Origin of the sequence: Fictibacillus sp. Mic-4, assembly GCF_049843615.1 — a bacterium.
Taxonomy (GTDB): domain Bacteria; phylum Bacillota; class Bacilli; order Bacillales; family Fictibacillaceae; genus Fictibacillus_A; species Fictibacillus_A gelatini.
The window spans coordinates 1-57,671 of sequence record NZ_JBBHZM010000008.1 but is presented as its reverse complement, the minus strand read 5'-3'; the positions used below and the strand labels follow the sequence as shown (position 1 = coordinate 57,671).

The following is a 57,671-nucleotide window of genomic DNA, read 5'->3' as shown; positions in this document are numbered from 1 at the left end:
GTTCTTCCACGATGATTTCTTTTTTGGCGAAGCTAATCTGAATCCCTAACTCGTTTTCAAGATATTCATAAATGGAGTCTTCACAAATCTCCTTTGTTAAAGAAGGAACCCACCTTCTGTTAAAAAAATCTTTATCTAAAATGATTTTTTCGCCATCAATTTCCCTGACCCGGACGACTTTCCATATCTCATCTTTCGTTGTCGCGTTTAACTGTGCTCTTAAGTAGTCATCAGGTTTTATAAGATGGAGTTCCTCAACGATCGTTCGCGATTTTTTTCCCATTTTCCCGGCGAGCTCTTTAAAACTGACCAGGCCGGAAACAGGAAAATTAAGTTTGCTTACGTCTAATACTATGGATCCTTTGCCACGGACCTTTTGAATGTACCCATTTTGAGACAGTAAATTTAATGCTTTCCGGATCGTTTCTCTAGAAGCGTCATACTTTTCTCCAAGCTCATGTTCAGAAAGTAGCTTCGTTCCTGGTTTAATGGCGCCGCTTTGAATTTGGTCGGCAATGTCCTGATAGATCGCAACAAATTTGTTATTTTTCATCCAAGATCACCAAGATTATCATATCACTGTTTGGCCAGATAATATACAATCGACTCGTAAGGACGTAGCGTGATACGCTTGAATTCAGCTGGAGAATCATTGTAATTCGAAAGCAAGATCTCGCTAACATAATCATCTAAATCCAAACTGTCTGGCAAGACAAACTCTGTCTTTCTTCCATAAAAATTATTAATGACCAACAATTTTTCTTTTTGATAGCTTCTCATATAGGCAAATATGCTTTCATGATTTTCTAAAATGAGCTGATAATTGCCAAACGTAATAATATCGTATTCTTTCCGGAGCTTTATCAATTTTTGGTAGTGATAAAATACCGAATCTTTATCTTTTAACGCGTTTTCGACATTGATTTCTTTAAAGTTGGAAGCGACCGGAATCCACGGGTCGCCTTCTGTAAATCCGGCATGGCGGCTAGCATTCCATTGCATTGGCGTCCGCGAATTATCCCGCGATTTTTGCTTCAATATTTCAATGATGGAAGTATCATCCATTCCTTCTTTTTTCTTCGTTCTGTAAAAGTTAATGGACTCCACATCACGATAATCGTTGATCGAATCAAATTTCGGGTCGGTCATTCCGATTTCTTCCCCCTGATAAATATAAGGGGTCCCTTGCATAAAATGGAGCGTTGTCGCGAGCATTTTCGCCGAACGATTACGAAACTCCCGATCATTCCCATACCTTGAAACAATTCTTGGCTGGTCATGGTTACACCAGAAAAGGGCGTTCCAGCCGCCGCCTTCATGCATGTTGACCTGCCAGTTGGACAGAATCCGTTTCAATTCAAGAAAATCGAAGTCCGCAACAGACCATTTCTCTCCATTCGGATAGTCAACTTTCAAGTGGTGGAAGTTGAACGTCATGCTTAATTCTTTCCGCTCAGGATTTGTATACTTAATGCAATGATCAATGGACGTTGAAGACATTTCTCCGACCGTCATGCAATCAAACTTTGAAAATACGTTCTCGTTCATTTCGTTTAAAAACTCATGGACTCTCGGACCATCCGTATAAAATTTCCTTCCATCTCCAGGAGGTTTTGTACCGTCATCATCCGGGAAGCTTTGATCTTTGGAAATTAAATTGATCACGTCAAGCCGAAAGCCGTCTACGCCTTTCTCAAGCCAAAAGTTCATCATGGCATACACATTTTTGCGGACGTCTTCATTTTCCCAATTTAAATCCGCCTGGGTAACATCAAACAAATGCAAATAATACTGCCCGGTCGTTTCGTCATATTCCCACGCCGCGCCGCCGAATTTTGATTGCCAGTTATTCGGTTCGCCTCCATCCTTCCCATCTTTCCATATATAAAATTCACGATAAGGACTTTGCCTTGACTGGCTTGCCTCTTTAAACCACGGATGTTCGGTCGATGTGTGATTGACGACGATATCCATGATCAATTTCATGCCGCGCATGTGAACTTCATTCAAAAGCCGTTCGAAGTCTTCCATCGTCCCAAATTCTTCATGAATGTTGTAGTAATCGCTAATATCATAGCCATTATCATTTTGCGGAGATTGATAAATTGGCGTCAGCCAAATAACGTCAATGCCCAATTCTTTTAAATAATCCAGTTTTTCTATGATCCCCTGAATGTCTCCTGTGCCGCTTCCCGTCGTATCGTTAAAACTTTTCGGATAGATCTGATAAACGACGGCTCTTTTCCACCAAGGTTCCACTTCTCATGACACCACCTACTATTTTTAATTCGTTGCTTTTACAACCGTTTCATCTGTATTTTCTTTTACACCTTTATCTTTTTTCACTTTTGCGATGAAGACAGTCAGAATGAACGGGACGATAAGGACAATGGCCATGCCGATAAAGAACACTCCCCATTGATTTGGGAAAATGGACAGAAACCCCGGGAGCCCTCCGACACCGATAGACGAAGCTTTCACCCGTCCGACCGATAAAATCACACCTGCTATCGCCGATCCGATCATTGCGGATATGAACGGATACTTAAACCGCAAATTCACACCAAACATCGCTGGTTCAGTTATTCCTAAAAAAGCCGAAATGGCGGATGTTAGCGACAACCCTTTCAATTTTTCATTTTTTGTGGCAACCATCATCGCGAATGCGGCTGAACCTTGAGCAATATTCGATAGTGCGAGCATCGGCCACAAAAACGTCCCTCCAGTACTTCCGATTAATTGAAGGTCTACAGCCAAAAAGGTATGGTGCATGCCTGTCACGACTAACAGCGCATATAATCCGCCGTATAAAAGTCCTCCTAAGGCCGCAAAATGATCGAAAATGCCCACTAATCCTGAAGTAATGGCGTTAGCGATGGCAAACGTAACCGGGCCGATCGCAATGAATGACAAAAACCCTGTTAAGAGCAGCGCAATAGGGGCGACAAGCAATAGCTGAAAGGCATCCGGGATGCGTCGGGTTAAAAATCTCTCTATTTTAGCCAATACATATGAAGCAATCAACACCGGCAATACTTGTCCCTGGTATCCGATCTTCTCAACATTCAGGCCAAATAAGTTCCAATGAGGAACATTGCCTTTCGAAAGCGCCTCTCCATAGCTCCATGCATTCAACAAATCCGGATGGACAAGCATGAGTCCAAGTACAATGCCTAGCAATGGGCTTCCGCCGAATTTTTTAACAGCGGACCAGCCGATCAAACCCGGCAAAAAGACAAATGCTGTGTTGGCGATTAAATTGATCATATTAGCAAGATCTTTCCATGCCGTGTGAACATCTATGAATGACTGATTATTATAAAAGATTCCTTTCCCTGCCAAAATATTGTTGATCCCCATCAACAAACCGGCCGTAACAATTGCCGGCAAAATCGGAATAAAGATGTCCGCCAGCGTCTTTACCGCCCGTTGGAGAGGATTCAAATTCTTTTCGGCCGCATCTTTAATCTCTTGTTTTGACGATCTTTCCATTTCCGTCATTTCTATAAGTTCGTTATACACTTTGTTTACAAGCCCCTGGCCGATGACTACCTGGAACTGGCCATTTGACGAAAATGATCCTTTTACGACGTCAATTTGTTCAAGCGTTTCTTTGTCGACTTTACTTTCATCTTTTAGGGCAAATCTTAATCTAGTGACACAATGAGTAGCCGCTGAAATATTGTCTTTCCCGCCAATAGCCTGAACAATTTGTTCAGCTGAATGTCTGACGCTCATTTTCCTTCCTCCCTGACAACGTTTACAAAAATCACTGCAACGCATTTTGTAAACGAATGATTTTTCCCTTTTATCGAAACCGTTTTCATTGCGCATGAAAAAAGTCTTGTATATACAAGTTTGTCTTCAGTTTAACTTGTATATACAGGTGTGTCAATCTCTATTTTAAAATGCCGATGATAGAGCAATTAAGTGCTTGTTTCTAACAATTCAGATAAAATAGAAAATGTAACTATTTTGTGAGAAGGGGAATTTATATGGCGCAAGCAACATACATTCAACCGAATATCGAAGAATGGCTGAAAAAGTTCAAATTTTCCACCACGATTAACGTACGTTTTTGCGAGACGGATATGTCTGGCCACGTGAACAACACAAGTTATTTTATTTACTTTGAACAAGCACGAACCGAATATTTACAGAACCTGGGCATTTTCGATCATAACTTAACCGTTGTCACTGCGGACATGTGGTGTCATTATCATAGTGAAGCGTTTTTTGGCGAGGAACTTATTGCAGCTGCAAGGGTGGCAAGGCTCGGCAATTCGTCCGCGGACATTGAATATGCGATCGTTTCAAAAAAAGAAAATCGCCTTGTCGCCACCGGCTCAGGAACGATTGTCCTCGTTGATAAGGAAACGAAAAAAAGCACACGGGTGCCAGAAAACATCCGCGAAGCGATCAAAAAATTTGAAGGACTTTAAAAAGGGATGGGCAATTGGCCCATCCCTTTCGTTACCTCATCCCTTTTTGTTTTTGGATAACCGCCCGGATCATAAAGTAATCGACTTCTTCAGGAAGCTCTTCTTTAATCGGCTTCAGCCTTTCTACTCCTGCTTTTGCAATTGCCTCTTCGATTAGAGGCTCATATGCTGGATCAATAAAATCATCCCAATTGACATCCATTCCTTCTTCAGAGCAAAGCTCCAGGTGCTTTTGAATAGTGATTACAGAAAGTTCCCGTTCAGCAGCGATCTCCTCGGGCGGCTTGCCGGTCTTATACATTTCGAACGTAACATAATGGCTTTTCTCTTTTGCATTTGTTCGTTTCTTTATTGTGTGGAAGGCGACCGGTTTTGCCGGCTCAGGTAGAGTGATTCCTTTTTCCTCACGGTATGCTGCAATTTCCCGCAAAAAAAGCTGTCCATATTGCTCGCTTTTGCGCTTACCCACTCCCTTTACTTGAAGCAGTTCTTCTTCAGTAACAGGCAGTTTACTACTTAATTCTCGAAGCGTCGCATCGGAGAAAATGACAAAAGGTGGAACTTGTTCAGCTTCCGCAATGCTCTTTCGCACTTGTCTTAGCCGCTCAAATAATGCATCCTGAACAACGAATTGTTTTGCCTCGACGCTTTCTTTCTTTACAACATTTTCTTCGCCCCGGAGAACTTGCACCGCTTTCTTCGTTAAGGCCAGCACAGGGTAGTTTCCGCCGGTCGGGACAAGATACTGTTCAGCAGTCAAAAAATCAATAAGCTCACATACTTGCTGTTGCGTTTGCTCTTTCATAATTCCGTAAGTGGACGATTGATCAAATCCAAAGTTTTTCACCTTTTGATCGGACGAACCTGTCAATACTTTGGCGATAAATGTTTTTCCGAACCGTTCTTTCATTCTTTTAATGCAGGAAAACACCATTTGCGCTTCCCTCGTTACATCAACGGACTCTCGCTCATCCGTACAGTTACCACAATGGCCACATTCGATTTCTTTTCGGTCACCAAAATAATGGAGAATGTATTGCTGAAGACAACCTTCCGTATGGCAAAATCCGATCATTTGCTGCAACTTCTCATATTCCTGCATTTTTCTTTGCGGTTCCATGTCCGACTGCTCAATTAAAAACTTTTGAATGTGAACATCTTGAGGGACATAAAGAAGGATGCATTCGCTCTCTTCCCCGTCACGCCCTGCGCGTCCGGCTTCCTGATAATACGATTCAATGTTTTTCGGAATGTTATAATGAACGACATACCGTACATTCGATTTATTAATGCCCATCCCGAAAGCCGATGTGGCTACCATGATCGTTTTATCATCATAGAGAAACCGATCTTGAAAATGATTCCGCTCTTGTTCCGTCATCCCGGCGTGATACTTCCCTGCTTTAAAGCCTTTATGCTCCAGTAGCGCATGAAGACGTTCTACTTCTTTTCGTGTCGCTGCATAAATAATGCCCGATTGCGCTTCATTTTTTTGCAAATAGGATTCAAGGAAACGATCGCGGTCTTGCCCTTTAATGACACGAAAAAAAAGATTATCGCGGGCAAATCCGGTTGTTACCACCTGGTCGCTGTCCATCCGCAATTGGTGGCAAATATCTTCTGTTACTTTTTCAGTCGCTGTCGCTGTCAATGCAACAATAACAGGTTTTGAGCGGAGCTTTTCAATCATCTCTTTAATTAAAAGATAACTTGGCCTGAAATCGTGCCCCCATTGTGAAATACAATGAGCTTCGTCAATCGCGATGAGTGAAATGGGCAGGCGGTTCAGCCATTCAATAAACGACAAGGACCCGAGACGCTCAGGCGCAATATAAATTAATTTAAATAGGCCGTAACTCGCTCCTTCTAACCGTTCATGGACTTCCTGTGAGGAAAGCGTACTATTAATATAAGTCGCCGGCACCCCTTCTTTCTCAAGCGCATCGACCTGGTCTTTCATAAGGGAAATGAGAGGGGAAATAACGAGTGTGACGCCTGGAAAAAGTAATGCCGGCACTTGATAGCAAATCGATTTCCCGCCTCCTGTCGGCATAATTCCAAGCGTATCTTGTTTATTTAATAGCCGTTTGACCACATCTTCCTGCCCTTTTCGAAAGGAATCATAACCAAACGTGCTTTTTAGAACGTTTAACGCTTTTTCAAACATTGGATTCTCCTCTTTATCATTCTCTCGTTTTAGTGTAGCACAACTTCATTTACGCTTAAATAAACAGCCTTCCTTTTGGACAACCTATTGAGTAATAAAAAATTAGAAGGATGGGATTTTAATGGTTCACAAAATCATAGGCGCAATGATTGTCTTTTTTTGTCTGGCCTCAGGGTTTGGCGGTTCTACATACGCATTGACGTTCAACAATTTGCCGATTACAAAAAATACAAACCAGTGGGTTGTGGAAATCCATCAAGATAATCCGCTTCGTTCCAATCATGCTAAACATTCGAATGCTTATCTATTTTCGGTTAAAAATATTGGGAAAGATGCCGAAAATGTCACCATTGAGGTTCATCGCAATGAGTTGGATGCCAGAAAAAAATTATCATTAGTTGGACCTGCGGAACAGCCCATCCGTTCCATTAAGCATGGGCAAGCTTTAGGTGACAGTCGTTTCTTTCTTTCCAAAAAAGCGACAGAAGTTGAAATCGTCATCTCATGGGAAGATAATGGAAAGAAGCTAAAAGAACCCTTTATCTTTACGGAAAATTAGCCAGATACCCTCGTTGATCAACGAGGGTCTTTTATTTACAAAAATTGGATTAAACTTAAAAACAGTGCCGAAATCCGTTGGCATTACAGGGATTATGACGATTTTCCGCGTCATCTTCAATCAGTGTTTTAACTTGACTTTACTATGAATCACGTTACAATAATGTGGTATATGTAACCCCCTCTCATACGATATTTGAGAGTTTATTTTTTTTGTAAATGGGGAAAGAAACCTTGAAGTCATTGATGACTAATAGAGGAGGAACAACTGTATGAAGCAGTTATTAATGAAATGCCAGGAGCAGTTGAACGAGAAATTTGTTCTCTTTTTTTTCGTCGTCATCGTCTTCTGGCTGAAAACGTATATTGCGTATCAAGTTGACTTTAGTCTCGGAATAAAAAATGCGATGCAACAATTTTTGCTTTTTATTAATCCAATCAGCTCGTCGCTTTTCTTCTTTGCGATTGCCCTGTTTTTCAAAGGACGCGGCCGCTATTGGGCGATGATTGTCATTAATCTCATTTTATCCATTGTCTTATATGCGAATGTTGTATACTATCGGTTCTTTGATGATTTCATTACATTGCCTGTTTTGTTTCAAACACAAAACTTTGGTGAAGTGAGCGGAAGCGCCTGGTCACTTATGAAAGTAACCGATATTTTTTATTTTATTGATACGATTCTTTTAATTGTATTTGCATTATGTAAAGTGCTCAAGCCGCAGGAATATGTAAAAAGACGGTCAATATGGATTGTTTTTGCTTCTGCCATCTTTATTTTTATTATAAATCTCGGACTTGCTGAATCGGATCGTCCGCAGTTGTTGTCCCGTACATTTGACCGTAATTATCTTGTGAAGTATCTTGGCCAATATAATTACCAACTATACGACATTATTCAAAACTCAATGTCTTCGGCGCAGCGGGCATTTGCCGACAGCAGCGATTTAACCGATGTTGAAAACTTTACAAAAGCGAATTATACAGAGCCCAACCCGAAATATTTCGGAAAAGGCAAAGGGATGAACGTCATTTATATTTCAATGGAATCCCTGCAAAATTTTATGATTAACTATAAATTAGATGGAAAAGAAGTTACTCCGTTTTTAAACAAATTAACGCATGATAAGAATACATTTTACTTTGATAACTTCTTCCATCAAACCGGGCAAGGAAAAACATCGGATGCTGAATTTATGATGGAGAATTCATTATTCCCGCTTCCACAAGGATCCGTATTTACAACGAAAGCGCAAAATACGTATCAAGCAGCTCCTGCCATTTTAAAACAATATGGTTATACTTCCGCTGCACTGCACGGGAATAATGCATCGTTCTGGAACCGCGACAGAATGTATAAAGCATTCGGCTACGATAAGTTCTTTGATGCGAAATATTATGATATGAGTGATAAAAATACGTTGAACTATGGGTTGAAAGATAAACCGTTTGTTGAAGAATCGATGCCTTATCTTGAAGGTTTAAAACAGCCATATTATGCAAAAATGATCTGGTTATCTAACCACTTCCCATTCCCGCTTGATAAGGAAGATCAAGACTTCCCTGCGGGCAATTTCGGGGATAGCGTGGTTAACAACTATTTCCAAACGGCTCACTATATGGACGAAGCACTTGAACAATTCTTTACAAACTTAAAGAAAAGTGGTCTCTATGATCATACAATCGTTGTTATGTATGGTGACCATTACGGTATTTCCGAAAACCATAATGATGCGATGGCAAAAGTAATGGGCAAACCGATTACGCCATATGAGAATGCGCAATTGCAACGTGTTCCGCTATTCATTCACGTTCCTGGCGTGAAGGGGAAAGTCATTCATAAATACGGCGGTGAAGTGGATGTACGTCCAACATTGCTTCACTTACTAGGTGTCGATACGAAAGACTATATTTCGTTCGGTTCCGATCTTTTATCTGACAAACACCGTGAAATTGTTCCGTTTAGAAACGGAGACTTTGTCACACCGAAATATACACAAGTAAAAGGTGTATGTTATGCGAACCCGACCGGCGAAAAAGTGAAAGACCAAAAAGCATGTGCGCCATATGATAATGTGGTGAAAAAAGAACTGGAATTGTCAGACAATGTCGTTTACGGCGATCTGCTCCGTTTCCACAAACCAAAAGGATTTAAACCTGTCGATCGCTCGCAATATGACTATTCGACGGATCAAACAAAAGGATTGACTAACGAAGATTCGATTAAAATACCCGGTGAAGCGGCAAATTTAAGAGAGAAAAACAGCCGGCCTGACGGAAATTAAAAATCATAAAAAAACCCCCTTGTTCGGGGGTTTTTTTTATGATTTTTCTTCTGTCATTTTTTGAAGTTCATTCGTGATTTTCTCCGTCAAATAAACAAATTGTTCTTTCTCTTCTTCTGTTAATGGAGAAAGAAGCCTTGTCCAAAATGTATTTCTATTTTTAATCACCTGTTCAATCAAATTCTTTCCTTTTTCCGAAAGCTCGATCCAAACAATGCGCCGATCATTTTTATCTCTTAAACGGACAATCAGTCCATCTTCTTCTAATCGGTTTAAATTTATGGTAGTTGCACCGGACGTTAATTCTAATTTTCGGGAAATGTCAACAACCATGCATTTTCCTTTTTCATAAACGACTTTCAACATATGATACTTTGCCGGAGTCATTTTATATGAAGATTCTTCATGCTTCTGCGCAATGACTTTATTTTTAAAACGAAAGAACATTTCGGTGATTTGATCAACCCGTTCCAGCTGTTTTCGCAACTCATCCTTACTTTCTACCATCGCCAGGCTCCTTTTAAACAAACTAAAATGAATATACATTTCATCCAAAAAATTACTATAACATTTCATTACTATTATACTAGACAAAATCCCCCTTTTCAATTAAGATATTATCTTGTAAAGTAACTTTACCATAAAGTAAATAAAGTTAAAAGAATGGAAGGAGAAAGAATAAATGAGCAAAGGAAAATTATTTACGATCAACATCATCGGTATTTTAGTGGTGTTAGCGCTCGTAATCGGGGGTGTTTATTATTACAATCAATCAGCCAATTATGTTAAAACCGATGATGCAAAAATTTCAGGGGATATGGTTCAAATCGCATCTCCAGTTTCAGGTAAACTAACAAGCTGGGATGCAAAAGAAGGAACGAAATTCAGCGAAGATGAAACAACTGGAAAAGTGGATAGCCCTGAAGCAAAATCATCTGTTTCCATTAAAACGCCGATTGAAGGCACAGTCATTAAAGATGAAGCAAAAGAAGGCCAACTTGTTCAAGCAGGTCAACCTTTAGCACAAGTAGTGGACATGAAAAAATTATTTGTCGTTGCCAACATTGATGAAACAGACATCCGCGATGTTGAAGTAGGCGCAGATGTCGATGTAACAGTGGACGAAAATTCCGACACGACGTTAAAAGGTAAAGTAGAACAAATTGGTTATGCCACAAACTCAGTATTTTCATTGCTTCCTCAACAAAACACAAGCGGTGATTATACAAAAGTAACGCAAAAAATTCCTGTAAAAATTTCAATCAGCAATTATTCTGAAGATGTTCTTCCAGGAATGAATGCAGAAGTTAAGATTTCAAAATAAAGACGTTAACGATTAGCAGAAAGGAGTTGAAGTTTGATGGCATCCAGTAATTCAGGGGAAAACAGCAATGGGATAGGACAGCACATTCCGCTTCTCATTGTATTGATGCTCGGATTGTTTTTAGCGATCTTGAACCAGACGCTGCTAAATGTGGCAATCCCGCATTTAATTACGGAATTCGGCGTCACGACAAATACGGCGCAGTGGCTGTTGACCGCCTACATGCTCGTTAACGGTGTTTTAATTCCGCTGTCCGCTTTTTTAATTGAACGTTTCGGTGTGCGCATTTTATTTTTAGTTGCGATGTTTTGCTTTACGGTCGGTTCATTCATTTGCGGAATTGCGCCGAGCTTTTCTGTCATGTTGACCGGCCGGATTATACAGGCCGTTGGCGGCGGGGTTCTTTCCCCTCTTGTCATGACGATCATTTTATTCGTCTTCCCTCCGCAAATGCGAGGTAAAGGGATGGGGATTTTCGGCCTTGCAATGATGTTCGCCCCGGCAGTCGGTCCAACGTTATCCGGCTGGATTGTGGAACATTACACATGGCGCATTTTATTTTACGGAATGGTTCCGCTCGGATTAATCGTTTTGATCATTGCTTTTTTCAAACTTCGAAACATTATCGAGCCGAAAAAAATCAAGTTGGATTTTTTCGGCACTGTGACTTCACTGATCGGCGTCGGCGGATTGCTTTATGGCTGCAGTGAAGCGGGAAATGATGGATGGGACGATCCAATCGTTCTTTCCACAATTATTATTGGAGTTATTTTCATTGCGATTTTTGTCGTTCAACAAATTCGTTCAAAAACTCCTTTATTGAATTTCAGAGTGTTTAAATACGATATGTTTTCAATGTCTAGCATTATTAGTGTTTTAATTACAGTTGCTATGTATGCCGGAATGTTTTTGCTTCCGATTTATTTACAAAACTTGCGTGGATTCACCCCACTTCAATCCGGCTTATTAATGCTTCCAGGGGCAATCATCATGGGAATTATGTCGCCGATTTCAGGCGCGCTGTTTGATAAAATCGGCCCCCGCCCGCTCGCAGTGATCGGGCTGTTAATTACAGCTGTTACAACGTATGAATTTACTCAGCTTACAGTAGAAACGTCATACAGCCATATTCTTATCCTGTATATGATCCGTTCATTCGGCATGTCGTTTTTAATGATGACAATAATGACGGCGGGGATGAACCAGCTGCCGAGAGAACTAAACAGCCATGGAACGGCAATGTCGAATACATTGCGGCAAGTCGGAGGATCCATTGGCACAAGTTTAATGACAACCATTTTTACCAATCGCACAACCTTTCATATGTCTTCTATAAGTGAGCATGCTAATACAGGAGATCCGTTTTTTGCCGCATCGTTTCAATCTTTTGTTCAAAAAGTGGCAGAGACGATGCACTTGCCATTAGAACAGGCTAAACAAATGGCCGTCTCCCTTTTTACCGGCCAGGTGAGTCTGCAATCAACGGTTAACGGAATTAATGATGCTTTCTATTGGGCAACAGGATTAACGATTGTTGGATTACTATTAAGCTTTTTCCTTCGTGATGTCCGTAAAGACAAAAATGTGAAACGCGAAAAAACAGTGGAGAATGAAAAAGAAATTTTACTACTCCCGGCTCCAAAACACGGGCAGGACGTAAAATCATTTTAGGAGGGTTTATTTCAATGAAAATTTATATCGTCTACGACTCAGAAGGAGGACATACTGAACAATTGGCAAAAGCGATTAAAGAAGGCGCCAATCGAGTTGAAGGAGCTGAAGTGTTCCTTCATCATGTAAATGAAGCCAATGTGTATGATCTCGCTGAAATGGATGCCATTATTTGGGGGTGCCCCGGCCATTTTGGAACGATCAGCTCGGGCTTAAAAGCGTGGATCGATAAGCTCGGTTACTTATGGGCTCAAGGAAAATTAATAAATAAAATTGGTGCCGTTTTTTGTACGACTGCGACGGAACATGGCGGAATTGAAGCGACCATGCTAAATTTGATAACGCCGATGCTCCATCAAGGAATGATCGTTGTTGGCCTGCCAGGCAACATTCCTGAAAATGCCCTTTACGGTTCATATTATGGGGTTGGGGTGACATTCCCGGTAGGAAATCCTGACGACCCCGCGGAAAATCAAATTTCAGAGAACGGTTTAGCATTAGGAAGAGCTTTAGGCGAACGTGTTTCTTCTATCACCCGACAATTTACAGAAAAAGGGTAGGGGCATAAACATATGTTAATCATCGGCTTATTCTTTGTCGTTGCTGTTATCATTATTATCACACTTATTGTAATGAATGCCCGTGTTTTTGGCACTCCTGAGAAAAAGGATGCGCAAGAACCGAAACAAGCGGCAACGACTGATGTCATAGAAGAAACCCCGGAAGAAGAAGGAACTGAAGCTCAATTGGAAACAAACGGCGTTTCCACGGCAACCGTTCAGGAATCAAATCCAATTCAAGATTCAAAAGACAAGATCAATGATCAGGAATATCGCAGAGCACTGCAACAATTCCAACTTCGTGGCGAACAAGGTAAACTCAAAGAGAAGCCTGACAAGCAAAAAATGCAGGATGAAGATTATAGAAAAGCATTGCTTTCGATGAAAAATAATCAAGAAAAGAAATAAGAGCTTGAGTGCCTGGCACTCAAGCTCTTATTTCTTCTTTAAGACGTTACGAATTGTACCGTAACCTCTTTAAACATGCCACTTCCAACGTAATTTCCATTTAAGTCAAATTGCCAGTCATACGCCCGTGCTTCGACGTGAATGATGCCGGGCATAACATCAACCCTCAGTTCCGGCAATAACGAAAAGTCCCAATCATGAATGATAAAATCATCAGCTACATAATGCGCGATTTTCATCAACTCTTCATCAATAATTGTAATATCTTGTTCTTTAAAAGCAATGACGACATTCATCACCGCATATTCATGTAGATCCATTGTTTCCGCTCCTTTTAGAAAAGTTCTTACTTCAAGTATGACCCGGAAACTATGAATCTATTCCTCTTTCTTTCAAACTATTTGATGGTTTGGCTAAGCTGCTGTTTTCCCCTTTAGTTCAAAGGTTTTGGAACAGCTTCTTTTTTCAAAGCCTTTTTCGCAGTTTTTTTACTTTCACAAATTCCGCAACAAATTTCTTGATGTCCGGCTCTTTGCATAAGAAATAATGGCGGGTATGGTGTCCGTCTTTTTTATCAGATAGATGACAATTCAGAAATTGGTCTACTTCTCTTCTCGTCAGATGGATGCTGTATTTTTTCCCATGGTTTGGCACTTCAATTATTAGTTCATTTAAAAACGGGAGTTCTTTCAGTAAATAAATGGTGGAATCAAGGAGCAGTTTATGTACAGCTTCTTCGGTACCTAAATAATGCAAATAGTCCTCTTTTTTGAGATAGGTGTAAGGAGTTTCCCTGTAATACGACGCAAAATCCCCATAGAACGCAATTTTTGCTGTTGAATCATGAAATTCATAGTATTTAATAAAGAAGTGTCCTTTCATTTTGGACAGTGTCGTACGAAATCGGTAAGCTTCACGCTCCACTGATCGCTTTGCATTTGTTTGTTCTTCGTTTGATTTTTGGTGCTGGAATAAGCTTTCTTCCATTAGATGGCCAATACTAAACGTATCCTTTATAAAAAAGATCGAAAAGGACTTTCTTTTCATGACTCTTCCCCCTTGCTTACCGAAAAAATGCTTTTTCATTTAGTATAACGCTTTATAGGCGAAAACGTAAATTTGAATAGCACGACAAATTTCAACGTTTTTTTAAAAGTCGCTATTTAACCCGGCTCTTCGCCTTTCTTATTCGCGTCGCTCCCGTTCTTCTTTCGTATAAATCATGCGCATTGGATTTCCTCCAACAAACGCACCCGCAGGCACATCTTTATGGACAAGCGTCCCTGCTGAAATAATTGCGCCGTCTCCGATGGTAACACCCGGCAAAATGGTGCTGTTGGCTCCAATCATGACGTCATCTCCAATGATGACATCTCCGAGCCGATATTCGCGAATTAAGTATTCATGAGCAAGGATTGTAGTATTATAGCCAATGATTGAATTTCTTCCGATCGATATCCGCTCAGGAAACATAATATCCATCATGACCATGAGCGCGACAGCCGTCCCCTCTCCCACCTTCATTCGTAAAAACGTACGGTAAATCCAGTTTTTTAGTGGAAGGAACGGCGTATAACGCGCGATTTGAATGGCGATGAAATTTTTAGCCACCTTCCAAAATGGGACGGTGGCATATACTTGATATAACGAGTTTTTTCCTTTTACAGGATAACGCTCTGTCTTTCGCACATTAGTTCCCCTCTACAATCGCAAGTATATCACTCATATTCTCGAGCATATAATCCGGCTGGAATTCTTCAAGATAGGCACGGCCTTTAATCGACCAGGCGACACCGGCCGTTTTCGTTCCGGCATTTTTACCAGCTAAAATATCATGCTTATTGTCTCCAACCATTATCGTTTTTTCCGGTACGGAATCAAGAATCGCAAGGGCCCGTTCAATGGGTTCCGGGTCGGGTTTTGCTCGCTTTACATCATCAAGCGGTACAATGCACTCAAAAAACTGGTCCAAACCTGTGAGCTTTAATCCCATATTAACGGTATGGCGCATTTTCGTTGTGACAATGCCTAACTTATACCCCTTTTGATGGAGCTTCTCAATCGTTTCATAAACTCCTTCATATTCGGTCACAAGTTCATCATGGTGAGCCAGATTGTATTCCCGGTATGTTTTTACCAATTCTTCAGCCCGTTCCTTATCAACTGTTTCAAAAGATTCGATAAGTGGCGGACCAATAAAAGGGAGCACTTTCTCACGATTATATTGATCAGGGAAGTATTGATTTAATGTGTGTAAAAAGGAAGAAATAATCAATTCATTGGTGTTTATCAGTGTTCCGTCTAAATCAAATAGTAAAGTGTCAATTTTCATAAAGCTGTTTCCTTTCCGTTATGATTCATCTTGATCGAGGTAATGTTGGTCTGCAAGGCCTGTTTTCCGGCGATAGATGATAATCATCACTGAAATAATAATAAGTGCAATTGAAATGACTTGCGCGATGCGAAGATGGCTCGTCAGCATGAGACTATCCGTCCGCAGCCCTTCGACGAAATAGCGGCCGATAGAGTACCAGATGAGATAGCTTAAAAATAGTTCTCCACGGCGAAGGTTCACCTTTCGAAGCAAAATAAGGATGATAAACCCGGCAATATCCCAGAGCGACTCATATAAAAACGTCGGATGGTAGTATGTCCCGTTAATGTACATCTGATTGATAATAAATTCAGGAAGATGCAAGTTTTCAAGGAAAGCCCGCGATACAGCGCGGCCATGGGCCTCCTGGTTCATGAAGTTCCCCCATCGTCCGATCGCCTGCCCGAGGATCAGGCTCGGCGCAGCAATGTCTACCATTTTCCAAAAGGGCAAGTTGCGGACTCTTGTAAAAATTATCGTTGTGAGCACCGCACCGATCAGGGCTCCATGAATGGCGATGCCGCCTTCCCAAATTTTAATGATGTGGCTCGGATGGGTTTTGAAGTAATCATTCCACTCAAACGCCACATAATAGATTCTCGCACATATAATCGAAATAGGGACAGCCCACATGACAAGGTCGACAAATGCTTCTTTCGGAAATCCTCTCCGTCCTGCTTCTCTTAAAGCGATCCATAAACCTAGCAATGCGCCGCACCCAATAATCACACCATACCAATAAACCGTTATCGGCCCAAGTTCCAGGGCGACCCGATTAAGCGGCTGAATCGTATATAACATCTTTTATCACGTCCTTTGCCTAATCAAAAATTTTATCCTCTTGTTGCGTTAGTAGCCTTCTTCATCCCCCAACCGAATCGCATCATTTAACCGCTCCGAAAATTGCTGCGCAGCGTTCACGCCCATTCGCTTCAACCGGAAGTTCATCGCCGCTACTTCAATAATGACAGCGAGGTTACGGCCCGGCCGAACGGGAACCGTTAGTATCGGAATGTCCACGTCAATAATTTTCGTCGTTTCTTCATCCATTCCAAGCCGATCATACATTTTTTTCGAATTCCATATTTCTAAATGGATAATTAGATCGATTTCTTTTTGCGCCCGAATCGCGCCCGCCCCAAACAATGTCATGACATTAATAATGCCCAATCCGCGAATCTCTAATAAATGCTTAATTAATTCAGGTGCGCTCCCGACAAGCCGTTCTTCTTCTTCTTGCCGGATTTCAACAGAATCATCGGCAACTAAGCGGTGGCCGCGTTTGACTAGTTCAAGCGCTGTTTCGCTTTTTCCGACGCCGCTATTTCCGGTGATTAACACTCCAATCCCGTAAATGTCAACAAGCACGCCGTGAACCGCCGTTGTCGGTGCGAGACGGCTTTCCAGGTAGTTGGTTAATCGGCTTGATAGCCTCGTTGTCGTCAACTTTGAACGCATGACCGGAACGCCGGTTTGATTAGAAGCGATCAACAACTCTTTCGGCACTTCCAACCCGCGCGAAATAATGATCCCTGGCGTTTCATCCGTACAGAGCTGCAACATTCTGTCCAGGCGAGTTTCGGAATCCAGTTTCGTTATGAACGATAATTCTGTTTGACCGAGCAACTGTACCCGGTCCGACGGATAAAAGTTAAAATACCCCGCCATCTCCAGTCCGGGCCTGGAAATATCACTTACTAAAATATTTCGGTGGACACCTTCTTCCCCGCTGACCAATTCTAGCTGAAATTTATCAATCAACTCTTCCATAAGCACTTTCACCATATAGATCCTCCTGCATACTCCCCTTTTTCATCTATCGGTATTGTACCATTCTTTAGCCCTTTCACCAAAATTACTTATTCAAAAAAAAACACTACCCGGCCGCGGGATAGTGTTTAGTCTTTTTTTCTGAGCGGTTTAACGACAAACTCTTGAATGAGCAAAGTCAGCACGGAAATGATGACAGATGCGATAAGTGCCATGCCAAAGTTTCGAATTGTAAAAGCATCTCCCATTACTGCCGAAGTCAATTCAAGCAAAATAGCGTTAATAACAAATAAAAACAGGCCAAGCGTGACGATCGTCACCGGCAATGTAAGAATGACCAAAATCGGTTTAATAAAAATGCGGAAAATCGACAAAATGATACTCGCCAACAGGCATGCGCCTACACTTTCCAAATGAAATGACGGCCTGAAAATAATGTCGATGACCATAAGAACGATCGTATTGACAAAAACAGAGATTATCCAGTTGATCATTTTAGTTTCTACACATCACTTTCCTATAAGTACGCGCTTATTTCAGCGAAGAATCCTCGTTTATTTCAGCAAGCTTTCGTTTGGAAACAGTAATCGAACCCGTTTTCGCTTCCGCTTCTAATTGATACTTAGGGAACGTATCTTTATTGGCAATAAAGTGAAGCGTCTTCTTAGCGAGCTCTTTTTTCTCTTCAATGATTTCCATCCCGGTAAAATCACAATGGATGCTGCCAACATACGTTTTTAAATCGGCTTCGAGCTCAATGTCTTCCGGCAATTCTGCTTCGATTTTGCCCGTGACAGTTTTAAGCAGGGCATTTCCTTTTAACACCGAACGCTGCTCAAAGTAAATTGTTCCATTGATCGTTTCAGCCATCGCGTTTTCTGCCTCACCGGAAAAGCGAACCGGTCCATTGATTGTTTCCAGAGACATGTCGATCCAGCGATTGTCTTTTAACGTCATGCTTCCATGATTCGCTTCAGACTGTATTTTTTGGCCGGTGCATGACTCTACGATTAAATTTCCAATCGTCGATTTTGTCTCTAATTCTTTTACTTTTATATTGTGTACTTTAATTGGTCCGTTAAACGTTGTCAGTTTCATGTTTTCATACTCGATTTCCGGAATGAAGAAAACGGCATTTACCTTTTGCGTTTTATCCCTGGCATAAAATCGAAGCTTTGGCGCCTCGCAGTCAAAAAACGTTTCATTTTGGAATTTCGTCGTAGCCGTTATTTCTTCGGGAACTTTATATACCGCCGCTTTACATTCGATGCGTACATCATTCTTCTCCCACGGAATCACTTTAATCGAGCCGTTGCGAATTTCAATATCGACCCTGTCAAAAGACACGTTATTCGCCTCAAACACATATTGGATCTCTTCATGCGGCCCAAAATTGAAATCAAAATCAACCTTTTTGATCCGCTCGGAAACTTGATCGATAAATTTGCCTATCTTTTGGCTTGCGGACGGTTCTTTCTCTAAAGATGAATGTTTTTTTTCTTCTTTGCCCTTATGGGGGGCTTTCGGATTTGGATCGTGTACTGCATGCAATAACCGTTCGGCTTCCTCTACCGTGATTTTTCCTTCATTTAACATTTGTAAAATCATTTTTCGTTCAGTCATTTCATCACCTCCACGATTCGTACGGGGCCATTTAAAGTTGTAACCTTACCGTATACATACTTTAACGCCTTTTACAATATTCCAGACGATGGCGATAACTGCCGGGAGTGCAAAAAGAATGGCGGAAATGATAATGGTTTTCGTTTGAAAACCTGATTCGGCAGAGAATGTAATTCCTAATGAAATGGCGACAAGTACAAGAATATGCGAAAGGAATGCCTTTCTTGCCTGAATTTGTACAGCCGGCTCTCCGGTAAATAAATAAACGAGAACGGAAAATACAAACGGCGCAAATAAAACACTGAAATAACAAAGAGACGAAAGAATTCGGCTTGATTTAGGAGACATTGTCTTCCCTCCTCTGTCTTACAAAGATCTACCAAAAGTACCTCTACATTTTAAGCTTTTATGAAGAAAGATGTAAAGAAAAGCACCGCTTATAAAGGCACGGTGCTTACTCTTAAGAAACAGATTCTTTTTCCTGTATGAATGCTTTCATCCGCTTTTGGTCCCTTTTTAGCACAGGAGCAAGGTAACGGCCGGTATAAGATTCAGGAACTTCCGCCAGTTCTTCCGGCGTGCCGGTTCCGACAATCGTGCCTCCCTTATCTCCGCCTTCTGGTCCAAGATCGATTAAATAGTCGCATTGTTTAATGACATCTAGATTGTGCTCGATGACGAGAACGGAATCACCATTATCAACAAGCCTCTGTAATACTTTTAACAAGCGGGATATATCATCGACATGAAGACCGGTTGTCGGCTCATCCAAAATGTAAATGGTCTTGCCGGTTGATCGTTTATGCAATTGCGAAGCAAGTTTCACGCGCTGCGCTTCCCCGCCGGAAAGGGTCGTCGCCGGTTGGCCGAGTTTAATATACCCGAGCCCGACATCTAAAATCGTTTCAAGCTTTCGCTTAATTCTCGGGATGTTTTCAAAAAACTTCACGGATTCCTCGACCGTCATATCTAAAATATCGGCAATGCTTTTCCCTTTATATTTCACTTCGAGCGTTTCACGGTTGTAACGTTTACCATGGCATACTTCGCACGGAACATAAACATCGGGAAGAAAATGCATTTCGATTTTAATGATTCCATCGCCACGGCATGCTTCGCACCGTCCGCCCTTGACATTGAAGCTAAACCGGCCTTTTTTATAGCCGCGCACTTTTGCCTCGTTTGTTGCCGAAAATACGTCGCGTATATCATCGAATACGCCGGTGTATGTCGCCGGATTGGAACGCGGCGTCCTGCCGATCGGCGACTGGTCAATGTCAATTACTTTATCGACATGCTCCAATCCTTTGATCGCTTTATGGGCTCCCGGCTTGTCTTTTGCCTTATGAAGCTTCTGGGCAAGCGCTTTATGGAGAATTTCGTTGACGAGCGTGCTTTTCCCTGAACCAGAAACGCCGGTGACCCCTGTAAATAAGCCTAACGGAATTTTTACTTTCACATTTTTTAAATTGTTTTCCGTCGCGCCGACGATTTCAATATATCGGCCATCCGGTTTGCGCCGTTCGTTAGGAAGCGGGATAAATTTCTTGCCGGATAAATATTGTCCCGTCAATGAATTCGGATCATCCATAATTTCATTTGGCGATCCTTGAGCCGTAATCTTACCGCCATGGGCTCCTGCTCCAGGGCCAATGTCGATAATATGGTCGGCAGCAAGCATTGTATCTTCATCATGTTCAACAACAATCAGCGTATTGCCAAGGCTGCGCATTTCCTCTAATGTACGGATCAAGCGATCATTATCTCTTTGATGCAAACCAATCGACGGTTCATCTAAAATGTAAAGGACTCCTGTCAATCTTGAACCGACCTGTGTCGCCAGCCGAATGCGCTGCGCTTCCCCGCCGGAAAGCGTCCCCGCTGCCCGGCTTAACGTTAAATAATCCAGTCCAACATTCGCCAGAAATCCGAGACGGTCGACAATTTCCCTCAAGATTAACCGTGCGATTGCCCGCTCTTTATCGGTAAGATCCAGGTTTTCAAAGAACTCCTTTGCCTCTGTAATCGAGAGGGCGGTCGTTTCGCCGATATGTTTTCCGTTAATGAGGACAGCAAGCGCCTCTTTCTTCAGCCGGTATCCCTTACATGTCGGGCATGGTTTTTGCGCCATGTAGCCTTCCATTTGTTCGCGGACGTAGTCAGAGCTTGTTTCTTTATAACGGCGTTCAATATTGCCGAGAACGCCTTCGAATTGAATGTCGTTTTCACGAATTTGGCCGAAATCATTTTCATAGCGGAAATGAATGTATTCGTCCCCGCTTCCATATAACACTTTATCCATCTGCTCTTTCGGCAGGTCTTTAATCGGCACATCCATATCAATGCCGTAATGATTACATACGCTTGTAAGGAGCTGTGGATAATATTGCGAACTGACGGGCTCCCATGGGGCAATGGCATGTTCATTCAACGATAAATTCCAATTCGGGACGACAAGTTCTGGATCGACTTCAAGCTTCATTCCTAGACCGTCACACGAAGGGCAGGCTCCAAATGGACTGTTGAAAGAAAACAGGCGCGGCTCTAATTCACCGATCGAAAAACCGCAATACGGGCAGGCATGTTTCTGTGAAAATAGCAGCTCTTCCTCACCGATTACATCTACGATAACACTCCCGTCCGCTAACTGGAGCGCCGTCTCCAGTGAATCGGACAGACGCGTGGAGATGCCTTCTTTAATCACAACACGGTCAATCACGACTTCAATTGTATGTTTTTTATTTTTCTCAAGTCGAATGTCTTCACTAACCTCCCGCATTTCACCGTCAATGCGGACCCGGACATAGCCCTGTTTCTTAATGTCTTCCAATACCTTCACGTGCTCCCCTTTTCTTCCGGAAACGATCGGGGCTAGTATTTGCAGCTTTGTCCGTTCAGGGTATTCTAAAATGTGATCGACCATTTGCTCAATGGTCTGGGATGTAATTTCAATCCCGTGTTTTGGACAGACCGGGCGGCCAATTCGGGCGAACAACAGGCGCAAATAATCATACACTTCCGTAACTGTTCCAACCGTCGAACGCGGATTGCGGCTCGTCGTTTTTTGATCGATCGAAATCGCAGGTGATAATCCTTCAATCGAGTCGACATCCGGTTTATCCATCTGTCCAAGGAACTGGCGGGCATATGCAGAAAGAGATTCCACATAGCGGCGCTGTCCCTCGGCATAGATCGTATCAAATGCAAGCGACGACTTCCCCGAACCGGAAAGTCCTGTAACAACAACCAATTTATCTCTTGGAATCGTCACATCAATATTTTTTAAATTATGAGCTCTTGCTCCCTTAATAACAATATTCTGGTTGGTTGACAACATCCTCATCCTTCCGCCTTCAATTCAAGTATCGTATCACGAAGCTCGGCCGCACGTTCAAATTGCAAGTTTCTTGCTGCGTCCTTCATTTCTTTTTCAAGCCGTTCAATAAAGGCTTCGCGATCTTTCTTGCTCATTTTTTGCTTTGGAGCATCCGTTTTGTACGTTTCCGCTCCTTCTGCGGCATAAGTCGCGCGGATGACATCACGCACTTCCTTTTTGATCGTCTGCGGTGTAATGTTATGTTTCTCATTGTATTTCATCTGGGTTTCGCGACGTCTCCTCGTCTCTTCAATGGCGATTTTCATCGAATTCGTTATTTTGTCAGCATACATGATCACATGGCCGTTTGCGTTTCTCGCCGCCCGGCCAATTGTCTGAATAAGTGAACGTTCGGAGCGGAGGAACCCTTCTTTATCGGCGTCCAAAATGGCAACGAGCGAAACTTCCGGAATATCGAGCCCTTCCCGAAGCAAGTTAATCCCGACAAGAACATCAAAGACGCCAAGGCGAAGGTCACGGATAATTTGAATTCGCTCCAATGTTTTAATTTCCGAATGCAAATACCGGACTTTCACACCCATTTCCTCTAAATAGTCGGTTAAATCCTCGGCCATTTTTTTCGTTAATGTCGTGACAAGGACCCGTTCATTTTTCGCCGTCCGCTCGTTAATTTCGCCAAGCAGATCATCAATTTGCCCCTTGATTGGACGAACTTCAACTTCAGGATCAAGCAAGCCTGTCGGACGGATGATTTGCTCGATCGGCTTCGGAGAGTGCTCCAATTCGTAAGGCCCTGGAGTTGCGGATACATAGATATGCTGGAACTTTTTCGCTTCGAACTCTTCGAACGTCAGCGGACGGTTATCCTTTGCTGACGGAAGACGGAACCCATGCTCCACAAGCACATTTTTCCGCGCCTGGTCGCCGTTGTACATCCCGCGAATTTGCGGCAACGTGACATGCGATTCATCAATAATGATTAACGAATCCTCGGGAAAATAATCCAACAACGTATACGGCGTGGAGCCAATCGGGCGCAATGTCAAATGGACAGAATAGTTCTCGATCCCTGAACAAAAGCCCATTTCGCTCATCATTTCAATGTCATATCGGGTCCGCTGCTCAAGGCGCTGCGCTTCAAGCAGCTTTCCTTCTTCTTTTAATTGTTTTAGCCGTTCTTCAAGCTCTTCTTCAATCCGCTTAATGGCAATCTTCATCTTTTCTTCCCGCGTAACGAAGTGAGAGGCCGGGAAAATCGCAACATGCGTCCGTTCACCGATAATTTCCCCCGTCAAGGCATCGACCTCTGTAATCCGATCAATTTCGTCTCCGAAAAACTCGACACGAAGACAATGTTCATCTCGGGAGGCCGGGAAAATTTCAACGACATCTCCGCGAACACGGAACGTTCCCCGCGTAAAATTAATGTCATTACGAATGTATTGAACGTCGACCAATTCGCGAAGCAGCTTGTCACGATCCTTTTCCATTCCTGTCCTGAGCGAGATGACAAGGCTTTTATATTCTTCCGGGGAACCGAGACCGTAAATGCACGACACGCTCGCTACGATGATGACATCGTTCCGTTCGAATAAAGCGCTCGTAGCGGAGTGCCGCAGTTTATCAATCTCATCATTAATGCTCGCATCTTTTTCAATGTACGTATCCGATTGCGGGATATAAGCTTCCGGCTGATAATAGTCGTAGTAGCTGACAAAGTATTCTACTGCATTGTTCGGAAAAAACTCTTTAAATTCACTGTAAAGCTGGCCGGCTAATGTTTTATTATGGGCAATGACAAGTGTCGGCTTGTTTATTTCTTTAATGACATTCGATACGGTAAATGTTTTCCCTGTTCCGGTCGCTCCAAGAAGCGTTAAATTTCGTTTTCCTGATTGGATTCCTTTCACCAGCTGCCGGATTGCTTCAGGCTGATCGCCCTGCGGCTGATAGGCGGAAACTAGTTCAAAACCTTCACTCAAGAGTAACCCCTCCGTTCTCTTCTATTCTATTGACATTATATCACAGTCAGCTATAGAAAACCTAATTTTCACGAACAAATATTCGTTGGAAATTCAACGAATAAGTAAAGCGCCACCCTTTTTGAGTGACGCTTTACTTACTCCACCTTTTTCTCCTGTTTTCGATAAATAAAAAGCCCGAGCCAAAAACCGATTCCAGTGGAAACGATGGCGATGATCTGGATGGCGAGCGGGCGATGGATGCCATCAAACGCAAAAAGTAAAATCAATACGGTTATAATGAGCGGCACAAACTTTGAAAATAAAATGCGATTGAAAAGCAGTTGAAAAAAAATCGGCAAAAGCGCCGCCAAAATGACTTGAAAAATCATGGTGAAGCCTCTCTTTCAATTTCCTATACGATAATGCACTTCTTAACCATACTATACGTTCATGATAAAAACAAAAGGAGCCGATTGAATAAGAATCAGCTCCTTTTCGGCCAGCCCCGTGCAAAAGGAGTTATGTGCCAACAGCGCTTTTCCTATCCTCCAATTCATGGACAAACAAAAGCCCTAACTTGTGGTGTTCATTTTCATAAAGCGAACGCTGGGCAAAACGAATTTCCCCGTTTTTATCAAGGACTTCCAACTTACAAAAAGCAGCGTTAATTTGCAGAGCTTTGTAAAAATCCTCTTCATTCGCCACTGGCATGCCGTTCACCTTCATGATTACTTCACCGATCTCAATTCCCATTGAAGCCGCCGGCGCTCCGGGGACTACGCCTAAGACAAGAAGCCCCGCATTTCTTTTCACAAAAAATGAAGCCCTTTTGTTATCGTATTTGCTTGCGGCGATTGTAATGAACTCCCGGCATAACATACCGCCAATGACTGCGATGAGTGAGAGCATGGGAAGGTTGAAATAAAAACCGCCGAGGGTAATAAGTGAAACAAGCACTCCTAATGCCAATACTTGTTCACCCGTCATTTTAATCGCTTCAGCCGGCATCGTAGATGTAACAAGCTGCCTGAATCCGACCGCAAATGGAATAAGAATGATCGTGTACCCCGCTGCGTCCATGCTAAATAGCGGCCACCATCCGTCATGCGGGAACGAACCTACAGGCAGGAGTAAAAATTGCGGGACGAGCCATAGACGGGTCGCTTCATGCGCACCGATAAACTGCCCTCTTTTTCCTTTGAACAAGCGCGGTGATGTCCGCTTTGCCCCTTTCCAAAGAATAAGAATAGCTTCCTGGATAAGCAGCATAGCTAATAGAAAAGCAAGTGTCTCAATCGGCGTATGCTGAACTTCCATTATCCAGCGATCAATCGCCTTTGAGCCTGTATGAAACGCGGGCAGTAAACTGGCGACAAGCGCTGATAGCCCGATCGCATAGGCCGGATTCATGAGACGTGTTTTCAATGACAAACCGAGCAAAATATACATCATCCCGATTAACACGACCATACCCATCGGTATGCTAATTCCGGCAACTAGCACGATTGTCGAAAACACGATGCCAACCAACAGCCCGGGAAGCACGGATTGAATGAGGTTATCGATCAGCGGATGCACCTTTACTTTAAATTCTTTCCGTTCCCGCTTTACCCGTTTATATCCGATGTAAAAAGCCAATCCAATAAACACATAAAGAAGGGGATGCAAAAATAGGCCGGCAACTCCTTTTAGCCATCCAATCGCATATGGAACCATAAATTCACCCCTAACAAGCCTCTTTTCTCCTATTCTATCAAACTTCAGTTGAAGTTGCTAAAGCAACTTACAATAAAAAAATAAGCCGAAGCGGGGCTTCGGCTTATTTTCTAGCTTAGTTGCCATCTGTAATTAGCTGGAGGGCGGTTTGAAGCTGCAAATCATTTTTTTCATCACGGACTTTCGAAATGATTTTTTCCTCGATTCGCTCCGCCGTCTTTTTATCAATCACACCGGATGCTCTTAAATCATTCGCTTTTTGGAATGCCGTTACAGCGGTTTCTGTCTTCTCATCAAAATAACCATCCGTGCGTCCCGGCTCAAATCCAAGGCCGCGCAGCATTTTTTGGGCGGTTTTAATTTGCTCGCCTGTCATATCAAACTCAAGCGGTTTTTCGACCGTTAAGAAGTTGCTATAAAAATAAGGAGGCTGCTTCACTTCTTGCGACGGCTCGATTCCTTTTTTATGAATCCAATTTCCGTCCGGCGTAAGCCATTTTGCGATCGTCAATTTAATGTTGCTTCCGTCGTTAAAATCTGTTGCGTTTTGCACTGTCCCTTTACCGAAAGATTTTTCGCCAACGAGTTCATAGCCGCCGGCCTCTTTTAACGCACCCGCCAATATTTCTGAAGCGGAAGCACTGCCGCCATCAATGAGCCCGATAATCGGGTAGCTTTTCTTCTCTTTTAATTTAGAGAAATAGCGCTGTTTTTTACCGTTGCGGTCTTCAATTTGCAAAGATGGCTTTTTATTCGGAATGATTTGGTCAACGATCGTTTCGACGGCCTGCAAGTACCCTCCAGGATTGCCGCGAACGTCAATGATCAACCCATCGATGCCTTTTTTCTCTAACGATTCTAATTTCGTCTTGAAATCCTCACCCGTATTTTCAGAAAACGATGTTATTTTTAACACGCCTACCGTTTTGCCGTTCACCTTTTTCGTGTCGGAGTAAACGGTTTCGATCGGGATCGTGTCACGTTTGACTTTCACCTTCATGACTTCATGGACCCCTTCGCGCTTAATGCCAAGCGTCACGACGGATCCTTTCTTTCCGCGTATTTTCAAAACAGCCTTGTTTAAATCCAGTCCATCGAGGCTTTTTCCATCAACCGTATAGATCTGGTCATTGGGCTTTAACCCGGCCTTCTCTGCCGGTGAATCTTTAAATGGAGCGATAATCGTCACTTTATCATTAACCATGCCTACTTCTGCCCCGATTCCTTCAAAAGACGATTCAAGAGATTGCGTGAATTGTCCGGCGGTCTCCTTATCCATATAAGCCGAATAAGGATCTTTTAATGTTTTAATCATTCCCTGAATGGCGCCTTCCAACAATTCATCCGAGTTCACATTTTTGTAATAGTTCGATTCGATTAATTTGTACGCTAGCTCAAGCTTTTTAAACTCGTTTTGAACATCGGCTTTTGAATGGGCCGGAGGCATGTTTTCAATGGCGCCGCTTTTTGCTGTCGTTAGCCCATCGCCGAAAATCGCCATTCCGGCATACATGGCGCCTGCCCCTGCCAATAATGATAAAACCATAAGAAGTGCAACAATTTTTCCCCTTACTTTCAATAGGCTCACCTCGTTTAGTTTGCAGGAAAAGGCATCACACCATAAGATGCGATGCCTTTTTCAAAGTAAGTGTAGGACGGAATTCCTGTCCAACCTCTACTTCATTGTATGAACAGCTTGTATCCATTATGAATGATTTTATAGTACCTTATATTTCATGTTCGGTAAAGAAAAATGTAGCACCTTAAGTTAGTAAATGAATAATAAAGCTAAGAAATCTTGCATTTCAAACGTTTTTTAAATCTATTCATATGAGCACTTCGCATACATCTTCTTTAAGGGCAGAAGCCAGTTTCTCAATGTCACGCGAGAACATACGGTCTTTTGTAATCGTTGGAACAACTTCTCTTATTTTTGAATACATTTTTTTAGTTTCTGGCGCGAGTTTTTCCGCCCCTCGAATATCAGCGGCCTGAGCGGCGCAAATGGCCTCAATCGCAAGAACCCTGCGGCTATTTTGAATAATTTGATACGCATGGCGCGCTGCCGTTGTCCCCATGCTGACATGGTCCTCCTGGTTGCCAGATGACGGAATGGAATCGACACTGGCAGGGTGAGCTAATGTTTTATTTTCTGAAACTAACGATGCGGCAGCATATTGCGTGATCATTAATCCTGATTGAAGCCCGGGATCAGCACTTAAAAATGCGGGCAGATCATTAAGCTGCGGGTTAACCAATCGTTCAATACGTCTTTCAGAAATACTTGCGATTTCAGAAATAGCGATACCAAGAAAGTCCATAGCAAAAGCAATAGGCTGGCCGTGGAAATTCCCTCCGGATATAACGTTTCCACTATCTGAGAAGATTAATGGGTTATCTGTTGCTGAATTGATTTCGATCGCCAGTTTCTCCTTGACATAATTCAATACTTGCTGAACGGCCCCATGAACCTGCGGAATGCACCGCAATGAATAAGCATCTTGCACCCTGATTTCTCCTTGAGTCGTTGTTAATTGACTTCCCTCAAGATAGGAAAGAATTCTTCCAGCCACTTTTTGTTGTTCAGGATAAGGTCTTACTGAATGAGATTCCGGAGTGAAAGCATCTACGATTCCCCGTAGTCCTTCTAATGTTAAAGAAGCTACCCCGTCTGCGAGATCAGCAAGTCTTTGGGCTTCCATATAGGAAATCACACCGACAGCCGTCATCGCTTGCGTTCCGTTTATTAACGCAAGGCCTTCTTTTGCCTGGAGTTTTATCGGATTTAGACCCGCCAGTCTTAGCGCTTCTCCCCCCGACATTTTTTCATTGTTATAAATCGCTTCGCCTTCGCCGACTAACAGTAATGCAATATGTGATAAAGGAGCTAAATCGCCGCTGGCACCTAGTGATCCCTGACTTGGGATGACCGGAATAATATTTTGGTTCAAACAGTCGATGAGCAGCTGCAATGTTTCAAGACGAATCCCCGAATACCCTTTTGCCAACGCATTCGCTCTTAGTAGCAACATCGCTTTGCTTACCTCTGAAGAAAACGGTTCCCCGATTCCACAGGCATGGCTTCGAATTAAATTGATTTGCAAGTCGGCTAAATCAGCTTCTGAAATCATTGTATCGCTAAATTTGCCAAACCCTGTGTTTACTCCGTAAATCACTTTGTTGCTCTTAATGCTTTCCTCAACTAGATCCCTGCTTTGTTTAATTTTTTCTAACGCATGCTCGCTAATTTTAACAGGATACCCTTCATAAATCACTTTATCAATTTGGTCAAATGTTAAAGAATTTCCATCAAGCTGAACAAACATAAAAAATCGCTCCTTTTTATTCATAAATGGCCTTGCAGGTAGAAAACAAAAAGGGGGCTATACCAAAAACAAGAGGTTCGCTTTTGGTATAGCCCCCTATAAACTGTATAAACTATGGGCTTTAAACGATTATGTTATAAAAATAAAACTAATCTAAAACATTAAATTTACTAGAGTGCACTTCTTACTAACGTCTAAGGTACCTGAATATAGTATTACGCACTCAAAATGATTTGTCAACCAATTTTTAAAAGTCACAACATTTACCAATTATAATAGGAGCGTATTTATTTGATTGCTCATCAATACGCTTCTTTTATTAATAAAAGCACATCTAATCTATACTAGACTAGATGTGCAATTTGCTACATGTTATTCATTTTCCCTATGCTTGATCAAGACCTTTATTAAAAGTATGGTCTTGGGTCAATCGCATTGGATTTCGCCATATTCCACGGGCCTTTATGAAGTTCGAAATGAAGGTGCTGTCCGTGCGAGGCGCCCGTGTTCCCCATATACCCTATCAGCTGCCCTCTGTGAACGGAACCGCCATTTACGACTCTTGAGCTCATATGGGCATAAACCGTCGTATAGACTTGCCCTTTAATCGAATGTGAAATGAAAATGCAATTTCCATAAGAAGTAGAATAATAGGAACGGATGACCGTACCGTCAGCTGCAGCATAAATCGGAACCGTGCCTCTTGCCGCGATATCGACTCCGGCATGGAATTCGCTGCCGCGGTGGCCGAATCCGGAAGAAAACACACCGCTTGCCGGTTTCATCAACATGCCGTTTCCAAGATCAGGAGCGTCTGCGCCAGTGCTGCTATGGGACACATTCCCCCGCTCGGCTTGCATTTGTGCACGGATCTTTTCGGCTTTCATTGCCTCTTCCTGCGCTTTAAGCAAATCGGCCGTATGCTCGAATTCCTCAACATCATCTTCCAGTTGGCTATGCTCCTTTTTCAGAGAAGCCATCAACTTGTTTTTCTCTTTTACTTTTTCTTCAAGTTCATTCTTTAATGTTTTAAGCTCGTCCATTTTTTGCTGAAGAGAGGTTAAAGCCGTTTCTAATTTGAGCTTTTTGTCTTCTAAAAGCTTTTTATCCGCTTTATGCTCTTCAAGAATTTGCCGGTCCTGGTCGGCAATTAAATTAAGCGCAAATACACGGTCAATGAAATCGCCGAAGTTTTTTGAACCGAGGACGACATCAAGGTATTTAACAGAGCCGCCGCTTTCATACATAGAGCTGACCCGCTCTTTCAACAGCTTGTCCCGTTTATCAATTCGTTTTTGGACAACATCAATTTCGTTTTCCAATTCACCGATTTTTAATTTGACTTTGCTAATCTCGGATTCTTTTTTATGGATTTTTTCATTTGTCTTTGTCGTTTCCGCATCAAGCTTTTTAATTTCTTCCTTTGCCTTTGCCTGATCTTCTTCATTTGCCTTTAATTTTGCTTTTGCCGCTTTTTGCTTTTTCTCATTTGCCGCCTTTTTCTTCTGGATGTTTTTTAACGACTCGGCATGGGCAGTATCATAGTTGGCATATGTGGCGATCCCGCTTAAAAAAAGACTGAGTGCTAATGATACTCCTAAAACCTTGCGATTCAATGAAAGTCCTCCCCCTTATCCACTAACCCCTTTTTCTTTTATCGTCATGTACGCTACACTTTTAAGAACTTGCGGACAGATGTTAAACTTCCCCAGACACCAATTACTCCGCCAATAAGGATAAGCAATAGTGAAAGCTCTAAAACGAGCGGATAGGTCGGAATTAGCTTAATGAACATCGTAGCGAGCTTCGGACTAACAGAATCGTAGACAAACTGATAGCCAAATACGATAACAAGAACGGGAATCACCGCACCAAACACGCCTAGCGCGAATCCTTCGATGAAGAATGGCCAGCGGATAAACCCATTGGTCGCCCCAACAAGCTTCATTATTTCAATTTCCCTGCGCCGGGAAATGATTGTCAATTTAATCGTATTGGCGATCAAAAACATCGCTGTAAAAATCAGTCCGAGTATAAGCACCATTCCAATGTTTCGTGATACTTTCGTTACTTTAAAAAGCTTTTCAACGGTGCCTTTTCCGTAATTAACATTTTTGACATAGTTCAGCTTTTCAACTTCCTTTGCGACAATTGCCGTGTCTTGAGGCCGTTTCGTCTTAATAATGTACGCATCCCGCAAAGGGTTTTCTTTTTCCAGGGAGGAGAATGCTTTTCCTTGATCCCCAAGATCTTTAATCAGTTGTTTAAGCCCTTCTTCTTTTGTTAAAAAAGTTACTTCTTTTACTTTCGGGATTTGCTCGATCTGCGCGCGAAGCTGGTCAACATTATCCTGTTTCGCTGTCCGGTCAATATAGGCCCGAATTTCAACATCATTTTCGATATGATGGGCTAAATTATTTAAGTTTAATAGTACGGTTAGAAAGACACCGACTAGCAATAAAGTTACAGTTACTGCACTAATGGAAGCAAAAGTCATCCAACCGTTTCTTCCAAGGCTTTTGAATGCTTCTGCGCCGTGGCGTTTGAGGGTTCTAATCTTCATAGCCGTAGTCCCCCTTCTGTTCATCACGGACAATTCTTCCGCCTTCTATTGCGATAACACGTTTCTTAAAGGTATTCACGATTTCTTTATTATGTGTTGCCATTACAACCGTTGTCCCGCGGCTATTAATCTCTTGAAAAATATCCATGATTCCCCAGGCCGTCTCCGGATCAAGGTTCCCCGTAGGTTCATCCGCAATAACAACTGGCGGTGTGTTGACGATCGACCTGGCAATCGATACACGTTGCTGCTCGCCGCCGGAAAGCTCATCCGGGAAGAACCGCGCTTTATTTTTCAAATGAACGAGGTCGAGCACCTCCATTACGCGCTGACGAATGGCTTTCGGAGATTCTTCAATAACTTCAAGGGCAAAGGCAACATTTTCATAAACGGTTAGTTTCGGCAATAATTTAAAGTCTTGAAAGACCACTCCGATTTTACGGCGAAGCTTCGGAATTTGCCGTTCTTTTATTTTCGATAAATTCGTTCCGTTGATCATAATGGTGCCTTTTGTTGGTTTTTCTTCGCGATACATGCATTTTACAAATGTAGATTTTCCTGCACCGCTCGGGCCAACGACATATACAAACTCACCTTTATCTATGTAAACATCGATCCCATTCAGTGCCATAACACCGTTCGGATATGTTTTCCATACATCGATCATTTCTATCAAAAAATCACTTCCTTACTACTGTTGCTTTAAATTTTGTTTGATATAGAAGTCTATTTGTAACCTAAAAAACTTTTCGACAAACTTAAACACAATCCGCTAATTTTCTGTTTACCGCTTAATATTATAACATTGACCGATTATTGTTATCATTACAGTTCTATTTCATTTTGTTACAACAAGTGACAAATGGAGGATTTTTTATCATTTCCACTTTTAAAAATAGTCATTTACAAGGGGCGGATTAGGTCTTTTTACCTATGTTTGAAAACCACTGCCAATGAACAGTGGTTTTCAAACGTTAAAACTTAAATTTCCCAATAAGGCTTTGTAGCTCTTCAGCCAGTTTTGATAAAGATTGGGCGGATGCCGCAATTTCCTCCATTGATGCCATTTGTTCTTCTGTAGAGGCGGCAACCTCCTGGGTGTTTTGTGCCGTCTCTTTTGCCGTTTCCGCAACATGGGCTGTGGAATTGGCATATTCGTCTGCCGATTCGGCCAATTTTTTTATGACTCCCGCAACATGGACAATCTTTTCATCTATTTCATAAATGGCATTTAAAATTTCACGGAAGTTGTCCTCCGTATCCTTAACGACTGCCAAACCAGAGGTTACATCTTCTTTTACATGGTCCATCGATGATAATGATATTTTCGTTTCCTCCTGGATTCCTGTAATCAGCCGTCCGATTTGACTCGCCGAATTTCCTGATTGCTCCGCCAGCTTCCGGACTTCATCCGCCACGACGGCAAACCCTCTGCCGCTTTCTCCTGCTCTTGCTGCTTCAATCGAGGCATTTAAAGCCAATAAATTCGTCTGGTTCGCAATATCCGTAATTATTGTGACGATTCCGCCAATACTGTCCGAATGTTCTTTTAACGTATGGATTCGATCATTCGTTTGAGCGACAGATTGTTGTATTTTGTTCATTTGTTCTACGGTCTTATGTACATATACTCCCCCTGTTTTTGCCCGTTTTGCCGTTGTTTCGGTAAGCGCGGTCATTGCATCCATCTCGTTCGACATCTCGCTATACATATGGGCTGTTTCGATCATCTTCTCCGCACTTTCCTCCGCTTTTTCCAAAGAAATTTCCGATCCGGAAGCCACTTGTTGGATGCTCGCTGTAATTTGTTCTGTTGCATAGCTTGTCTGTTCCGCACTTGCAGTTAACTGTTCTGCAGATGACGCAACATGGTCGGTACTCTCCGAAATTTTAACAATAAGCTTTCTTAACGAATCGATAAAGTGATTAAAAGATGCGGCCAACTCACCCATCTCATCTTTAGATTTCAGCTCGAGTTTTTGCGTTAAATCGCCTTCGCCACTGGATATTTCCTTTAATTTTCGATTAACGGCATTAATTGGCTTAAGAATGGATCGCGAAATCAGCCGGGTAATGATCGAGCTGACGACGATTAGAACGAGAATTAAGCAGATATAAGCATAGTTTCGAATGTTTTGCGTTTTTGCATTGGTTTTAGCAAGCTGATTGACGTCACCCTCGACTTTCGTTTGAAGCGTTTCTAATGCCGGATAGAGCAACTTTTTGCGGACATTTCTTTCATCATTAAAATGCAATGTTTTGGCCACACTTTTTCCTCCGACATTGTAAGCTTGTATCACTCTATCGCTTGTCGTTAAAAAGGTGGAAATTCCCGTATTTAAGTGGCCGGCCTCTTTTTTCGGAAACACGGGTTCTATTTGTTTCCAGGCTTTCAACAGTTCTGCTTTCTTTTGGGTCAATTCTTTACTGTACTGTGGATCGCCGGTGATTAAAAATCCTCTTTCATCATTGGAATAACCGGCAAGAAGATATTGCAAATGCTTTAATTTGTATTTCAATTCCTCATTTTTTGTTAATTCTTTTGAGACAGCCATTTGTTTTGTATTGCTGTACACCGCGTACCCTCCCGTGATAAGCAATGACAAAATCGTCACTAGAACGAGCCACCTGAGCTTTGCTTTAATTTTCATGTCGTCACCTCGAAGTCGTTTATTGTTCCGTTTTATATATCGGCAAAAAATAAACAACTTCTAGATAAAAAATAAAAACCTCTTTCATCGCACTGATGAAGGAGGTTTTATCGACTTAATTAGATACTGAATAGGAAAAAATTCAAAAGACTGTTTTATTATTCATTAATTAGAATCTTCTTTGCGGCTTTGCTAGCTGGTACTTCTTTTATTACCTCTTTTGCTATAGATCTTGCTTCCTCTTCTAGCCTAAAACTAACAAACAAATTAAGAAAAACTCAACTTTCGCTTTACAAGACTCGAGTTGACAATAAACCGATATATGACTAATTTTATAAGTTCAGTTCATCGTTCTTAATTTGTTTTATTGATAAAAGTGCAGCTTCTTTTACTAATTTATTTTCATTTGTTTTATATTGTTCTAGCACAGTTAAATATTTCAATTGTTTTGAATACCCTAAAATCTCTATCATATTCGCTAAGGCGTTACCATTCAAATTTTCCAAAAGTTTTACAACCTTACTATAATCAAAGGTTGTTACTTTTTGATATATAAATGCTAAAACGATAGCCTCCGTCATTTGTTCGACTAACTGATTATCACTTTCAGATTCCAAGTGCCCCAAAAGGAAATCCAAAATTTTATTTAGGTCTTCCATATTATTGCTTTTATATTCATAACTTTCTAACATATCACAAAGCTCGTAAATAGCATCTAGTTTTCCATTGTTATCCAACATAAATGCTTCTTGCAAATTTTCTAAAACTATTTCACTCAAAATTCATCATCCTAACGTAGCTTTTTAATAGGTATATGTGTTTGGTCGGCGATGTTTTCATTAAAAAACGGGCTATTTGGGCTTAATAAATTTCTCTTATGCCAATTCCCTTGTGAATCCATAAACCATTTCCCTCTTTGAACCCTCATAATCCATCCTTTACTAGCATTAGAGCCGTTTGGAGCTGACAAGTCTTTACTATGAATTCTTACTCTCCATGTGGCTCCTCCATCATTCCATTTATATTCTACACCTTCTTTTATATTATCTGTAGGGGTTAAGTCTCTTTTTATGGCATTTGAAGGGATATTTGAAATGATATCGTTAGCTGCGGTGTTACCCGCATCCCCTGAAAATTCCTTCACCAACTTCTTTTCAATACCTGTAATCGCCTTTTTCCCGAGTTTTGTTGCACCGGTTTTTATAAGACCTCCAGGAACGGCATATTCGATAAGTTCTAACGGAGTGCCTTCAAACAGGGAATCTTGTCCTTCGGCTCGTCCTGTTCTCTTTTTGCGAATTTTATCTACAAATTCATATCTTATATTAAAATGTTCATCTTTATATTCTCGAACAATCATACCATTTGCGTATATATGATAATCTCCATCATACTCATCCAATTCATCTAAAATATGAACGGTTTCAACTTTCCCTTTAAGCGTTTCAAATTCTTCTTTCGTTAAATTTTTATTTTGCAATTCCCCTATGTATGAAGCCGCGATTAATTGCTCGTCCTCATCCGGGCGTCTATACTTGTTTTCGTAAGGATTTGTCTTTTGGGCAAGGTCTCCTATTAAGTCATTATAGCTTTCGTATGATGTGATTTGTTTTACCGAGTAATTTGAAAGATTCACTTCGCCACTTTTGATGGCTGTGCCGATCTGGTTGATATAGTTTTCCATCAGGGCGATGTCGTGTTCTACCGTTTCCAGCGCGGCGGTTTGCGCTTTATCAAAGGCGTGAAGCTGTTCAATTGTATGATTGCTGTATCGTTTCGCTTGTCTGATGCTTTCCACCAAATGAGTTTCATCTAGATCGGGCAGGTCTATAATGTCCCGGACTTTTTTCATCGCCTCGTTTGCTTCATGAACAATCCCGATGGCCGTTGTCTCTATTTTGTTGAGTCCGCTTCTTACATCATGTTCTAAAAAACTCTCACTAATGACGCCGTTTGGATCAGGCTCAAAATTTTTCAACTGATTTTTGATCGATGTTAAAATGGCTTCATAATCTTTAATGAACGATTCAAAATAAAGCAAAAACGAAAGGTGGCACTCCTGATAAAACGAACGGATCGCCTGCCCCGTCTTTCCCTTAAGGGAATCTTCGAGTGAAATGATCCCCTTCACCGCAGCCTTTGTCTGTTTGATTTGTTCGCTCAACAATTCCAAATACTTCTCGGTGGCACTGATCGATTGGTTAAACGCCCGGGCATCCAATATCTTCATGACATCACCCCTTGTCGTTGGCCGAATAAATTAGCTTTTCGTCCAATTCTCGCATCGATTGGACGGCCTTCTCTGTCGCTTTTTTATTTTCCAAAAGCAGCGTTTGATACGCTTGAATGATTTTACGCAATGATTCATTCACGTTCTTTAGTTTTGTCATCGTATCCAAGACGTTGCTTCCTTCTTTAACAGGAGCAAAAGAGGGCTGCATGGACGGGACGGCCGATTTTAAACGGGATAAAGCTTGTTCTACTTCCCCGTAGACTACTTTGATCTCACTCATTGCTGGTGCACCTCTAGTTAACGTTCTTTTTCTTTGATAGTTACTTTGGTTAATATTTCTATTACCCATTTTAAATCAAATTTGAAACTTTCATAGTACTATCTTTTTCTAGTACCTTCTAAATTATAGAAACAACTCTGACCAGAAAAAAAGAACCTCTTTTATAGGTTCTTTTTTAGCATTATTTAATTCGCGAGCGCAAATACGCGTCGATGAACGGATCGATGTCCCCGTCCATAACGCCCTGGACGTTGCCAGCTTCGGTGTTTGTCCGGTGGTCTTTGACGAGGCTATACGGGTGGAAGACGTAGGAGCGTATTTGGCTTCCCCAGCCGATTTCTTTTTGTTCGCCACGAATTTCCGCCAGTTCTGCCTGTTGTTCCTCGATTTTGCGCTGCAGCAATTTTGCTTTCAACATTTTCATTGCCCGTTCGCGGTTTTGGATTTGTGAGCGCTCCGTCTGGCAGGAGACAACGATATTCGTTGGAATATGGGTAATACGCACCGCGGAGTCCGTTGTATTGACGTGCTGTCCACCGGCACCGCTCGATCGGTACGTATCGATTTTCAAATCTTCAGTCCGGACTTCGACTTCGACATCATCATTGATTTCAGGCATAACATCACATGAAACGAATGAAGTGTGGCGCCGGCCTGATGAATCAAACGGCGAAATCCGAACGAGGCGGTGTACGCCTTTTTCAGCTTTTAAATAGCCGTAAGCGTTATGTCCTTTAATGCTCAATGTGACGCTTTTCACGCCTGCTTCATCCCCGGGCAAGTAATCAAGCGTTTCAACTTTAAATCCTTTTCGCTCCGCATACCGGGTATACATGCGCAGAAGCATCGATGCCCAATCCTGGGATTCCGTTCCGCCCGCACCGGGATGCAGTTCAAGGATTGCATTGTTTTTATCATACGGTTCATTCAACAAAAGGGTCAGTTCAAATCGGTTTAATTCTTCTGATAATGCTTTTAAATCACGAACCAGTTCTTTTTGAAGATCTGCATCGTTTTCTTCTTTTACAAGCTCGTAAGCGACGTCCAAGTCCTCGTAGGAGGAATTGAGCTCCTCAAATTGATTGACCTGGTCTTTTAAAGCGTTCGCTTCGCTTATGACCGTTTGCGCTTTGTTTTGGTCATCCCAAAAATCGGCCGCGCTCATTTGCTCTTCTAACGCGGCAATTCTTGCTTTTTTCGTATCGAGGTCAAAGAGACCCCCTGAAATCCGCTAATCGTTTAGCCATACTTGAAAGTTCTTGTTTAATTTCCACTAAATCCATTATTTAGCACCTCTATCTTGTTTTCTCGCTTGTTGCATATGGAAAGAGAGCCTGCTCGACTCTCTTCCCATGTGTTTTAATTTGCTCCATGGCACTGTTTGTATTTCTTGCCGCTTCCGCAAGGGCATAAGGCGTTTCTTCCGATGTCTTGCTTCTTGCGGATCGGCTTCTTTTTCGTCTCTTTCTTATCGCTCGGAACGACCGCTTTTCCTTCAGCAACTTGCTGGCGTTCCATATTTTGTTCTACTTGTGCTTTCATGATGTAAGTTACGACTTCTTCCTCAATCGCCGCAATCATCGCTTCAAACATTTCGAAGCCTTCAAATTGATATTCACGAAGCGGATCGTTTTGGCCGTAAGCGCGAAGGTGGATTCCTTCTCGAAGCTGATCCATCTGGTCGATATGATCCATCCACTTGCTGTCGACCGCACGGAGAATAACGGCTTTTTCAAACTCCCGCATATGTTCTGGATCGATTAAAGCTTTCTTTGCTTCGAAATCGTCCCTCGCTTTTTGTTTCAGAAGCTCGATTATTTCTTCGCGGTCAAGGCCTGCAAGGTCTTTCTCCGTGATGTCATTTTCATTTAAGAACGTAGCCGTTGCATAGTCGACGATGTTCTTTAGTTCCCACTCTTCCTGAACAGCTTCTTCAGGAGTATGAATGGTCACGATTCGCTCAATGACTGAATCAAGCATTTGCAGCACAATTTCGTTCAAGTTGTCAGCATCCAGCACTTCCTGGCGCTGTTTATAAATGATCTCGCGCTGTTGGCGCATGACGTCATCGTATTGAAGAAGCTGCTTCCGGGCATCGAAGTTTGATCCTTCGACCCGTTTTTGCGCAGATTCAACCGCTTTTGTCACAAGCTTGCTTTCGATCGGCGTATCCTCATCCATTCCGAGCTTTTCCATCATGTTCATCATGTTTTCAGAACCGAAACGGCGCATTAATTCGTCTTCCATTGAAATATAAAATTGGGAAGAACCTGGATCGCCCTGACGTCCGGAACGTCCGCGCAGCTGATTATCGATCCGGCGTGATTCGTGGCGCTCCGTACCTAATATATGCAAACCGCCAAGTTCGCGCACCCCTTCGCCAAGCTTAATGTCCGTACCGCGGCCGGCCATGTTCGTTGCGATCGTGACCATTCCTTTTTGTCCGGCGTTCTCAATAATTTCGGCCTCGCGCGCATGGTTTTTCGCATTTAACACGTTATGCGGAATGCCTTTTTTCTTCAGCAGTTGGCTTAAATATTCAGATGTTTCAACCGAAATCGTGCCGACAAGGATAGGTTGTCCTGTCGCATGCCGTTCAACGATTTCTTTTACAATCGCCCTGAACTTGCCTTCCATTGATTTATATACAATATCCGGTGCATCTTTACGGGCAATCGGCTTGTTCGTCGGAATCGAAACGACTTCCATGTTGTAAATATTGCGGAATTCTTCTTCTTCCGTCTTCGCCGTACCGGTCATCCCGGCTAGCTTTTTATACATCCGGAAATAGTTTTGGAACGTAATGGTTGCCAGCGTCATGCTCTCGCGCTGGATCTCGAGCCCTTCTTTCGCTTCAATCGCCTGGTGAAGGCCGTCGCTGTAGCGCCGTCCTGCCATTAGGCGACCTGTAAATTGGTCAACGATGACCACTTCTCCATCCTGAACGACATAATCCACATCGCGAATCATGATGACATTCGCTTTTAACGCCTGGTTAATATGGTGATTTAACGTAACGTGCGCATAATCGTAAAGGTTATCGATCGAGAAAAAATTCTCCGCTTTCGACATTCCTTCTTCCGTCAGCTGCACATTTTTTGTTTTTTCATCAATCGTATAATCCGTTTCCTTATTTAATGTACGGACAAATACGTTCGCCATCGTATAAAGCTCTGTCGATTTTTGGGCGGAACCTGAAATAATTAATGGTGTGCGCGCTTCGTCAATTAAAATAGAGTCGACTTCATCGACAATCGCATAATTTAAAGGGCGCTGTACCATTTGTTCTTTATAGACGACCATGTTATCCCGGAGGTAGTCGAATCCTAATTCATTGTTTGTCGCATACGTAATGTCTGCATTATACGCTTCTTGCTTTTCCTCGCTGGACATATCGGAAATATTAAGTCCTACGGATAAGCCGAGGAAATTGAAAAGCGGTCCCATAATTTCCGAGTCACGACGCGCCAAATATTCGTTGACAGTTACGAGGTGTGCGCCTTTTCCTTCAAGGGCATTTAAATAAAGCGGCATGGTCGCAACCAATGTTTTACCTTCACCGGTTTTCATCTCTGCGATGTTTCCTTCGTGAAGAGCAACCGCCCCCATAATTTGAACAGGATACGGACGCATATTTAAGACGCGGGTTGATGCTTCACGCACCACCGCAAACGCTTCAGGCAAAATATCATCTAACGATTCACCTTTACCAATCCGTTCTTTAAATTCATCGGTTTTATTGCGAAGGTCTTCGTCAGATGCATTTTTAAATTGATCGCCAAGCGCTTCCACTTGATCCGCGATTTTTTGATATCTATTCAAATTTCGGTCATTCGAATTCGGAAATATTTTTTTTAGCAAACCTATCATCTACAAACGCTCCTCTGTTAAGGAAATAATGGAATAAAATCATATTATTATTATTTTACCAGACATTACAACCCTACACCAAATGTTTATGTTTTGGCTGCCAGGTCATTTATCATAGCCTATCGTATCATATTGTACACATCCGCACAGCAAAAAGCACACAGCCGATATGGCTGTGCGCTTATGATGCTATTTCACTTACTCTGGAGCAATTAAGCCGTATTTCCCGTCTCTTCGACGATAAACGACATTGGTTTTGTTTGTTTCGGCATGATTATAAACAAAGAAATCATGCCCTAGCATATCCATTTGTAAAATCGCTTCTTCTGTATCCATCGGTTTTAAATCAAACCGTTTTTCACGTACAATCTCTAGTTCATCTTCTTCATCCAGAACGGCTGTTGATGTTGTCTCATTGCCGTTCGTAAACAGAAATTTGGAGTTATCTTGTTGTTGCCGGAATTTCCGGTTTACTTTCGTTTTATGTTTGCGAATTTGACGTTCCAATTTCTCAACGACAAGATCAATTGCAGCATACATATCCGCATGGCTTTCCTCTGCGCGAAGAAGCAGTCCCGTCATTGGAATCGTAACCTCAATAGATTGTTCATTATTGTAAACTTTAAGGTTCACATGAACATCTGAATTCGGAGTTTCGTTAAAGTAGCGTTGAAGTTTGGCAACCTTCTTTTCTACATATTCCTTAAGAGCTTGAGTCACCTCGATGTTTTCTCCACGAATGTTAAATTTCATAACTTAACTCCTCCTTTCGTGATGTATATATATTTCGATATACCCTTTCTCAATTCCTTTAAACCGCGGAAAATATTTTGACAAAAATTTTACATACTCGACATAAACTTTTCAGAACTTTAATAATTACCTGTATTTATGGTTTTAAAAAATAAAAACCCCGTTTGCTTATAAAAAACAAACGGGGGAGTCATTTTCTATTGGGTGATTTTTAAAGTTTCGTCACATTAGCCGCTTGTGGTCCGCGTGCTCCTTCAACAATTTCAAATTCCACTTCTTGACCTTCATCTAAGCTTTTGAAACCTTCTACATTGATCGCTGAGAAGTGAACGAAAACATCGTCTCCATCTTCGCGCTCAATGAATCCATACCCTTTTTCTGCATTAAACCATTTTACTTTTCCTAACATGCATTTCAATCCCTTCATCATTACAATCTGTATAGCCATCAGTACGTGTGTATAGATGCCCTATACAAACATAGTATTACACAATTCCAAAAATGTTGTCAAACCCTTTCGTAATGCGAATTTTAAGAAGTTTTGTCGAATTTTCTTCAATTATTTTTATGTATATATATTCATTTTTATGCAATATATTGACACTTCTAATTTTCTAAGGACAACCATATATTTTTACAGACAACCTGTTTGGAGGTGGAAACATTGTTCCTTGTGTTTGAAAAAGTGGTTTTATGGATGGCGGCGATTCGAATTTTTTCCGGATTGTGCGAAATCACTGCGGCTTTGTTTATGCTCAGATTTAATACTGTGGAAAAAGCGCTCGTCGTCAATTCGCTTCTCGCTTTTGTTGGTCCGCTCGTTCTTTTAACAACGATGTCCATCGGATTGGTTGGCATTTCTTACAAAGTTTCGTTCGCAAAATTGATATGGTTGCTTATTGGTGTTGGCTGCATCCTCTTTAGCTTAAAAAAATAAAAGTGACAATCTTCCCTTTTTAAAAGGCGATTGTCACAAGATTTAACCGATCAAATGGGACTTCATGATCGTATTACCATACACGACGAAGTAAGATAATGAACCGGCTAATAGGAGATAAAGCACCAGGACGGTTACTTTTGTTTTCATCGAAGCGACATAATAATTTTTCATTTTTTCTATCTCATTTTGTACGTTTTCTTTTTCATTCAAGAGACTTTCTTCATAGCTTGAAATGAGCTCGTTAATAAATTGCTCCGGCGCTTTTTCCTGTTGCCCTTCCTCTACCGTCGAATGTTCTTCTTTTAATGCTTCTTCTTTGCAAGGCACGAGGAGGAGCCGTTCACGTTTTTCCAGCAATGAGATTTTCGTCAAGATTGCATCCTTTTTTAATTTCTTTTTATCGTGAAAAAACGGCAACATCCATCCGTCCGGCAAGTTTCGGATCAGACGGTCCTTGCTTACTCTGTTTTCATCCATCATATGATCTACGATATAAGCAAAGTTAGGCATGTCTTGATAGTGCTTTAATTCATTTCCTAACTTGCGGGCCTCTTCTTGTTCATTCACCAAAAGTTCTTCCGTTTGCTTTCCTTCCTTCACGGTATAATCCCGCCTTGCATTTCTCCACCAGTTTCCAAGTCCGAAAAGGAAAATTAAAAAGATAATTGGATCAGGTGACAAAATTAAGATCGGAATGATGCAAATTAACCCGATGAGCCAAATTTTCGGCGACAACACGCCAACGATCCTTCCTCCATCCAGTGGTGAGACTGGAAACAGGTTAAACAAATTGATGGTGGCTCCAAGCGAAATCATTAATCCCCATAACGGATATCCCGTCTTTTCGTATAACACGACGGCAGGTAAAATGGAGAGAAGGCCAAATAAAGGTCCGGCATAGGCAATATAGGCTTCATCTTTCGCGTTATCCGGCATCTTCTTCATTCCGACCGCCGCTCCTAAAAATGGAATGAATATCGCTGGAGAAGTCGGCAATTTTTTTTGCTTAGCCGCCAGTAAATGCCCCATTTCATGGACAAAAAGCAGGTATACGAGCGCCACGCCAAATTTCCAGCCATAAATGATCGCATACGCACCGAAAGAAATAAACATCGAAATTAAGGTGGCGAACTTCCCAACTTTTAAAAGGGCAAAAACGAATTTTAATTTAGATAAAAGAAACAAACCGACGGCACTTAACCCCGCCCAAATTTTCGATTGTTTTTTCTTCTTTGACATATAATCCTCCAACAAATGCAGCATCTAAAGATGATTATACTGTAACTACGAATAAAAAGGAGAAAAGTTACATAAAAAACGGCCGCCTTTTTCCAGGCGACCGCTTTCTTATTTTACGATTAGTACCGGGCATGAGGCGTGGTGAACTACTTTATGGCTGACACTGCCGAGAATGAATTTCCCAAATGTACCTAATCCTCGATTTCCGATGACGATCATATCATACCTATTTTCTTCGGCATATTGGCAAATTTCCTGCGCTGCATAACCTTGAAGATGAACGGTATCAACTTCGATACCACTATTTTCAAACTGATTTGAAGCAGTACGTAACAGATGATCTCCTTCTCGTACAATGGATTCATCGATATTGGCTCGAACTGCTGCGATACCAATTCCGGCATAATGGTATTCGATGACTGAAACATGTAATAGGGTAATGAGATAGTCGTTTTCTCTTCCTTTGCAAAGATCTATAGCGGTTTGCAAGGCGCGTTCTGAAGCTTTGGAACCGTCAATGGGAACTAATAGTTTCCTCATTGTTCTTCCCCTCCATTTAGTTGGATTAATTAACTTTACCCTTTTTCCTACTCGTTTAACCCTCGATAATTGGCGGACAGTGTCCCTGATTTGACCTTTAGTGCGTTTGATTTGGCCGATAACGCTTCTGTTTTGACCGATTGGGTACCTGATTTGGCCGATAACGCCTCTGTTTTGACCGATTGGGCATCTGATTTGGCTGATTGCGCAAAAAAAGTGATGACCACGCTTTATAATGCGTAGCCATCACTTTTTATTTAACGATTAAAACCGGACACTTCGCATGATGGAGAACTTTGTGGCTGACGCTGCCAAGAATCAATTCACCAAATGCCCCTCGGCCGCGATTGCCGATAACGATCATATCGTAGCCATTTTCGTTCGCGTATTCGCATATTTCTTTTGCGGCATAACCCTTAAGCAAGACGGAATCTACATGAATGCCGGCATTTTTTATTTTATTAAGCGACTCCTGCAATAGCTCTTCGCCTTCTTTGCTGACCGTTTCGTCCAGATTAATATTCACGCTGGCAACCGCCATTCCTGGATAATACTCGACAGAAGCAACATGCAAAAGGGTAATGTGCGTTTCACCCTCTCGTTTTTGACAAAGAGAAACTGCTGTCTGCATTGCTCGTTCCGCTACTTCCGATCCATCGATAGGGACTAAAAGTTTATACATTATTCATGCCTCCTGTTTTCGGATTTACTCTTCTATACCCTGAATCCGCTTAAACAAATCATTTATGCCTATTTCACATTCCCCATATATTTTCTTCCGTTAAATAGAACGAAAAGAGCAAGAAGTAACGCAAACGCTCCAAAATAGAACGGCACTTGCGGATTGTACCATTCAGCAAGTTTACCTGCCAGCCATGGGGCAATCGCACCTCCGACAAATCGAACAAAGCTATACGCTGCAGAAGCGACGGACCTCTCTACAGGTGACACTTCCATTACCGCTGTAGTGATTAGCGTATTATTCACGCCTAAAAAAGCTCCCGCAACAACGATCGCGAGGACAAGCGTCAGCTTCGAAGATACCCCTATTCCCATAACGACTAAATCCGCTGCAAATAAAAACAAAATGGCATACATTGTCCGCATTGTCCCAAACCGTTCTTGAAGTTTCGGGGCAATAAATACTGACGTAATGGCAAGACAAACTCCCCAGAAAAAGAAGATGAATCCGAGACCGTGCTCATCTGTATGAAGAACGAATGGCGAAAAAGCGAGCAAAGTAAAAAAGCCGAAGTTATATAAAAGCGCAGTTACTCCAATCGACAATAAACCACCATGGCTTAATGCACGAATTGGATCAAGGATCGAACTTTTGCGCTTCGGTTTTGGAACATCTGAAAGTAAGACAATTACGGCAATAAATCCAATCGCCATAAGAGTAGCCACTCCAAAAAATGGACCGCGCCAGCTAATGTCCCCAAGCAAACCGCCGAGAAGAGGACCGACAGACATCCCTAAGCCCATCGCCGCTTCATAAAGAATGATGGCGCTCGCTGTACCGCCGCTTGCAACGCTAACAATAACGGCTAATGCGGTTGAAATGAAAAAGGCGTTACCAAATCCCCATCCGGCACGGAACCAGACAATCTGGTTAACCGTTGAAGACATACCGCCTAATGCAGAAAAAACGATAATTAAAATTAATCCAAGTAATAACGTCAATTTGGGGCCGATTCGGCTAGAAACCCATCCGGTTACGAGCATAACGACACCCGTTACGAGCATGTAACTAGTAAATAAAAGTGATACTTGACTGGGCGTAGCATTAAGCTTCTGGGCAATCGCCGGCAATATCGGGTCGACTAATCCAATCCCCATAAACGCGATAATACATGAAAAAGCAACCGCCCAGGCCGCTTTCGGTTGTCTAAAAATCGTTTTAATGGAATGGTCATCATGATGATGAGATGATGAAAGTTCTTCTTGTTTTACTACTTCCACTAACATATCCCCCTTGTAAATTCGAATTCATTTATATATAACTTTTTACATAACAATTTCAGATTATATACCTCCGCCATCATTATGTCAATATTTATATATAATTTATGCAAGAGAATTGTCTATGATATACTGTTATTGAGAGAATTAGGAGGTACAATTATGAACTCACTAGGTTATGCCCTACTTAGTATGCTCGTTAGAAAATCTTGTACAGGCTATGAATTAAAACAATTATTGGAAGTATTTTGGAATGCGAAGCATAGCCAGATCTATCCGCTTTTGTCCAAACTGGAGGAGGATGAATTCGTTACTTACGTTCATGTTGAACAAACGGGGAAACCTGATAAAAAAATTTATTCGATTACAGATAAAGGGCGGTCATTGCTGCAAAAATGGATATCGAACCCGCCCGCACCGCCCGTTGCCCGTGATGAATTTCTTATAAAGGCATATGCGATTTCACTCGCTGACGTTGAAACTGGAATCTCTCTATTTCAAGAGCGGCTGGCCCTTTATGAAGAAAAGCTGGCTAAACGCAAAATGGAAATTGGTTTAATGGAAAAAGAATACGGGGAAAAGCTCGAGGACATTAAATCAAACGTTTTTGGCCGTTACATTTTGTTCAAGCGAAAACTTTTGCAAGAACAAGAGGAAATTAATTGGTGCAAATGGGTATTATCTTATCTTGAAAAAGAAGTAAAAACGAACAGGATCATGTCTTGAACATGTTCCTGTTCGTTTTGAAGAGAATAGCTTCTTGTTATACCGCATAAAAATAGTGGCGGCATATTTTTTTTAGTTCTGTTTCAATTTCAGGTGAATAGCTCATAATAAAACAAGTCGAAGGTCCTGCGGATTTTTTAAGATCGAGAGTTCCTTTTGCAGGCAAGTCAACTTCTCTCCGGTTCGCTAAAGCTAAACCTTTTAATTCATGTTCAATGCCTTTTGAGCCGACGGGAACTATTTCGTAGACTCCTTTTGTATGAAGAAGCTTGTAGAAAAGCGATAAAGGCGCAACATGTTCTTGATCAGTTAGTACTTCTTCGCCGACGAGCGGCTTTCCGATGACCGCCAATTTGGCATGTTCAGGGGTGACGCCGATCCGAATGTTTTTCGTGTTAACTTTTCCGATACATATAAAACCGGTAGCTGATTGAAGCAGCCTGAAATTGCTTTCCGTACTGCCTGTCACTGGAACAGACCCAATCCCGGCTTCGTGAAAAACCTTTTGAACACCGGCCTCGAGCCGCTCCCAGACAGCTTCATCATTAAAATTTTGGATGACAACGGAGACCGGTTCAGCACCAACCGCAAGCAGCTCCATTAATGCGACCCGGAGACCGAAATAAGCAACCGTTTCATACGGCACGTGAACAAGATCATGTTCCTTTTCGCCTACTCCACCTGAATTATCCGCTGAGATGACAAGGCTTTCCGTCTCACTTAACGGTTGAAAGACAACATCTCTCATACGTCAAACCCTTTTTTAGCCCGTGCCGAAAGCGCCTTGCTGAGGCGTGGTGCGACAAGAAGCGCAACAACACTATTGAGCGTGGCGGCTGCGGTTAAACTCGGAATTAGCGACACAGCCATCGCTCTCCCTAAAATGGGCCAAAAGCATATCGGTGCAAGAACTCCGTTGCCGATGACAAAACTGACCACTGCTGGAATCCGCCAACTTCGTCTATATAACCAGCCATAGAAACCGACAATGAGCATCATTTGCACAGCGATGATGACGTGAAGAGGGCCGAGGGGAAACCCGTCTAACGCGGCTGACATGATATGGCCGAAAGCGGCGGTCCCCATCCCCCATACAGGCGAAAGAATTGAAGCCGCCACCAATGCCGGAAATGAATCGAACGCGACGCTGCCGATAGAAGACGGGATTTTAAGAAACGATCCGATAACAGCCAATGATGTAAACACGATGAAGTATGACCATTTTCTATTCATTTGCCGACGATTTGTTCTCCTTTCTTTTACCGCCTCTAAAGACGATGGCGCTGCGCTCGTACTCGACATCTTTTACCCCAAGGCGGAAGTTAATGACACGGGCAATCGCGAAGAAGTAATCGGAAAGACGGTTAACGTACTTAAGGACAACCGGATTGATTTCGCCGTTTCGCTTCAATTCGACAATTTCCCGTTCCGCGCGGCGGGCAATCGTCCGGCAAATGTGGATCGAGGCAGATGCCTGCGAGCCGCCTGGCAAAATAAATCGTTCAAGCTCCGGCGCTTCTTTAATATATTCGTCAATCCGCTCTTCTAAAAAGGTAATCGCCTCTTCTTCTGTTTTATACGGCCGTTTATTTTTAATGACGGATAAGTCGCCGCCGCAATCAAACAGCTCGTGCTGGATTTTGACAAGCTCAGGCAAAATATCCGGGAATTTCGCTTCATCAAGCTGCGTGATAGCCTGTCCGACAAAGCTATTTAGCTCATCAAGCGTCCCGTATGCTTTGACACGGATATCGTCTTTCCCTAAACGCCCGCCAATAACGCTCGTTTGCCCTTCATCGCCAGTTCTCGTGTATAGTCTCATTTTTCTTTTTCCTCCCTTATTTTAAACGTTCACTTAAGCCATACCAGATCACATCGACGCGATATGCCGCCGACACTATGTCTTGATAAAACCAGCCTGCCATGTCGCGCCAAAGCCGGTGCTCCTTTTCGATCGGGACGATCCCTTTGCCGATATCGCTTCCGATCAGCACAAGCTTTCGGGTGCCGTTTGATTGCTCCCACTCGCACCACTTTTTTAATTCGAGGCGAAGTTGCTCTCTTCCTTTTTCGTTAACCTCGTTTAGCGTATTTTTCACAAACATCTCCATTCCTTCTAGCACGACAATGCCATGATCCCAAACTTCTTTGGAAACATCGGCGCTTTCATAAAAGGAATGCCATCCTCCGTTTTTGTGCGGGTAACCATAAAAGGCTTCTACCCAGCGCCTTTTTCCGTTAAAGGCACCGCCTGTAACAAAGTGCATCGCAACCCCCTCCTTAACGCGCCGGCTTCTTCCCAGATGAACGTATACCCTTCTCCGTGCGAAACGGGCCATTCCCACATCAGCTTTTCTTCAGGCGCAAAGTACGACAATAATAAGCGAATGGGTCCGCCATGCGTAATGAGCACAAGGTGGTGGATCTCTTCACAATCGAATCGCCGGATGATTTGTTCTTTCCAGGCTTCGAGAACCCGTTTTTGAAAATCTGCAAAAGACTCCCCGCCAGGAGGCGCCGGCTCTTGCCTACAATCAAGCCAATGGCAATACTCCGGATCGCTTTTCAACTCCTCGTACGTCTTTCCTTCCCACTTGCCGAAATGAAGCTCGCGAAACCCAGGGCAAACTTCGTACGGTTTGTTCGGATAAAGAATGGCCGCCGTTTCTTTGCACCGCTTTTTATCGCTGACGATAAGAACACCTGCCGGGTATGCCTTTGATGAATCGATTAATTCCTGCCTACCTTTTTCACATAACGGCGGATCGGACCAGCCAATGTATTGTTTTTTCACATTTTCGTCCGTCAAGCCGTGCCGAAGTAAAGTAACAGCCAACCGATGAGCCATAATATGTTTTCCGTCCCTTCTAAACAGGCGCCAAGCGTATCTCCTGTAATTCCTCCGAACTGCCGCTTGCAAAACATCCCCCAACAAAGGCAAAAGAGAAGGCTTCCAAGTGCCAATAAAATGACAATAGCGGCATGGAAAAATATGATGCCGATGATCACAACAATGAGCAAATAGCCGCCATAGGCGATCCAGCTATTTTTCTTTACTACTTGTTTCATAAAATGGGCCATCCCGCCCGGTTTTGCAAGGGGCGCCGCTATTAATAAAAGCCCCATCGCAATCCTCGAGAATAAAGGGATGAGCAAATAAAGGATCATAACCGTCTTGCTTCTTGAGACCAATTCATACATGAAAAGAAAGCGCCAGCTTAGCAAAAAGAGAAGCGACATGACGCCGAACGCGCCGACACGCGAATCTTTCATAATCTCAAGCTTTTTTTCCTTCTCCTGGTAAGAAAAAAACGCGTCGCTAACGTCCATCCACCCGTCCAAATGAAGGCCGCCTGAAAGAACTATCGAGCATGTAAAAAGGCACATTGTAGCGGCAAGCGGGGAAAATGGCGAATAACGAAGAAGTACATAAGCGAGAGCCGATAAGAAAACTCCCATTAACAGGCCGACTACCGGATAAAAATAAATGCTCCAGCGTCCGCTTCTTTCATTCCACGGAATGTTTCTTTTTGCCGGCAATACCGTTAAAAATTGGACGGCAAGCCGCCAGCCATTGAACATGTCGTTATCTTTCACCTTCATGATGCTCACCTTTCTTTACGGTCGCAATGCCGTTTTCAACGAGATAGGCCCGTGCGGCCATTGCTACGATATGCTGGTGCAATTTTCCGAGCAGTTCAGCAAAATAGAGCGTACCCGGGTCATCCGGGATAGGAGATTGGAAGATTTCGTTGGAAACGATGAACAGGGTCACGCCCCTTTGATCCAGCTGCTCGATCACTTGAATGATACGATGGTAGACTTCAGATCGGTAGTTTCCATTTTGCCACTTTTCCGTTCCATTCTCCCAGCCTGCAAAAAGCTCGTTCGTCGCGAGATTGGTCAAGCAATCTAACAAAAGTAAATCGCCGCTTTGAAAATAATCGGCAATCCCTTCAAGACACACCGGTACCTCCCATGTCCTCCAGGCGAAAGGGCTATGTTCCCGTTTTTCTTGATGGCGCTTGATTCGTTCCTCCATTTCTTGATCCGTCTTTTGGCTCGTCGCGATATAATGGAGATTGCGAGAGATACGCCTTGCCGCATCTGTCGCGAGTTGTTCGGCAAATGAACTTTTCCCGCTTCTCACCCCTCCTGTAATAAAAACAATCATTGTCCGCCCCAGCTTTCGAGCGCTTCAAGCAGCCGTTCGTTCTCCCTGCTTGTTCTGACCGCGAGCCGAAGATAATTTCCGTCCAGCCCTATGAAATTATATGTATGGCGCGGAACGATCCCTTTTTTTAACAAATAGCGGATAAGCGGAAGCAAATCTCGTTTCTCCCCTTTTGGCCTGAGCAAGTAAAAATTGACGGCTGATGGCGACGTGAGAAATCCGAGCCGGTCCAAACTACTAAACAAGTCATATCGGTCTAGCGCGATGTTTCGTGCAGTATCGGCGATGTACCCGGTTTGTTCAAGGCATAGGACGCCCACTTTCTGGGCAACCCCATTAACGCTCCATGACGGCTGGAGTTGCCGCACTTCTTTGATAAACGATTCCGAGCCAAGCAAAAACCCGAGACGGATGCCAGGGATATGAAACATTTTCGTCAAAGAGCGCAATACGACAACATGGGGGAATCTTCTTAAATAGGAAATGACTGAAAATGGCTTCCCCATAAAATGATAGAATGCCTCGTCAACGACAACGACTACGCCAAGATCTTCTGTCATTTGAAAGACGGTTTCGAACCATTCGCGAGAATACGAGACTCCCGTCGGATTGTTCGGATGACAAATAAACAAGACGGATTTCCCTGAAAGGGCGCGCTCCAGTTTAAGAAGATCAACCTGCCAATCCGTTTCTTCAGAAACCGTGAACGAGTGTACTTTTGAACCAAACGTTTCACACGCCTTGCGATATTCTGAAAATGCCGGATCGATCACGAGCACATCCGATCCGCTAAAATAATGGGCCAGTAAATAAATGAGCTCAGAAGCGCCGTTCCCGATTAATATTTGGCCATTATTGAGATTCTCGCAATCAGCGATTTTTTGAACGAGTTCCGTAGAATGGGGGTCAGGATAGACAAGCATCTCCTTATAAAAATCATTCCAGTTTTCTTTTAGCTGCCGAAACGGTTGATACGGATTGACATTAACGCTGAAATCGATCGTATTTTCTGAAAGTGGAAGTTGGAAAAGTTTCGTGATTGCTTGCGGATTAGCTCCATGCTCGGGAAATTCCATAGACCGCACCTCCGATGATTAGTAATAAGATGTAGAAAAAAAAGGTTGTCCGCTCCATTATCGTAATCGTCTGTGAAATATGGGATGCTTTAAGCGGATAATGACCGTTCCCCATTTTCGCCCGATTGGACACTTTCCCTTTATACGTGTTCACTCCGCCAAGCTGCACTCCGAGGAGCCCGGCAACCGCCGCTTCTCCCCAGCCGCTGTTCGGACTAGGATGTTTTCTCGCATCGCGAAACAAGACGGAGAATGCTTCATTTTTCGATATTTTCATTGTCGTTGGATTCAGAAGAACCATAATAAGGCCCGTGATCCGGCTCGGCAAAAAATTCATGACGTCATCAAGCCTTGCTGATGCCCGCCCAAACAGGAGGTAGCGATCGTTTTTATAGCCGACCATTGAATCGCACGTATTGACAGCCCGATACAATAACGCGAGCGGAGCCCCCCCGATTAATGCATAAAAGAGCGGGGCAGTGATGCCATCACTCGTATTTTCCGCTACCGTTTCGACCGCTCCTCTGACAATTTCACTTTCATCTAACTGTTCCGTATCTCTGCCGACGATCCAGCTGAGCTTTTCCCTTGCCAGCTCCAATTGCTGGTTTTCAAGCGGCTTAAGAACCGAAATCCCCGCTTCCCTCAATCCTTTTACGGCAATGGTCGTTGAAATGAAGAGCCCCTCGATGGCGACGCCGAGCCATTCATTCAATTGATAGGAAAACAAGACAACTGTAAACGATAAGGCCCCTGTAATAAGCAGCACGAGAAAGACCATTAAAGTGCCTTTGGCCATCCGGTTGGGCCCGTGATTGAATTTTTTTTCGAAAAACGCGATCAATTTTCCAAAACCTCTGACCGGATGGGGTAGCCATGGAGGATCCCCGATCAATTGGTCAATAATGAGTGCGAGTGTAATAGCAATAAGGTGATGAATCATAGCTCTTCTCTTCTTCTTTTATAATTTTGAATCGCTTCTATTAAAGCATCAAAAACCGCCTTCCCGATCCATTTTCCGACTGGAGTAATCGTTCCGGCATATTCGATTTTTTTCCCTGTTTGAGTCGCGGCAATGCACATACTGTCGGTCGAAGTGCCTGTTGCGACCGTTCCTGAGTTTCGGTCGATAATTTGTTCTAGCGCCAGCGCCTTCGTTTTCGCTTCTGTTGCCGTCATCATTGCCTGCGTAAAGGCTTCTTCGGTCAGCTCGCCTTCAACAAAAACCCAGATGTTGATCGTTCCGACTTTCATCGTGCCAGCCGCATACTCCCATGAACGGGAAATATCCACACTATTCGATGTCCCCGCTGTCACAATAGCGAGGACGCGGCATTCTTCATTTTGAATGGACTTCATGCCGGCATCTTCCAGTAAGGCTGCAGTCATCATTCCGACCGTCCCGGTTATATTCAACCTGTTCGCGCACAAATAGCGGATGTATTCTTGTTTCGCCTCACTGCAATTATAGTTTTTGTCGACATGGCGGTTAACGAACGTTGTTGCCCAGTTGAATCCTCCTCCAACAAGGGCTGACGATAACGTTTTAAACGGAAAAGGACTTCTGACGACCATCATGTTTTCGGTTGTTTCTATTGTAACGTGTTCAAGCGATTGTTCTTCCGCTTTTTCTTCCGGCATAAGCGCAATTAACGGCTTTGCGACCCGCGGGTGCGTGTGGCGGTGAAGCGGAATGCCATACACTTTTTTCAAATTTGCATCATTCATGACCTCAATGGGCGTCCCGAGCGCTTCACATTTTCCTTCATTCAATAACATAAGCCTGTCACAATAAAGGCTCGCTAAATTTAAATCGTGCAAAATGGCGACAACGGTTAGTTTTTTGTCTATCGTCCGTTCTTTGATTAGTTCAAGCAGCTTCATTTGATACGAAAGGTCAAGATGGTTCGTCGGTTCATCTAAAAGCAAGAGCTCCGGCTCCTGGGCAAGCGCTTTTGCGAGAAACACCCGCTGCCGCTCCCCTCCGCTTAAATTTCCTAACGATTGTTCGGCAAACTGAGCAATGCCCGTTTCCCCCATCACCATTTCGACCACTTCGTCATCCCGTTTCGAAGATTGCTTGAAAAAACCTTCATAATACGGATATCTGCCAAGGGCGACCGTTTCTTTTACGCTGTAGTCAAACGCTGTTTCATTGTGCTGCGGCAAAACGGCGATTCTGCGCGCCCGTTCTTTGCTGGAAAAGGACTGGATGGGCCGGTCCATGACGTTAAGCTTTCCGCTTTTTACCGAAAGCTCGCCGCTGATTGAGCGCAAAAGCGTCGTCTTCCCGCTTCCATTCGGGCCAATGATGCCGAAAAACTCGCCTTTTGGTACCGAAAACGTGACCTGATGTACAATGTCTTTTCCGTTATAGCCAGCTGTCACATTCTCAACATGGAGCATCATCTACACCTCTTTTCTGCGTGAACGTATGAAAATAAAAGCAAACACCGGGCTGCCAATAATGGCAGTCAACACGCCGATCGGCAGTTCTGTCGGCGAAATGATCGTCCGGGCCAGCAAATCGACGAGGACTAAAAACGCGCCTCCGACTCCCATCGAAAGCGGAAGAAGATGGCGATGGTCGACTCCCCAGATCAATCGGGCCATATGTGGAATGACCAGGCCAACAAAGCCGATCGTTCCTGAAACGGCAACAGCAGACCCTGTCAAAAGGGACGCAGCAAAGAGCACATACATTTTATGCCTTTGAACATTCACGCCGATCGCCCTCGCATCATTTTCGCCAAAGGCAAGCGCATTCAATTCTCTCGCATTCATCATAAGGATGAAAAAGCCGACAAGGAAAAACGGTAGAATCAGCCCGATATACGGCCAGCCCCTCATCGACACACTGCCCATAATCCAGCCGATAATCGACCGCAATTCCTCACCCGTCAAGGCAATTAAAAGGGAGATGAGCGCCCCTAAAAATGAACTGAAAATAATGCCCGCCAAAATGATCGTTTCGACTGAAAGCGACCGATGGACCAACCGGGCAAAAAAGATGACAATCAGCAGTGTCAAGAAAGCCGTCAGCACACTGATTATCGGCAATGTATAGTCACCGAAAAAAGGCAGCGAGATGCCGAAAAATAAAACGGCGACAGCGCCCAATGCCCCGCCTGATGATACTCCGAGCGTGTATGGATCAGCCAGCGGATTTTTTAACAAGCCTTGAAACGCACATCCCGCAAGCGACAACGAACAGCCAACCAATAAAGCAAGCACTGCACGCGGAAACCGGATATCCATCACAATATTTACCGTTCCACGATCAATATCATGCGGGATAGGAAGATGGAATAAGGACGATGTAAGAATCCGTAAAACGTGAAAAAGGGGGATAGGTACACTTCCTACCGAAACCCCCAATGATACAGAAACGATCATGAAACATAAAACAATACTATAAGAAAGGACGATATTATTTCTTAAAAACGTCAGGATAGACGGCTTCCGCAAGTTGCTCGACCCCTTCGATTAGCCGTGGACCAGGACGGCTTACTAAATCCGATTGAATATCATACACTTGCTTCTTTTTAATGGCCGGCACGTCTTTCCATGCTTTTCTGTCCAGCACTTTCTGCGCCGCATTTTTCGTATAGTAGCCATATGTCGTAATGATGACATCAGGCTTATATGAAACAGCTTTTTCTTCCGTTACTTTCGGCCACCCCTCAAGCTTCGCAGCCGCATTTTTCGCGTGGATAGCGGTCAGCATTTCATCCATAAAGGTTCCTTTTCCTGCTGTATAAAGCTCAGGAGCGGGCTGGACTTCGATCCAAACCGTTTTTTCATCACCTTTTTTAATAGCGTTTGCTTTTTCTTTGATTTTGTTAAGGTCGCTTTTCATCGATGTGACAATTTCTTTCGCTTTCGCATCCGTTCCTGTTGCTTTCCCAATCATTTCAATCGACTTGTACGCATCATCAAATGATTTTGCTTCATTGACGACCAATACTTTAATCCCGTTATCTCTTAATTGGTCAAGCCCTTTTTTCGAATTATGGGCACCTGAAGCGTGGGCAAGGACAAGGTCGGGCTTTAACGAAATGATTTTTTCGACGTTAAAGTCCATCCCGCCGATCTTTTCTTTTTTTGTCGCTTCTTTCGGATAATTGTCAAAATCAGATACACCGACGATTTCTTTGTTCAAACCAAGATCAAATGCGATTTCCGTATTGCTTGGAATTAACGATACGATCCGTTTCGGCTTTTTATCAATCGTCACTTTTTCCCCGATTCCATCGGTAATCGTGACAGGGAAGCCGGATTTAGCAGCGGGCGCCGCCTTTTTTCCGCTGTCTTTTGCCGCTTTATCGCCATTCGAACAACCGGCCATGACGCCGATGACTAAGAGAAGCATGAGCAAAATGCCGCTTAGCTTTTTCATGTTTATTTTCCCCCTTGTATGTAACTTTCTTTCGAGGCCGCCAGCGTTCTTTGAACATGACGCTTCAGGTGAAATAAAAAAGCCCTCCCTTCGGAGAGCATGAAAGCATCGATCGATTTACGATTTCAAAAGATTGCTTCACCTTTTCCTCGAAGGTTGCAAAACAAAAATTTAAGGCAGGTCTCCTGACTCTCGTTCATCAAACCGAATCTCCTTCCCGTTTTTTAAAACAGTGGTTTTTGATGCGGCTCTCGCGATTACAGTGGCGGGACCGTGTTGGATTTGCACCAACTTCCCTTTTTAACGCTTAATCGTTTGAGAACAGCAACGATGGCTTCGCTTTTCCCAAACAGCGACCTTAAATCATTTATTCAGCTATTACTTATTATACTATTTGTTTTCGAAATGGAAAGGAAAAGTTCATTAAGGAGCATCGCGGCTGCAAATTCCAAATCCAAACAATCCTAATGCAAACAGCACACTGCCAATCTTTAGTGAAGTCAATGGTGGCAAGTGTTAAATATCGCTAATTGCAAAAAGCAATTTTTGCATAGTAGAGTAATAAAAATGAGAGGAATCCATCCCCGAGACGATACCTATAGCAAATTATTTCAAACAAAATTCATCACAAGGCACCGAATTGAATATTTTTTCGCTTCCGAACTTTATTTTTGTCCCTGAGGCACCTTCTATTGGACAGTTTTGTGCCTCCAGGCTGCTTTTTTGTCCTTGAGACCGGT

Annotated in this window: 57 protein-coding genes and 1 riboswitch (1 of these 58 running past the window's edge); of the genes, 10 read left to right on the top strand and 47 right to left on the bottom strand. The window is 42.8% G+C overall.

From position 1 onward, the window contains the following. The 3 genes in view from treR to treP are tightly spaced (at most 24 nt apart) and all read right to left on the bottom strand, a layout consistent with a single transcriptional unit that may run on beyond the window. A protein-coding gene (gene treR / locus WD019_RS07985; protein WP_425711164.1) for a trehalose operon repressor crosses the window boundary here: on the bottom strand, window positions 1–553 show its 5' portion. 164 nt of this gene lie to the left of the window's left edge; only the first 553 of its 717 coding nucleotides appear in the window; the start codon lies at window positions 551–553; the stop codon falls past the left edge of the window. Between the two features lie 23 nt (window positions 554–576). Continuing rightward, window positions 577–2,259 carry an alpha,alpha-phosphotrehalase gene (gene treC / locus WD019_RS07980; protein ID WP_425711163.1) on the bottom strand — a complete coding sequence of 561 codons (1,683 nt, stop codon included), beginning with the start codon at window positions 2,257–2,259 and terminating at the stop codon, window positions 577–579. Between the two features lie 24 nt (window positions 2,260–2,283). After that, the gene (gene treP, locus WD019_RS07975) at window positions 2,284–3,738 is read right to left on the bottom strand and encodes a PTS system trehalose-specific EIIBC component (RefSeq protein WP_425711162.1); all 1,455 of its coding nucleotides are present in this window, start codon (window positions 3,736–3,738) and stop codon (window positions 2,284–2,286) included. Between the two features lie 257 nt (window positions 3,739–3,995). Here treP and WD019_RS07970 point away from each other — a divergent pair, with 257 nt between their 5' ends. Further along, complete coding sequence (locus WD019_RS07970; RefSeq protein ID WP_425711161.1) at window positions 3,996–4,442, top strand: acyl-CoA thioesterase; 447 nt, start codon at window positions 3,996–3,998, stop codon at window positions 4,440–4,442. 31 nt (window positions 4,443–4,473) lie between these two features. Here the strand turns inward: WD019_RS07970 and recQ are convergent, their stop codons facing one another. Further along, window positions 4,474–6,609, bottom strand: a complete 2,136-nt coding sequence (gene recQ, locus WD019_RS07965; RefSeq protein WP_425711160.1) for a DNA helicase RecQ — start codon at window positions 6,607–6,609, stop codon at window positions 4,474–4,476. A 121-nt stretch (window positions 6,610–6,730) separates the two neighbouring features. Here recQ and WD019_RS07960 point away from each other — a divergent pair, with 121 nt between their 5' ends. Then, window positions 6,731–7,168 carry a hypothetical protein gene (locus tag WD019_RS07960; RefSeq protein WP_026678368.1) on the top strand — a complete coding sequence of 146 codons (438 nt, stop codon included), beginning with the start codon at window positions 6,731–6,733 and terminating at the stop codon, window positions 7,166–7,168. A 271-nt stretch (window positions 7,169–7,439) separates the two neighbouring features. Next, window positions 7,440–9,452: an LTA synthase family protein gene (locus WD019_RS07955; RefSeq protein ID WP_425711159.1), complete on the top strand. Its 2,013-nt coding sequence runs from the start codon at window positions 7,440–7,442 to the stop codon at window positions 9,450–9,452. A gap of 36 nt (window positions 9,453–9,488) precedes the next feature. On the opposite strand, the gene WD019_RS07950 is transcribed toward WD019_RS07955, so the two are convergent. Continuing rightward, on the bottom strand, window positions 9,489–9,959 hold the full coding sequence (locus tag WD019_RS07950) for a MarR family winged helix-turn-helix transcriptional regulator (protein WP_026678367.1): 471 nt from the start codon (window positions 9,957–9,959) through the stop codon (window positions 9,489–9,491). A gap of 175 nt (window positions 9,960–10,134) precedes the next feature. Between WD019_RS07950 and WD019_RS07945 the strand changes: the two genes are divergently transcribed. Genes WD019_RS07945 through WD019_RS07930 form a run of 4 tightly spaced genes read left to right on the top strand, consistent with a single transcriptional unit; the run spans window position 10,135 to window position 13,415 of the window. Further along, window positions 10,135–10,776: an efflux RND transporter periplasmic adaptor subunit gene (locus WD019_RS07945; protein ID WP_026678366.1), complete on the top strand. Its 642-nt coding sequence runs from the start codon at window positions 10,135–10,137 to the stop codon at window positions 10,774–10,776. Window positions 10,777–10,812: 36 nt separating this feature from the next. Further along, entirely contained in the window at window positions 10,813–12,447 is a 1,635-nt protein-coding gene (locus tag WD019_RS07940; protein WP_051291509.1) for a DHA2 family efflux MFS transporter permease subunit, read from the top strand. A 14-nt stretch (window positions 12,448–12,461) separates the two neighbouring features. Continuing rightward, on the top strand, window positions 12,462–13,007 hold the full coding sequence (locus tag WD019_RS07935; protein WP_026678364.1) for an NAD(P)H-dependent oxidoreductase: 546 nt from the start codon (window positions 12,462–12,464) through the stop codon (window positions 13,005–13,007). A gap of 12 nt (window positions 13,008–13,019) precedes the next feature. Next, window positions 13,020–13,415, top strand: coding sequence for a hypothetical protein (locus tag WD019_RS07930; RefSeq protein WP_425711158.1), 396 nt, complete (start codon window positions 13,020–13,022; stop codon window positions 13,413–13,415). A 38-nt stretch (window positions 13,416–13,453) separates the two neighbouring features. Here WD019_RS07930 and WD019_RS07925 read toward each other — a convergent pair whose 3' ends face one another. The 26 genes from WD019_RS07925 to WD019_RS07800 form a co-directional block, all read right to left on the bottom strand. Further along, the gene (locus tag WD019_RS07925; protein WP_026678362.1) at window positions 13,454–13,735 is read right to left on the bottom strand and encodes a hypothetical protein; all 282 of its coding nucleotides are present in this window, start codon (window positions 13,733–13,735) and stop codon (window positions 13,454–13,456) included. A 145-nt stretch (window positions 13,736–13,880) separates the two neighbouring features. Beyond that, complete coding sequence (locus WD019_RS07920) at window positions 13,881–14,462, bottom strand: hypothetical protein (RefSeq protein ID WP_425711157.1); 582 nt, start codon at window positions 14,460–14,462, stop codon at window positions 13,881–13,883. A gap of 138 nt (window positions 14,463–14,600) precedes the next feature. Beyond that, window positions 14,601–15,104 carry an acyltransferase gene (locus tag WD019_RS07915; protein ID WP_425711156.1) on the bottom strand — a complete coding sequence of 168 codons (504 nt, stop codon included), beginning with the start codon at window positions 15,102–15,104 and terminating at the stop codon, window positions 14,601–14,603. Between the two features lies 1 nt (window position 15,105). Then, window positions 15,106–15,747: a pyrophosphatase PpaX gene (gene ppaX, locus WD019_RS07910; protein WP_026678359.1), complete on the bottom strand. Its 642-nt coding sequence runs from the start codon at window positions 15,745–15,747 to the stop codon at window positions 15,106–15,108. A gap of 18 nt (window positions 15,748–15,765) precedes the next feature. Next, the gene (lgt, locus tag WD019_RS07905; protein ID WP_026678358.1) at window positions 15,766–16,590 is read right to left on the bottom strand and encodes a prolipoprotein diacylglyceryl transferase; all 825 of its coding nucleotides are present in this window, start codon (window positions 16,588–16,590) and stop codon (window positions 15,766–15,768) included. A gap of 48 nt (window positions 16,591–16,638) precedes the next feature. After that, window positions 16,639–17,574 (bottom strand): HPr(Ser) kinase/phosphatase, encoded by a 936-nt coding sequence (hprK, locus tag WD019_RS07900; protein WP_026678357.1) that lies wholly within the window; start codon window positions 17,572–17,574, stop codon window positions 16,639–16,641. Window positions 17,575–17,687: 113 nt separating this feature from the next. Beyond that, the gene (locus WD019_RS07895) at window positions 17,688–18,053 is read right to left on the bottom strand and encodes a phage holin family protein (protein WP_425711155.1); all 366 of its coding nucleotides are present in this window, start codon (window positions 18,051–18,053) and stop codon (window positions 17,688–17,690) included. Between the two features lie 37 nt (window positions 18,054–18,090). Beyond that, window positions 18,091–19,182, bottom strand: a complete 1,092-nt coding sequence (locus tag WD019_RS07890) for a DUF4097 family beta strand repeat-containing protein (RefSeq protein ID WP_425711154.1) — start codon at window positions 19,180–19,182, stop codon at window positions 18,091–18,093. A 45-nt stretch (window positions 19,183–19,227) separates the two neighbouring features. After that, the gene (locus WD019_RS07885) at window positions 19,228–19,530 is read right to left on the bottom strand and encodes a hypothetical protein (RefSeq protein WP_026678491.1); all 303 of its coding nucleotides are present in this window, start codon (window positions 19,528–19,530) and stop codon (window positions 19,228–19,230) included. A gap of 112 nt (window positions 19,531–19,642) precedes the next feature. Beyond that, the gene (gene uvrA, locus WD019_RS07880; RefSeq protein WP_425711191.1) at window positions 19,643–22,519 is read right to left on the bottom strand and encodes an excinuclease ABC subunit UvrA; all 2,877 of its coding nucleotides are present in this window, start codon (window positions 22,517–22,519) and stop codon (window positions 19,643–19,645) included. A 2-nt stretch (window positions 22,520–22,521) separates the two neighbouring features. Beyond that, window positions 22,522–24,501 carry an excinuclease ABC subunit UvrB gene (gene uvrB / locus WD019_RS07875; RefSeq protein ID WP_425711153.1) on the bottom strand — a complete coding sequence of 660 codons (1,980 nt, stop codon included), beginning with the start codon at window positions 24,499–24,501 and terminating at the stop codon, window positions 22,522–22,524. 137 nt (window positions 24,502–24,638) lie between these two features. Beyond that, a complete protein-coding gene (locus WD019_RS07870; RefSeq protein WP_425711152.1) occupies window positions 24,639–24,872 on the bottom strand; it encodes a DUF2198 family protein in 234 nt (77 codons plus the stop codon). Window positions 24,873–25,002: 130 nt separating this feature from the next. Continuing rightward, the gene (locus WD019_RS07865; protein ID WP_026678495.1) at window positions 25,003–26,199 is read right to left on the bottom strand and encodes a PDZ domain-containing protein; all 1,197 of its coding nucleotides are present in this window, start codon (window positions 26,197–26,199) and stop codon (window positions 25,003–25,005) included. Between the two features lie 115 nt (window positions 26,200–26,314). Continuing rightward, window positions 26,315–27,745 carry a S41 family peptidase gene (locus tag WD019_RS07860; protein WP_035351180.1) on the bottom strand — a complete coding sequence of 477 codons (1,431 nt, stop codon included), beginning with the start codon at window positions 27,743–27,745 and terminating at the stop codon, window positions 26,315–26,317. A gap of 280 nt (window positions 27,746–28,025) precedes the next feature. Beyond that, window positions 28,026–29,525, bottom strand: a complete 1,500-nt coding sequence (hutH, locus tag WD019_RS07855) for a histidine ammonia-lyase (protein WP_026678497.1) — start codon at window positions 29,523–29,525, stop codon at window positions 28,026–28,028. A gap of 407 nt (window positions 29,526–29,932) precedes the next feature. Beyond that, entirely contained in the window at window positions 29,933–31,141 is a 1,209-nt protein-coding gene (locus WD019_RS07850) for a murein hydrolase activator EnvC family protein (RefSeq protein ID WP_026678498.1), read from the bottom strand. Between the two features lie 53 nt (window positions 31,142–31,194). Continuing rightward, window positions 31,195–32,088, bottom strand: coding sequence for a permease-like cell division protein FtsX (ftsX, locus tag WD019_RS07845; protein ID WP_425711151.1), 894 nt, complete (start codon window positions 32,086–32,088; stop codon window positions 31,195–31,197). Then, window positions 32,078–32,764, bottom strand: a complete 687-nt coding sequence (ftsE, locus tag WD019_RS07840; RefSeq protein ID WP_026678500.1) for a cell division ATP-binding protein FtsE — start codon at window positions 32,762–32,764, stop codon at window positions 32,078–32,080. The genes ftsX and ftsE overlap by 11 nt, the downstream gene beginning before the upstream one ends. 298 nt (window positions 32,765–33,062) lie before the next feature. Beyond that, entirely contained in the window at window positions 33,063–34,739 is a 1,677-nt protein-coding gene (locus WD019_RS07835) for a methyl-accepting chemotaxis protein (RefSeq protein WP_425711150.1), read from the bottom strand. Window positions 34,740–35,071: 332 nt separating this feature from the next. Beyond that, window positions 35,072–35,518, bottom strand: a complete 447-nt coding sequence (locus WD019_RS07830) for a hypothetical protein (protein ID WP_425711149.1) — start codon at window positions 35,516–35,518, stop codon at window positions 35,072–35,074. An 11-nt stretch (window positions 35,519–35,529) separates the two neighbouring features. Then, window positions 35,530–36,969, bottom strand: a complete 1,440-nt coding sequence (locus WD019_RS07825) for a T7SS effector LXG polymorphic toxin (protein ID WP_425711148.1) — start codon at window positions 36,967–36,969, stop codon at window positions 35,530–35,532. Window positions 36,970–36,973: 4 nt separating this feature from the next. Next, window positions 36,974–37,252: a YwqI/YxiC family protein gene (locus WD019_RS07820; protein WP_425711147.1), complete on the bottom strand. Its 279-nt coding sequence runs from the start codon at window positions 37,250–37,252 to the stop codon at window positions 36,974–36,976. A gap of 181 nt (window positions 37,253–37,433) precedes the next feature. Beyond that, window positions 37,434–38,535 (bottom strand): peptide chain release factor 2 gene (gene prfB / locus WD019_RS07815; RefSeq protein ID WP_154658048.1). Its coding sequence is split into 2 segments (ribosomal slippage): window positions 37,434–38,462 and window positions 38,464–38,535, totalling 1,101 coding nucleotides; the frame shifts between segments, so codons are not numbered across the junction. A 76-nt stretch (window positions 38,536–38,611) separates the two neighbouring features. Then, entirely contained in the window at window positions 38,612–41,122 is a 2,511-nt protein-coding gene (gene secA, locus WD019_RS07810) for a preprotein translocase subunit SecA (protein ID WP_425711146.1), read from the bottom strand. Between the two features lie 198 nt (window positions 41,123–41,320). Continuing rightward, window positions 41,321–41,875 carry a ribosome hibernation-promoting factor, HPF/YfiA family gene (hpf, locus tag WD019_RS07805; protein ID WP_026679140.1) on the bottom strand — a complete coding sequence of 185 codons (555 nt, stop codon included), beginning with the start codon at window positions 41,873–41,875 and terminating at the stop codon, window positions 41,321–41,323. 211 nt (window positions 41,876–42,086) lie between these two features. After that, complete coding sequence (locus WD019_RS07800; protein ID WP_026679141.1) at window positions 42,087–42,284, bottom strand: cold shock domain-containing protein; 198 nt, start codon at window positions 42,282–42,284, stop codon at window positions 42,087–42,089. A 264-nt stretch (window positions 42,285–42,548) separates the two neighbouring features. On the opposite strand from WD019_RS07800, the gene WD019_RS07795 reads away from it, so the two are divergent. After that, window positions 42,549–42,812, top strand: a complete 264-nt coding sequence (locus WD019_RS07795; RefSeq protein ID WP_026679142.1) for a YqhV family protein — start codon at window positions 42,549–42,551, stop codon at window positions 42,810–42,812. A 42-nt stretch (window positions 42,813–42,854) separates the two neighbouring features. Here WD019_RS07795 and WD019_RS07790 read toward each other — a convergent pair whose 3' ends face one another. Next, window positions 42,855–44,054: a site-2 protease family protein gene (locus WD019_RS07790; protein ID WP_425711145.1), complete on the bottom strand. Its 1,200-nt coding sequence runs from the start codon at window positions 44,052–44,054 to the stop codon at window positions 42,855–42,857. Window positions 44,055–44,162: 108 nt separating this feature from the next. Next, complete coding sequence (locus WD019_RS07785; RefSeq protein ID WP_425711144.1) at window positions 44,163–44,594, bottom strand: universal stress protein; 432 nt, start codon at window positions 44,592–44,594, stop codon at window positions 44,163–44,165. A 90-nt stretch (window positions 44,595–44,684) separates the two neighbouring features. On the opposite strand from WD019_RS07785, the gene WD019_RS07780 reads away from it, so the two are divergent. Continuing rightward, on the top strand, window positions 44,685–44,837 hold the full coding sequence (locus tag WD019_RS07780) for a hypothetical protein (protein WP_425711143.1): 153 nt from the start codon (window positions 44,685–44,687) through the stop codon (window positions 44,835–44,837). Between the two features lie 10 nt (window positions 44,838–44,847). Here WD019_RS07780 and WD019_RS07775 read toward each other — a convergent pair whose 3' ends face one another. Both WD019_RS07775 and WD019_RS07770 read right to left on the bottom strand, forming a co-directional pair. Continuing rightward, window positions 44,848–45,276: a universal stress protein gene (locus tag WD019_RS07775; protein WP_425711142.1), complete on the bottom strand. Its 429-nt coding sequence runs from the start codon at window positions 45,274–45,276 to the stop codon at window positions 44,848–44,850. A 68-nt stretch (window positions 45,277–45,344) separates the two neighbouring features. Then, complete coding sequence (locus WD019_RS07770; protein ID WP_425711190.1) at window positions 45,345–46,499, bottom strand: MFS transporter; 1,155 nt, start codon at window positions 46,497–46,499, stop codon at window positions 45,345–45,347. A 219-nt stretch (window positions 46,500–46,718) separates the two neighbouring features. Here WD019_RS07770 and WD019_RS07765 point away from each other — a divergent pair, with 219 nt between their 5' ends. Then, a complete protein-coding gene (locus tag WD019_RS07765) occupies window positions 46,719–47,282 on the top strand; it encodes a PadR family transcriptional regulator (protein WP_425711141.1) in 564 nt (187 codons plus the stop codon). Between the two features lie 37 nt (window positions 47,283–47,319). On the opposite strand, the gene WD019_RS07760 is transcribed toward WD019_RS07765, so the two are convergent. The 12 genes from WD019_RS07760 to WD019_RS07705 are packed head-to-tail and all read right to left on the bottom strand — an operon-like array spanning window position 47,320 to window position 56,931. Further along, window positions 47,320–48,030 (bottom strand): hypothetical protein, encoded by a 711-nt coding sequence (locus WD019_RS07760; protein WP_425711140.1) that lies wholly within the window; start codon window positions 48,028–48,030, stop codon window positions 47,320–47,322. After that, a complete protein-coding gene (locus tag WD019_RS07755) occupies window positions 48,027–48,488 on the bottom strand; it encodes an ECF transporter S component (RefSeq protein ID WP_425711139.1) in 462 nt (153 codons plus the stop codon). The genes WD019_RS07760 and WD019_RS07755 overlap by 4 nt, the downstream gene beginning before the upstream one ends. 19 nt (window positions 48,489–48,507) lie before the next feature. Next, window positions 48,508–49,104, bottom strand: a complete 597-nt coding sequence (locus tag WD019_RS07750) for a cob(I)yrinic acid a,c-diamide adenosyltransferase (RefSeq protein WP_425711138.1) — start codon at window positions 49,102–49,104, stop codon at window positions 48,508–48,510. 16 nt (window positions 49,105–49,120) lie between these two features. Further along, window positions 49,121–49,549 (bottom strand): bifunctional adenosylcobinamide kinase/adenosylcobinamide-phosphate guanylyltransferase, encoded by a 429-nt coding sequence (locus tag WD019_RS07745; protein ID WP_425711137.1) that lies wholly within the window; start codon window positions 49,547–49,549, stop codon window positions 49,121–49,123. After that, entirely contained in the window at window positions 49,501–50,130 is a 630-nt protein-coding gene (locus WD019_RS07740) for a histidine phosphatase family protein (protein WP_425711136.1), read from the bottom strand. Before WD019_RS07740 ends, WD019_RS07745 begins: the two co-directional genes overlap by 49 nt. Continuing rightward, window positions 50,088–50,885 carry an adenosylcobinamide-GDP ribazoletransferase gene (cobS, locus tag WD019_RS07735; RefSeq protein ID WP_051291600.1) on the bottom strand — a complete coding sequence of 266 codons (798 nt, stop codon included), beginning with the start codon at window positions 50,883–50,885 and terminating at the stop codon, window positions 50,088–50,090. The genes WD019_RS07740 and cobS overlap by 43 nt, the downstream gene beginning before the upstream one ends. Further along, a complete protein-coding gene (locus tag WD019_RS07730; RefSeq protein ID WP_425711135.1) occupies window positions 50,869–51,456 on the bottom strand; it encodes a bifunctional adenosylcobinamide kinase/adenosylcobinamide-phosphate guanylyltransferase in 588 nt (195 codons plus the stop codon). The genes cobS and WD019_RS07730 overlap by 17 nt, the downstream gene beginning before the upstream one ends. Beyond that, window positions 51,453–52,532: a threonine-phosphate decarboxylase CobD gene (cobD, locus tag WD019_RS07725; RefSeq protein ID WP_425711134.1), complete on the bottom strand. Its 1,080-nt coding sequence runs from the start codon at window positions 52,530–52,532 to the stop codon at window positions 51,453–51,455. Before cobD ends, WD019_RS07730 begins: the two co-directional genes overlap by 4 nt. Then, window positions 52,507–53,475 (bottom strand): adenosylcobinamide-phosphate synthase CbiB, encoded by a 969-nt coding sequence (gene cbiB, locus WD019_RS07720; RefSeq protein ID WP_425711133.1) that lies wholly within the window; start codon window positions 53,473–53,475, stop codon window positions 52,507–52,509. Before cbiB ends, cobD begins: the two co-directional genes overlap by 26 nt. Next, window positions 53,472–54,941: a heme ABC transporter ATP-binding protein gene (locus WD019_RS07715; protein WP_425711132.1), complete on the bottom strand. Its 1,470-nt coding sequence runs from the start codon at window positions 54,939–54,941 to the stop codon at window positions 53,472–53,474. Before WD019_RS07715 ends, cbiB begins: the two co-directional genes overlap by 4 nt. Beyond that, window positions 54,942–56,000, bottom strand: a complete 1,059-nt coding sequence (locus WD019_RS07710; protein ID WP_026679159.1) for a FecCD family ABC transporter permease — start codon at window positions 55,998–56,000, stop codon at window positions 54,942–54,944. It lies immediately after the preceding gene. Beyond that, the gene (locus WD019_RS07705; RefSeq protein ID WP_425711131.1) at window positions 55,963–56,931 is read right to left on the bottom strand and encodes an ABC transporter substrate-binding protein; all 969 of its coding nucleotides are present in this window, start codon (window positions 56,929–56,931) and stop codon (window positions 55,963–55,965) included. Before WD019_RS07705 ends, WD019_RS07710 begins: the two co-directional genes overlap by 38 nt. A 158-nt stretch (window positions 56,932–57,089) precedes the next feature. Next, window positions 57,090–57,284: riboswitch (cobalamin riboswitch) on the bottom strand. Window positions 57,285–57,671 lie beyond the last annotated feature (387 nt).

Coding starts and splice junctions, on each gene's coding strand:
- treP (WP_425711162.1), bottom strand. CDS start 3,738: ATGAGCGTCAGACATTCAGCTGAACAAATTGTTCAGGCTATTGGCGGG.
- WD019_RS07970 (WP_425711161.1), top strand. CDS start 3,996: ATGGCGCAAGCAACATACATTCAACCGAATATCGAAGAATGGCTGAAA.
- recQ (WP_425711160.1), bottom strand. CDS start 6,609: ATGTTTGAAAAAGCGTTAAACGTTCTAAAAAGCACGTTTGGTTATGAT.
- WD019_RS07960 (WP_026678368.1), top strand. CDS start 6,731: ATGGTTCACAAAATCATAGGCGCAATGATTGTCTTTTTTTGTCTGGCC.
- WD019_RS07955 (WP_425711159.1), top strand. CDS start 7,440: ATGAAGCAGTTATTAATGAAATGCCAGGAGCAGTTGAACGAGAAATTT.
- WD019_RS07950 (WP_026678367.1), bottom strand. CDS start 9,959: ATGGTAGAAAGTAAGGATGAGTTGCGAAAACAGCTGGAACGGGTTGAT.
- WD019_RS07945 (WP_026678366.1), top strand. CDS start 10,135: ATGAGCAAAGGAAAATTATTTACGATCAACATCATCGGTATTTTAGTG.
- WD019_RS07940 (WP_051291509.1), top strand. CDS start 10,813: ATGGCATCCAGTAATTCAGGGGAAAACAGCAATGGGATAGGACAGCAC.
- WD019_RS07935 (WP_026678364.1), top strand. CDS start 12,462: ATGAAAATTTATATCGTCTACGACTCAGAAGGAGGACATACTGAACAA.
- WD019_RS07930 (WP_425711158.1), top strand. CDS start 13,020: ATGTTAATCATCGGCTTATTCTTTGTCGTTGCTGTTATCATTATTATC.
- WD019_RS07925 (WP_026678362.1), bottom strand. CDS start 13,735: ATGGATCTACATGAATATGCGGTGATGAATGTCGTCATTGCTTTTAAA.
- WD019_RS07920 (WP_425711157.1), bottom strand. CDS start 14,462: ATGAAAAGAAAGTCCTTTTCGATCTTTTTTATAAAGGATACGTTTAGT.
- ppaX (WP_026678359.1), bottom strand. CDS start 15,747: ATGAAAATTGACACTTTACTATTTGATTTAGACGGAACACTGATAAAC.
- lgt (WP_026678358.1), bottom strand. CDS start 16,590: ATGTTATATACGATTCAGCCGCTTAATCGGGTCGCCCTGGAACTTGGG.
- hprK (WP_026678357.1), bottom strand. CDS start 17,574: ATGGTGAAAGTGCTTATGGAAGAGTTGATTGATAAATTTCAGCTAGAA.
- WD019_RS07895 (WP_425711155.1), bottom strand. CDS start 18,053: ATGATCAACTGGATAATCTCTGTTTTTGTCAATACGATCGTTCTTATG.
- WD019_RS07890 (WP_425711154.1), bottom strand. CDS start 19,182: ATGACTGAACGAAAAATGATTTTACAAATGTTAAATGAAGGAAAAATC.
- WD019_RS07885 (WP_026678491.1), bottom strand. CDS start 19,530: ATGTCTCCTAAATCAAGCCGAATTCTTTCGTCTCTTTGTTATTTCAGT.
- uvrA (WP_425711191.1), bottom strand. CDS start 22,519: ATGTTGTCAACCAACCAGAATATTGTTATTAAGGGAGCAAGAGCTCAT.
- WD019_RS07870 (WP_425711152.1), bottom strand. CDS start 24,872: ATGATTTTTCAAGTCATTTTGGCGGCGCTTTTGCCGATTTTTTTTCAA.
- WD019_RS07865 (WP_026678495.1), bottom strand. CDS start 26,199: ATGGTTCCATATGCGATTGGATGGCTAAAAGGAGTTGCCGGCCTATTT.
- WD019_RS07860 (WP_035351180.1), bottom strand. CDS start 27,745: ATGGTTTTATCATTATTGGCAGGGGCAGGCGCCATGTATGCCGGAATG.
- hutH (WP_026678497.1), bottom strand. CDS start 29,525: ATGTTTGTTCAGCTTGATGGAAATTCTTTAACATTTGACCAAATTGAT.
- ftsX (WP_425711151.1), bottom strand. CDS start 32,088: ATGAAGATTAGAACCCTCAAACGCCACGGCGCAGAAGCATTCAAAAGC.
- WD019_RS07835 (WP_425711150.1), bottom strand. CDS start 34,739: ATGAAAATTAAAGCAAAGCTCAGGTGGCTCGTTCTAGTGACGATTTTG.
- WD019_RS07825 (WP_425711148.1), bottom strand. CDS start 36,969: ATGAAGATATTGGATGCCCGGGCGTTTAACCAATCGATCAGTGCCACC.
- WD019_RS07820 (WP_425711147.1), bottom strand. CDS start 37,252: ATGAGTGAGATCAAAGTAGTCTACGGGGAAGTAGAACAAGCTTTATCC.
- secA (WP_425711146.1), bottom strand. CDS start 41,122: ATGATAGGTTTGCTAAAAAAAATATTTCCGAATTCGAATGACCGAAAT.
- hpf (WP_026679140.1), bottom strand. CDS start 41,875: ATGAAATTTAACATTCGTGGAGAAAACATCGAGGTGACTCAAGCTCTT.
- WD019_RS07800 (WP_026679141.1), bottom strand. CDS start 42,284: ATGTTAGGAAAAGTAAAATGGTTTAATGCAGAAAAAGGGTATGGATTC.
- WD019_RS07790 (WP_425711145.1), bottom strand. CDS start 44,054: ATGTCAAAGAAGAAAAAACAATCGAAAATTTGGGCGGGGTTAAGTGCC.
- WD019_RS07785 (WP_425711144.1), bottom strand. CDS start 44,594: ATGAGGAAACTATTAGTTCCCATTGACGGTTCCAAAGCTTCAGAACGC.
- WD019_RS07775 (WP_425711142.1), bottom strand. CDS start 45,276: ATGTATAAACTTTTAGTCCCTATCGATGGATCGGAAGTAGCGGAACGA.
- WD019_RS07765 (WP_425711141.1), top strand. CDS start 46,719: ATGAACTCACTAGGTTATGCCCTACTTAGTATGCTCGTTAGAAAATCT.
- WD019_RS07760 (WP_425711140.1), bottom strand. CDS start 48,030: ATGAGAGATGTTGTCTTTCAACCGTTAAGTGAGACGGAAAGCCTTGTC.
- WD019_RS07750 (WP_425711138.1), bottom strand. CDS start 49,104: ATGAGACTATACACGAGAACTGGCGATGAAGGGCAAACGAGCGTTATT.
- WD019_RS07745 (WP_425711137.1), bottom strand. CDS start 49,549: ATGCACTTTGTTACAGGCGGTGCCTTTAACGGAAAAAGGCGCTGGGTA.
- WD019_RS07740 (WP_425711136.1), bottom strand. CDS start 50,130: ATGGCTCATCGGTTGGCTGTTACTTTACTTCGGCACGGCTTGACGGAC.
- cobS (WP_051291600.1), bottom strand. CDS start 50,885: ATGAAGGTGAAAGATAACGACATGTTCAATGGCTGGCGGCTTGCCGTC.
- WD019_RS07730 (WP_425711135.1), bottom strand. CDS start 51,456: ATGATTGTTTTTATTACAGGAGGGGTGAGAAGCGGGAAAAGTTCATTT.
- cobD (WP_425711134.1), bottom strand. CDS start 52,532: ATGGAATTTCCCGAGCATGGAGCTAATCCGCAAGCAATCACGAAACTT.
- cbiB (WP_425711133.1), bottom strand. CDS start 53,475: ATGATTCATCACCTTATTGCTATTACACTCGCACTCATTATTGACCAA.
- WD019_RS07715 (WP_425711132.1), bottom strand. CDS start 54,941: ATGATGCTCCATGTTGAGAATGTGACAGCTGGCTATAACGGAAAAGAC.
- WD019_RS07705 (WP_425711131.1), bottom strand. CDS start 56,931: ATGAAAAAGCTAAGCGGCATTTTGCTCATGCTTCTCTTAGTCATCGGC.